49 protein-coding genes (1 of these 49 only partly in view) are annotated in these 49,858 nt (G+C 32.8%); 15 read left to right on the plus strand and 34 right to left on the minus strand.

The genetic code is table 11. The annotated features are described in order from the left end of the window. The 3 genes in view from FJV36_RS00770 to rlmD are tightly spaced (at most 37 nt apart) and all read right to left on the minus strand, a layout consistent with a single transcriptional unit that may run on beyond the window. Positions 1–504, minus strand: the 5' portion of a protein-coding gene (locus tag FJV36_RS00770) for a DUF6048 family protein (RefSeq protein WP_158729090.1). Its footprint begins 354 nt before the window's first position; the window shows 504 of its 858 coding nt (coding positions 1–504); the start codon lies at positions 502–504; the stop codon falls past the left edge of the window. Further along, the gene (locus FJV36_RS00775) at positions 470–991 is read right to left on the minus strand and encodes a DUF6452 family protein (RefSeq protein ID WP_158729091.1); all 522 of its coding nucleotides are present in this window, start codon (positions 989–991) and stop codon (positions 470–472) included. The genes FJV36_RS00770 and FJV36_RS00775 overlap by 35 nt, the downstream gene beginning before the upstream one ends. 37 nt (positions 992–1,028) lie before the next feature. Then, complete coding sequence (rlmD, locus tag FJV36_RS00780) at positions 1,029–2,441, minus strand: 23S rRNA (uracil(1939)-C(5))-methyltransferase RlmD (RefSeq protein WP_158729092.1); 1,413 nt, start codon at positions 2,439–2,441, stop codon at positions 1,029–1,031. 442 nt (positions 2,442–2,883) lie between these two features. Between rlmD and FJV36_RS00785 the strand changes: the two genes are divergently transcribed. Further along, positions 2,884–3,294: an OsmC family peroxiredoxin gene (locus FJV36_RS00785; RefSeq protein ID WP_158729093.1), complete on the plus strand. Its 411-nt coding sequence runs from the start codon at positions 2,884–2,886 to the stop codon at positions 3,292–3,294. 55 nt (positions 3,295–3,349) lie between these two features. On the opposite strand, the gene FJV36_RS00790 is transcribed toward FJV36_RS00785, so the two are convergent. The 3 genes from FJV36_RS00790 to FJV36_RS00800 form a co-directional block, all read right to left on the minus strand. After that, positions 3,350–3,991 carry an SGNH/GDSL hydrolase family protein gene (locus tag FJV36_RS00790; protein WP_158729094.1) on the minus strand — a complete coding sequence of 214 codons (642 nt, stop codon included), beginning with the start codon at positions 3,989–3,991 and terminating at the stop codon, positions 3,350–3,352. 103 nt (positions 3,992–4,094) lie between these two features. Then, the gene (gene cysM / locus FJV36_RS00795) at positions 4,095–4,982 is read right to left on the minus strand and encodes a cysteine synthase CysM (RefSeq protein ID WP_158729095.1); all 888 of its coding nucleotides are present in this window, start codon (positions 4,980–4,982) and stop codon (positions 4,095–4,097) included. A gap of 222 nt (positions 4,983–5,204) precedes the next feature. Next, on the minus strand, positions 5,205–5,483 hold the full coding sequence (locus FJV36_RS00800; RefSeq protein ID WP_233264571.1) for a DUF2752 domain-containing protein: 279 nt from the start codon (positions 5,481–5,483) through the stop codon (positions 5,205–5,207). A gap of 144 nt (positions 5,484–5,627) precedes the next feature. Between FJV36_RS00800 and FJV36_RS00805 the strand changes: the two genes are divergently transcribed. Continuing rightward, entirely contained in the window at positions 5,628–5,789 is a 162-nt protein-coding gene (locus tag FJV36_RS00805) for a hypothetical protein (RefSeq protein ID WP_233264568.1), read from the plus strand. Beyond that, entirely contained in the window at positions 5,779–6,330 is a 552-nt protein-coding gene (locus FJV36_RS00810; protein WP_158729098.1) for a Smr/MutS family protein, read from the plus strand. The genes FJV36_RS00805 and FJV36_RS00810 overlap by 11 nt, the downstream gene beginning before the upstream one ends. A 105-nt stretch (positions 6,331–6,435) precedes the next feature. Here FJV36_RS00810 and FJV36_RS00815 read toward each other — a convergent pair whose 3' ends face one another. Then, entirely contained in the window at positions 6,436–7,380 is a 945-nt protein-coding gene (locus FJV36_RS00815; protein WP_158729099.1) for a hypothetical protein, read from the minus strand. Between the two features lie 190 nt (positions 7,381–7,570). Between FJV36_RS00815 and FJV36_RS00820 the strand changes: the two genes are divergently transcribed. Both FJV36_RS00820 and FJV36_RS00825 read left to right on the plus strand, forming a co-directional pair. After that, the gene (locus FJV36_RS00820) at positions 7,571–8,464 is read left to right on the plus strand and encodes an EamA family transporter (RefSeq protein ID WP_158729100.1); all 894 of its coding nucleotides are present in this window, start codon (positions 7,571–7,573) and stop codon (positions 8,462–8,464) included. Positions 8,465–8,510: 46 nt separating this feature from the next. Next, positions 8,511–9,635: a cysteine desulfurase family protein gene (locus tag FJV36_RS00825; RefSeq protein WP_158729101.1), complete on the plus strand. Its 1,125-nt coding sequence runs from the start codon at positions 8,511–8,513 to the stop codon at positions 9,633–9,635. A 29-nt stretch (positions 9,636–9,664) separates the two neighbouring features. On the opposite strand, the gene FJV36_RS00830 is transcribed toward FJV36_RS00825, so the two are convergent. The 13 genes from FJV36_RS00830 to truA form a co-directional block, all read right to left on the minus strand. Next, entirely contained in the window at positions 9,665–10,051 is a 387-nt protein-coding gene (locus tag FJV36_RS00830; RefSeq protein ID WP_158729102.1) for a response regulator, read from the minus strand. Beyond that, positions 10,044–13,073, minus strand: a complete 3,030-nt coding sequence (locus FJV36_RS00835; protein WP_158729103.1) for a PAS domain S-box protein — start codon at positions 13,071–13,073, stop codon at positions 10,044–10,046. The genes FJV36_RS00830 and FJV36_RS00835 overlap by 8 nt, the downstream gene beginning before the upstream one ends. Before the next feature lie 183 nt (positions 13,074–13,256). Continuing rightward, positions 13,257–13,841, minus strand: a complete 585-nt coding sequence (locus FJV36_RS00840) for a fasciclin domain-containing protein (protein WP_199250901.1) — start codon at positions 13,839–13,841, stop codon at positions 13,257–13,259. 195 nt (positions 13,842–14,036) lie between these two features. Continuing rightward, a complete protein-coding gene (locus tag FJV36_RS00845; RefSeq protein ID WP_199250902.1) occupies positions 14,037–15,104 on the minus strand; it encodes a serine hydrolase in 1,068 nt (355 codons plus the stop codon). A 190-nt stretch (positions 15,105–15,294) separates the two neighbouring features. Beyond that, positions 15,295–16,212 carry a cysteine synthase A gene (cysK, locus tag FJV36_RS00850; protein ID WP_158729104.1) on the minus strand — a complete coding sequence of 306 codons (918 nt, stop codon included), beginning with the start codon at positions 16,210–16,212 and terminating at the stop codon, positions 15,295–15,297. A gap of 3 nt (positions 16,213–16,215) precedes the next feature. Continuing rightward, positions 16,216–17,052 (minus strand): serine O-acetyltransferase, encoded by an 837-nt coding sequence (locus FJV36_RS00855; protein WP_158729105.1) that lies wholly within the window; start codon positions 17,050–17,052, stop codon positions 16,216–16,218. Between the two features lie 431 nt (positions 17,053–17,483). After that, the gene (locus FJV36_RS00860) at positions 17,484–17,936 is read right to left on the minus strand and encodes a PA2169 family four-helix-bundle protein (protein WP_158729106.1); all 453 of its coding nucleotides are present in this window, start codon (positions 17,934–17,936) and stop codon (positions 17,484–17,486) included. A 26-nt stretch (positions 17,937–17,962) separates the two neighbouring features. Continuing rightward, entirely contained in the window at positions 17,963–18,466 is a 504-nt protein-coding gene (locus FJV36_RS00865) for a pyridoxamine 5'-phosphate oxidase family protein (RefSeq protein ID WP_158729107.1), read from the minus strand. Positions 18,467–18,605: 139 nt separating this feature from the next. After that, positions 18,606–19,145 (minus strand): NADPH-dependent FMN reductase, encoded by a 540-nt coding sequence (locus tag FJV36_RS00870; protein ID WP_158729108.1) that lies wholly within the window; start codon positions 19,143–19,145, stop codon positions 18,606–18,608. Positions 19,146–19,340: 195 nt separating this feature from the next. Beyond that, entirely contained in the window at positions 19,341–20,729 is a 1,389-nt protein-coding gene (gene lpdA / locus FJV36_RS00875) for a dihydrolipoyl dehydrogenase (RefSeq protein WP_158729109.1), read from the minus strand. A gap of 162 nt (positions 20,730–20,891) precedes the next feature. Further along, on the minus strand, positions 20,892–21,434 hold the full coding sequence (locus FJV36_RS00880) for a hypothetical protein (RefSeq protein ID WP_158729110.1): 543 nt from the start codon (positions 21,432–21,434) through the stop codon (positions 20,892–20,894). A gap of 59 nt (positions 21,435–21,493) precedes the next feature. Next, positions 21,494–23,248: an ABC transporter ATP-binding protein gene (locus FJV36_RS00885; protein WP_158729111.1), complete on the minus strand. Its 1,755-nt coding sequence runs from the start codon at positions 23,246–23,248 to the stop codon at positions 21,494–21,496. Positions 23,249–23,311: 63 nt separating this feature from the next. Then, on the minus strand, positions 23,312–24,049 hold the full coding sequence (gene truA / locus FJV36_RS00890; protein WP_158729112.1) for a tRNA pseudouridine(38-40) synthase TruA: 738 nt from the start codon (positions 24,047–24,049) through the stop codon (positions 23,312–23,314). Positions 24,050–24,126: 77 nt separating this feature from the next. Here truA and FJV36_RS00895 point away from each other — a divergent pair, with 77 nt between their 5' ends. Further along, the gene (locus FJV36_RS00895; protein ID WP_158729113.1) at positions 24,127–24,291 is read left to right on the plus strand and encodes a hypothetical protein; all 165 of its coding nucleotides are present in this window, start codon (positions 24,127–24,129) and stop codon (positions 24,289–24,291) included. A gap of 1 nt (position 24,292) precedes the next feature. Continuing rightward, positions 24,293–24,790 (plus strand): metallophosphoesterase, encoded by a 498-nt coding sequence (locus FJV36_RS00900; protein WP_158729114.1) that lies wholly within the window; start codon positions 24,293–24,295, stop codon positions 24,788–24,790. Here the strand turns inward: FJV36_RS00900 and FJV36_RS00905 are convergent. The 3 genes from FJV36_RS00905 to FJV36_RS00915 form a co-directional block, all read right to left on the minus strand. Further along, on the minus strand, positions 24,765–26,492 hold the full coding sequence (locus FJV36_RS00905; protein ID WP_233264569.1) for a tetratricopeptide repeat-containing sensor histidine kinase: 1,728 nt from the start codon (positions 26,490–26,492) through the stop codon (positions 24,765–24,767). The two genes, FJV36_RS00900 and FJV36_RS00905, sit on opposite strands and share 26 nt — an antisense overlap. A gap of 72 nt (positions 26,493–26,564) precedes the next feature. Beyond that, entirely contained in the window at positions 26,565–27,227 is a 663-nt protein-coding gene (locus FJV36_RS00910; RefSeq protein WP_158729115.1) for a response regulator transcription factor, read from the minus strand. 218 nt (positions 27,228–27,445) lie between these two features. Then, positions 27,446–27,859, minus strand: coding sequence for a DUF4293 domain-containing protein (locus tag FJV36_RS00915; RefSeq protein WP_158729116.1), 414 nt, complete (start codon positions 27,857–27,859; stop codon positions 27,446–27,448). A gap of 183 nt (positions 27,860–28,042) precedes the next feature. Here FJV36_RS00915 and rho point away from each other — a divergent pair, with 183 nt between their 5' ends. The 3 genes from rho to FJV36_RS00930 all read left to right on the plus strand — a co-directional run bounded on the left by rho (position 28,043) and on the right by FJV36_RS00930 (position 35,082). Beyond that, positions 28,043–29,800: a transcription termination factor Rho gene (gene rho / locus FJV36_RS00920; protein ID WP_158729117.1), complete on the plus strand. Its 1,758-nt coding sequence runs from the start codon at positions 28,043–28,045 to the stop codon at positions 29,798–29,800. Positions 29,801–30,038: 238 nt separating this feature from the next. After that, positions 30,039–32,507: a zinc-dependent metalloprotease gene (locus FJV36_RS00925; protein ID WP_158729118.1), complete on the plus strand. Its 2,469-nt coding sequence runs from the start codon at positions 30,039–30,041 to the stop codon at positions 32,505–32,507. A 250-nt stretch (positions 32,508–32,757) separates the two neighbouring features. Beyond that, positions 32,758–35,082: a PAS domain S-box protein gene (locus FJV36_RS00930; protein WP_158729119.1), complete on the plus strand. Its 2,325-nt coding sequence runs from the start codon at positions 32,758–32,760 to the stop codon at positions 35,080–35,082. A 42-nt stretch (positions 35,083–35,124) separates the two neighbouring features. On the opposite strand, the gene FJV36_RS00935 is transcribed toward FJV36_RS00930, so the two are convergent. The 4 genes from FJV36_RS00935 to FJV36_RS00950 form a co-directional block, all read right to left on the minus strand. Then, positions 35,125–36,543 carry an adenosine deaminase gene (locus FJV36_RS00935; RefSeq protein WP_158729120.1) on the minus strand — a complete coding sequence of 473 codons (1,419 nt, stop codon included), beginning with the start codon at positions 36,541–36,543 and terminating at the stop codon, positions 35,125–35,127. Positions 36,544–36,822: 279 nt separating this feature from the next. Then, entirely contained in the window at positions 36,823–38,067 is a 1,245-nt protein-coding gene (locus FJV36_RS00940; RefSeq protein ID WP_158729121.1) for an NAD(P)/FAD-dependent oxidoreductase, read from the minus strand. A gap of 64 nt (positions 38,068–38,131) precedes the next feature. Then, on the minus strand, positions 38,132–39,373 hold the full coding sequence (locus tag FJV36_RS00945) for an MFS transporter (RefSeq protein ID WP_158729122.1): 1,242 nt from the start codon (positions 39,371–39,373) through the stop codon (positions 38,132–38,134). Beyond that, the gene (locus FJV36_RS00950; protein WP_158729123.1) at positions 39,370–39,897 is read right to left on the minus strand and encodes a GNAT family N-acetyltransferase; all 528 of its coding nucleotides are present in this window, start codon (positions 39,895–39,897) and stop codon (positions 39,370–39,372) included. Before FJV36_RS00950 ends, FJV36_RS00945 begins: the two co-directional genes overlap by 4 nt. Positions 39,898–40,057: 160 nt before the next feature. Here FJV36_RS00950 and yaaA point away from each other — a divergent pair, with 160 nt between their 5' ends. Next, positions 40,058–40,816 carry a peroxide stress protein YaaA gene (yaaA, locus tag FJV36_RS00955; protein WP_158729124.1) on the plus strand — a complete coding sequence of 253 codons (759 nt, stop codon included), beginning with the start codon at positions 40,058–40,060 and terminating at the stop codon, positions 40,814–40,816. 38 nt (positions 40,817–40,854) lie between these two features. Here yaaA and FJV36_RS00960 read toward each other — a convergent pair whose 3' ends face one another. The 4 genes from FJV36_RS00960 to FJV36_RS00975 all read right to left on the minus strand — a co-directional run bounded on the left by FJV36_RS00960 (position 40,855) and on the right by FJV36_RS00975 (position 45,546). Next, positions 40,855–42,438 (minus strand): DHA2 family efflux MFS transporter permease subunit, encoded by a 1,584-nt coding sequence (locus FJV36_RS00960; protein ID WP_158729125.1) that lies wholly within the window; start codon positions 42,436–42,438, stop codon positions 40,855–40,857. Between the two features lie 77 nt (positions 42,439–42,515). Next, positions 42,516–43,595, minus strand: a complete 1,080-nt coding sequence (locus FJV36_RS00965) for an HlyD family secretion protein (RefSeq protein ID WP_158729126.1) — start codon at positions 43,593–43,595, stop codon at positions 42,516–42,518. Positions 43,596–43,604: 9 nt separating this feature from the next. Then, positions 43,605–44,930, minus strand: coding sequence for a TolC family protein (locus FJV36_RS00970; RefSeq protein ID WP_158729127.1), 1,326 nt, complete (start codon positions 44,928–44,930; stop codon positions 43,605–43,607). Continuing rightward, entirely contained in the window at positions 44,920–45,546 is a 627-nt protein-coding gene (locus FJV36_RS00975; RefSeq protein WP_158729128.1) for a TetR family transcriptional regulator, read from the minus strand. Before FJV36_RS00975 ends, FJV36_RS00970 begins: the two co-directional genes overlap by 11 nt. 188 nt (positions 45,547–45,734) lie before the next feature. Here FJV36_RS00975 and FJV36_RS00980 point away from each other — a divergent pair, with 188 nt between their 5' ends. The 3 genes from FJV36_RS00980 (at position 45,735) to FJV36_RS00990 (ending at position 47,704) form a co-directional block, all read left to right on the plus strand. Next, positions 45,735–46,313 (plus strand): TetR/AcrR family transcriptional regulator, encoded by a 579-nt coding sequence (locus tag FJV36_RS00980; RefSeq protein ID WP_158729129.1) that lies wholly within the window; start codon positions 45,735–45,737, stop codon positions 46,311–46,313. A gap of 33 nt (positions 46,314–46,346) precedes the next feature. After that, positions 46,347–46,979 carry a nitroreductase family protein gene (locus FJV36_RS00985; protein WP_158729130.1) on the plus strand — a complete coding sequence of 211 codons (633 nt, stop codon included), beginning with the start codon at positions 46,347–46,349 and terminating at the stop codon, positions 46,977–46,979. 167 nt (positions 46,980–47,146) lie between these two features. Further along, positions 47,147–47,704, plus strand: a complete 558-nt coding sequence (locus FJV36_RS00990) for a DUF4494 domain-containing protein (protein WP_158729131.1) — start codon at positions 47,147–47,149, stop codon at positions 47,702–47,704. Between the two features lie 117 nt (positions 47,705–47,821). On the opposite strand, the gene FJV36_RS00995 is transcribed toward FJV36_RS00990, so the two are convergent. From FJV36_RS00995 to FJV36_RS16405, 3 genes are all read right to left on the minus strand, one after another. After that, entirely contained in the window at positions 47,822–48,331 is a 510-nt protein-coding gene (locus FJV36_RS00995; protein ID WP_158980762.1) for a GNAT family N-acetyltransferase, read from the minus strand. 117 nt (positions 48,332–48,448) lie between these two features. Beyond that, positions 48,449–48,892: a phosphotransferase gene (locus FJV36_RS16400; RefSeq protein ID WP_370514391.1), complete on the minus strand. Its 444-nt coding sequence runs from the start codon at positions 48,890–48,892 to the stop codon at positions 48,449–48,451. A 17-nt stretch (positions 48,893–48,909) separates the two neighbouring features. Beyond that, a complete protein-coding gene (locus FJV36_RS16405; protein ID WP_233264587.1) occupies positions 48,910–49,443 on the minus strand; it encodes a hypothetical protein in 534 nt (177 codons plus the stop codon). A 141-nt stretch (positions 49,444–49,584) separates the two neighbouring features. Here FJV36_RS16405 and FJV36_RS01005 point away from each other — a divergent pair. Continuing rightward, positions 49,585–49,858 (plus strand): DUF4372 domain-containing protein (locus tag FJV36_RS01005; protein WP_158727848.1); only part of this gene is annotated, 274 nt, incomplete at its 3' end.

Consider the following 49,858-nt stretch of genomic DNA (forward strand, 5'->3'; position numbering starts at 1 on the left):
ACCATAACGAAGACCAATTGAAATAATGTTTTCCATATCCAGCCAGTTTTCATAGGCATTGTAATCAAAACCTGCTTTTAGGTAACTTCCTTTTGTGGTAAAGTTGACACGATCATCAGCTGTGGTTTTATTTTCGTTTCCAAGCTCGGCAGCTAAAAAGTACCTTTTTGTCAGTCTGTAATCACCCACAAGCTCTAGACCTTTGTAATCTTTGTCATAAAGTGCACGAGTTACTTTATACAAATCTAATCCTACACGAATTCCGTAACGATCAGCTTTTACTGGTATCGAGTCAGTCTTAACATTTGTTGGTAGTGCCGCATTTTTTGCTTTAGGAATGTTAGGAATGATTTGCTCTTTAGTTGTTTTTGTAGGCTCAACCGTTGTTATAGTGGATGGCTTTTTAATTTCTATTTTTTTTGTCGTTTCTTGTGCTTGAACACTAATTATCAGAAACAAAAGACAGATACTAAAAAAAGATTTTGATGTGTGCTTGATTTTCATTGTCTATGTTTCGTGTTACAACTTCTATAAATTTTATCCATTTTTGATTAGCTGCAGTTGCATCTGTATGAACAAATGGTGCTGCTTGATCTAATGTAAAAAGGGACTTGTATCCGCATGCTCTTGAAACAAAAAGTTCTTGTGTGGTGTAATTAAAACGGATAACATCCTCATCAACTAATGCTGGGTTTGCATTGCCTGAGTTTAGTGTAAACTTAAAACTGGTTGAAGTACCAACTGTTTTAAGTGGAATTGTAATTCTATTTGCGTTAGTAGTTGGACTTCCATTAAATAAAATGCCTTCAGTCTGTCCTTCACCTACTACTTTAAGACTATTCACATTTTTTTTTACAGATGGTTTTTCAAAATCGTAAAAATCAATTACTAATCTAGGAGTTGTAGGTGTTTTTGCATCACAAATATCGTCTTTTTCACAGCTTGAGAAAGATAGTGCTAGAGCAAATACGAATAAAATTATTTTTTTCATTTACATTGTAATGTTTTTCGTAACAGGGTTAAGGTGTCTATCTTCTTTCAAGTAAAACCACATTTTCTACGTGATGTGTTTGCGGAAACATATCCACAGGACGTACACGAGTTACCTTGTATTTTTCATCCATTAGTGCCAAATCACGTGCTTGAGTAGCCGAGTTACAACTTACATAAACCACTTTCTGTGGAGCAATTTTTAAGATTTGTTCTATTACATCTTTGTGCATTCCATCTCTCGGTGGATCTGTAATAATAACATCTGGGTGACCATGTTGTGCTATGAAATCATCGTTAAACACCACTTTCATATCTCCAACAAAAAATTCACAATTCGTGATCTCATTTCGAACGGCATTTGCTTTTGCATCTTTTATAGCATCTGGAACACTCTCTACACCAATTACTTTTATCGCTTTTTTAGAAACAAACTGGGCAATAGTTCCTGTTCCAGTATACAAGTCGTACACTACTTCATTTCCTGTTAAACCTGCAAAATCTCTTGTGATTTTGTACAACTCGTAAGCTTGGTCTGAGTTGGTTTGGTAAAAAGATTTGGCATTAATGCTAAATTTCAACCCTTCCATTTCTTCTAGAATGTAATCTCTTCCTTTGTAAAGCTTGATATCGGTATCGTACAGCGTATCGTTTGCTTTATTATTAACAACGTATTGTAACGATGTAATTTGCGGAAATTTTTCATAAAGATGATCTAAAATCAACTCTCTGTTGGCCTTGTCATTTTCGAAAAATTGAATCAATACCATAATCTCACCTGTTGAGGCTGTACGTAACATTAAGGTACGCAATAAACCTTCGTGTGCTCTGGGGTTAAAGAAAGTTAATCCATTTGCATTTGCAAAATCTCTAACTTCATTACGAATGGCGTTTGACGGATCTTCTTGTAAATGACATTTATTGATGTCTAGAATTTTATCCCACATTTTAGGAATGTGAAAACCAAGTGCATTTCTATTTCCTAAATCTTCAGTACTTTCAATTTCAGCTTCGGTTAACCAACGGCTATTTGAAAACGAAAATTCCATTTTATTTCTGTAAAAAAACTTTTTTTCTGAACCTAAAATTGATTCAAATTCCGGAAGTTCTATCTTCCCAATGCGTTGCAAGTGGTTTTTGACTTCGTTTTGTTTGAAAACTAATTGTTGATTGTAGTTCATGTTTTGCCATTTGCATCCTCCACAAACACCAAAGTGATCGCAAACAGGATCTACACGATGCTCTGAAAATTCATGAAAATGAACTGCTTTACCTTCATAATACGCTTTGCGTTTTTTGAAAGTTTGCACATCAACCACATCTCCCGGAACTACATTCGGGATAAAAACTACTTTACCATCCGGTGCTTTTGCAACCGAAACGCCTTTTGCACCAGCATCAAGGACTTTTATTTGATGAAAGACAACTTTGTCTGTATTTTTCTTAGCCATAGCACAAAAATAAGTGATTGATTGGTTTTATAAATTCAATTTCACAAATATTTTTAATTTTTAGTTAATTAACTCTTTTTTTCTACTTTATTGGCTAAATCTATTTTTGTCTAAAAGATTTGATATTTAAATCATTAGGGAGTTCTTAATTTATTTTTTTTTTACGAAATTAGAGAGCCTTTTAAATAGATATTTTGTAGTTTACTTATAATTTCCATTCCTAATTACAGTAGTATGATACTATATGAAAATTTAAACAAAATTTCTTTTTGTAGCTTTTTTTGGAATTCAAATTCCACTAATTGGTATTTCTGTACTGATATTTTTCAGGAAGTTTTTGTTGAACTATAGATACATGGCTAAAGTTACGTTAATTAATATTTTATTGGCAGGCACGTTTGCTTTGGTTTTGTAAATTTGGGATAACACTAAAAAAAGCATTATGAAAAGATACGCAACAGCACACTGGGAAGGTTCACTTAAAGAAGGAAATGGAACGCTTACTACTCAAACAACTACTCTTGATAAAACGCAATACTCCTTTAAATCACGTTTTGAAGAAGGTGTGGGTACAAACCCCGAAGAGTTAATAGCGGCCGCACATGCGGGTTGTTTTACAATGCAACTATCAACATATATTAGCGAGGGAGGATTCGCTATTGAATATATTGAAACAAAATGTGACATTGATTTTGTAGATGGTGTCATTGCCACATCTCATCTTACGGTTGATGCAAAAATTACAGACATAACAGCAGATGCTTTTCAAGAATTAGTTCAAAAAGCCGAAAAAAATTGTCCAGTTTCTAAGGTTCTGAACGCAACAATTTCTAGTACCGCAACACTATTGTAAACTAAAAATAGTTTCACAAAAAACTCGAGTTGTACACTCGAGTTTTTTTTATGGATTAAATTTCCAAAACTTTTTGAATTGCTTTTTCAACTAGAGGACCAATTACTTGATATCCTGTTAAGTTGGGATGTACACCGTCTGGGCCATATTCTTTTTTGAGTCCGTTTTTCTCATCTTTCATTTCATTAAAATAATCAAGATAATATATGCCGTTTTCCAAGGCGTATTTTTTTATCAAAAGATTCAAGGCTATAATTTTTTCAGCAGGAAATTGATTGGGTCTCCAAGAAAAATCATAAGCAGGCAAAACAGAACATAAAATGACTTTTATTTTATTGGCTTGAGCCAAGGCTACCATTTCAAAAATAGTTGTAGCAATACTTTGGATCGAAGTTGGTCCAGTATTTCCGGCAATATCGTTTACACCACCAAGTATGACAACAACAGCAGGGTTTAAATCTAAAACATCAGCTGTAAACCTGTTGAGCATTTGAGGTGTTGTTTGGCCACTAATGCCGCGGTTGATGTACGGTTTTAATTCAAAAAAACTCGGATTTATTCTGCTCCAAAACTCAGTAATGGAATCACCCATAAATACAACTCTCTTTTCTTCAGCTGGGGATGGTTTAAGTTGTAAATTTTGTTCTTGGTACTTTTTTAAATTGGCCCAGTCTTGAGTTTGTGTTTTTTGCCCCATGATGTATCTTGCTTCTATTATACCAATTGGAAAATTATGTCTTGATTTAAAATAAAAATTTTAAGACTAAATTTTTTTCATAGTACTGCATTGATTTTTAGAATTAATCAAATAAATCTGAAGATAAATAACGGTCACCACGATCGCAAATGATTGCTACAATAACACCAGATTCTAAAGTTTCAGCAATTTTTATCGCAGCAGCCACTGATCCGCCACTACTCATTCCTGCAAAAATTCCTTCTTCAAGCGCTAATCGTTTGGTCATGGCTCTGGCTTCTTGCTCTGAAACTTCAATAACTGAGTCTACTTTTTTGGCATCAAAAATTTTAGGCAAATATTCCTCTGGCCATTTTCTAATGCCTGGTATTTGCGAACCGTCACTTGGTTGCGCTCCCACAATTTGAATGGCAGGATTTTTTTCTTTTAAATAAGTCGATGTACCAATTATAGTTCCCGTTGTACCCATTGCAGATACAAAGTGGGTCACAGTTCCATCAGTATCATTCCATACTTCGGGACCTGTAGTATTGTAATGCGCTTTCCAGTTATCATCATTAGCAAACTGATTGAGCATGATATAGCCACCTTCAGCAACTTTTTTATCAGCATAATCTCTTGATCCTATAATTCCTGTTGCCGCTGGAGTTAAAATAACCGTTGCTCCATAAGCACGCATGGTTTGTGTACGCTCTATGGTAGAATCTTCGGGCAGTATGAGCTCAATTTCAATATTAAATAACTGTGCAATCATGGCTAGTGCTATTCCAGTATTTCCACTAGTTGCTTCTATTAGTTTGTCGCCTTTTTTTATGTCTCCTCGTTCTAATGCTGATTTGATCATGTTGTATGCCGCTCTATCTTTTACACTTCCTCCAGGATTGTTACCCTCAAGTTTCAATAATAGTTTTACATTTTTGTTAGCAATTAAGTTTGTAGATTCAACTAATGGCGTGTTGCCTATTAAATCTAGTATTTTATATGATTTCATGAGCTTATTGGATTATTAAAAAAGAAAGTTCCTATAGCAAAAGAGGAACATTCGACAAAATTTATTTCATTGGTTCAAAAAAGTGGTGCAAAGATATTGAACTAAAGTAAAATTATGCATTGGATTCAAGTAAACCTATTGTTGCAATTAGGAAACTTTGTTAAATAATTAATGTTTTTGCCACAGAAATTTACCCGTGTTAACCATTGTTTCAGTAATGTTTTACATCAAAAAGATAGTTTCAAAATGTTTGAAATAATAACCTGCAATCATAAAAACAGCATTTATGATTCCCGTTGTAATAATTAGGTTGCTGTATTTTCTTTTTTTGTCCAAAAAACTTAAAACACAACAAAGTATAAATAGTATTGAAGAGAATACTGCGGGATACATTTTAAAAGCGTTTGTAAAATCACCTTGTATCAATAAAAGTAAAGCTCGCTGAAAGCCACAGCCCAAGCATTCAATTCCAAAGATTGTTTTACTTAAACAAGGGAGCATGTATTTTTCTAAATTCAACTTTTTTCTTTTTTACAACTTTACAAATAAACAATAAACTTTTTACAAATTAAAAAGAGCAATTTAAAAATGATTACTTTTGAATAATTATTCGAAAAAAAGATGAAAAAGTTAATACTTCCTATAATGGTAGTTGCAATAAGTGTGGCATTGTACGAGCAAGTAAGTGCGAATAAGAACATTTATGTAATGGCTGTTGCTATTGTAATTTTTATGATGGGAATGATGCAATTAAGTGCTAAAACACCGAGTAAGAATCAAGAAAAAAAGGATGATAATGTTGAATAAAGGAGATAAGGTTTCGGTTCTTGATGATGCCATTAACGGTGTTGTTCTTTCTGTACAAGAAAATCGTGTTACAATAGAAACAGAAGACGGTTTTACGATGGCATTTCTTGCCAATGAATTGATTAAAGTAAACGACAGTAGTAATTTGCTGGATACTATTAGAAGGATAGATGTAGCTGAAATTAAAAAAGAAAAAGAGATCCCAAAACCGCGTAGTTTTGTAAAAGAAAAAAAATCTAAACATGAAATTTCTGCACCAGAGTTTGATTTACATATTGAAAAATTAGTGCCTAATAAAAGAGGAATGTCTAATTATGATATCTTGACCTTACAAACCGAAACAGCAAAAAGACACATTGAATTTGCCATTAAAAACAGAATTCCAAAAATAGTTTTTATTCATGGAGTAGGTGAGGGAATTTTAAAAGCAGAACTTGATTTTCTACTTGGTCGGTACGATAATATTGCTTTTCAGGATGGTAATTATCAAAAATATGGTTTGGGCGCCACCGAAGTGTATATCAAGCAAAGTGCCATGTAGAAAAGTATATTTAGTCAAAAAAATATAAACCCAATTCTAAAAGTAATTTTATGTACTGATAGAATTGGGTTTTTGTTTTTTACACTATTGTCTTTTTGGATTGTACTAATTTGTTGTAAGTAACTCTCCGTAAATGTAATTGTCACCTAGACTAAAATCATTTGTTCCTTTTTTTAGTTTCACCTTTTTTAGAACAATTGTATGCTTAAACCCTGTTCCAAATGTTGTTGTAGTAACTTCAATTGTACCACTTGTATTAGCAATGCCAGGAATTGCTAGCCATTCTTCGGTTACGCTAGGTGTAGCAGGATATGTGGTGTTGCAAAAATAACCATCAGTTAATAAACCTCCAAACAGTCTATAAGTGAGTTTGTTTACAGTGTTGCCAATGAGTGCTACACGAGGAGCATTTAACGCTGTACTTTCATTTTTAATCAAAGCTGGATCAATATCAAGTATCAAAGCTTCACTACTGTTTTTATCATGTAATTGCTTGGTGTTTGGACATTGTTTCAACACTTTAGTAAATGAAAAAGGGAGAGGTGTAGTGTTTAAAATATAATCACCAAAGTTAAAAATATCGTACACCTGTGTACCATTTCCTTTATCAAATGTTATATTTTTAAATGTAATACTATGACTGTATCCTGTTATCCTGGTACTGTTGTCAGTTTGGTTTATTGGTTTAACAGCTTTTGTGGTAATCACCATTTTTCCACCTGTTGCTATCCATTCGTCAACCACAATAGGATTTGCAGGTGGGATAGTTTCACACAATGTTGCAGAGGTTACAGTACCGCTGTAAAAACGATACATCACACGATTTGTAGTGTTAATAACTATTTCTTGGGTGGTTTCCTCCGTAGGAAATTTAATTCCTGATGCATCAATTAGTAAGGCTTCGTTTTCTTTAACTTTGTAGAGAATGTTGGTATTCGTACATTTTTGAGCTGTTACGGACTCAAAGTTGATATTCTCTTGTGTTAAATCACCGTCATCACAACTGTTTAAAATAACTACTAAAAAGAATATGCTTAAAATTTTTTTCATCTTCAAGAATTTGAAACAAAAATAGAATTTTTAATGGGTTCTAGTTGCATTGTAATTTAAAAAACACATTTTTAACATGATATTAAGGTAGTGTTTTTTGAAAGCTCACGCTTTAGTAGCCCAACTTGATTGGTTTTTAAGACTGTATTACTTTAAGAAATGAGTATCTTTGTATTTCATTTTTTTATCAATGAGTTTAAATAAATATTATTCGGCGGCCTTCCTTGCTTTTTTTATGTGGGGGTTTTTCAGTTTTGCACTTAAACCGTTATATCTTTATCCATCACTAGATATCTTGTTTTATCGTGTTTTCTTTAGTGTAGTTACAATGGTGTTAATTAATATTATTTTTCGAAAAAAAATAATCTCTGAAAATTGGAATCGTTTTAAGCAACTTGTACCTAAGGAGCAAAAAAAAGTAATTTGGCTTACTCTGGGCGGAGGCTTTTTTTTATCGTCAAACTGGTTTGTTTATATTTTTGTAATGAATCATGTAAGCGTCAATGCGGCTTCTTTGGCTTATTTGATATGTCCTATTCTAACCACAGTTCTTGCTTTTTTTATGCTCAAAGAAAAACTAAGTTCTTGGCAATGGGTTGCAGTTGGGATTAGTTTTTTGAGTTGTATTTTGTTATCCTTCAATCATTTTCAAGATATCTTTTTCAGTTTAGTAACTGCTGCAACGTATGCTTTGTATTTGGTAAGCCAGCGAAAAAATAATGAAATCGATAAGTTTTTAGGGTTAACCATTCAGTTAATTTTTACCGCGGTTATTTTACTACCTTTTTATCCAGAATATAGCGGTCCAGTTCCTACAGAGCCAATTTTTTATACATGCATGTTTATGATTGTAGTTTTTTTTACAATCATTCCACTTTTCTTAAATCTATATGCCTTAAAAGGAATAAACTCCTCAGCAGTGGGAATTATGATTTATATTAATCCGATAATTAATTTTTTATTAGCTGTTTTTTACTACCAAGAGCAAGTACAAAATATTCAACTATTTTCTTATTTCTTAATTTTGTTGTCTATCGTAGTATTCAACAAAGAAGTATTATATAAGAAAAATAAAAAAATATAATCAACTACAAAAGACGCCGAGTAACCTTTCAAATATATCAACTACAATGCAAAAAGTATATCTTGACAATGCTTCAACTACTGCACTTCGCTCAGAGGTGATTCAGGAAATGACACACATTCTAGAACAAGAATACGGTAATCCGTCTTCTACACACAGCTTTGGAAGAAGTGCCAAAAATGTTTTAGAACTGTCTAGAAAAGCTATTGCAAAAAATTTGAATGCTACTGCGCAGGAAATCATCTTTACATCTTGTGGTACCGAGGCGAATAATTGGATTTTACAATCAGCTGTTAAAGATTTAAAGGTTGAACGAATTATTACCAGTAGAATAGAGCATCATGCGGTTTTATATACGGTTTTAGCGTTACAGCAACAGTACGGAATAGAAGTAGATTATGTTGCTTTAAAACCAGATGGCGCAATAGATTTAACCCATTTAGTTACTCTTTTAGCTGATGATAAAAAGACTTTAGTTAGTTTAATGCATGTGAATAATGAAATAGGAACTATGCTAGACCTAAATCGGGTGGGCATCATTTGTAAAGAGCATAATGTGTTGTTTCATTCTGATACGGTGCAATCTATAGGTAAATTAAAGATCGATTTACAAGAAATTCCTGTTGATTTTATTGTAGCGAGTGCACATAAGTTTCATGGTCCAAAAGGAGTAGGATTTGCCTTTATTCGAAAAAATTCAGGACTACAACCTTTATTTTTTGGTGGAGAGCAGGAAAAAGGCTTGCGCGCTGGAACCGAAGCCTTACATCAAATAGCTGGAATGGCTAAGGCTTTAGAACTTTCGTATTTAAATTTAGAAAAGGATCAAAAACACATTGAAACATTAAGAGATTATTTATGGGAACAATTGCATGTAAATTTTCCAGGTGTAAAATGCAATGGGGATCTTTCAGGTTTTTATAATGTTACAAATATTTTATTGCCATTCCCAAAAGAGAAAACTGCTCTGATATTGTTTTATTTAGATATGAAAGGCATTGCTGTATCTAGGGGAAGTGCATGTCAATCAGGAAGTATTAAGCCTTCTCACGTTTTGGCCGAACTTTTAAGTGAAGCTGATTTAGTATTACCAAGTTTGAGGGTTTCTTTTAGTCATTATAATACCGTACAAGATGTTGATGCTTTTATTGCGGCTCTTTTATCTGTGTAAATTGCATTGCGCTCATTAAAAAAGAAATATTATTCAATCAGTTTTTTTAATTCTACAAGAGTAATTGGTTTGATACTGTAATTTGAAATTTCGTTATATTTTTTTGCTTTTTCAATATCCGTGGGGTCAATTGAACTGGTCATGATATAGATAGTAATTGTTTTTTTAATGGGAATTTTGATAAATTCATCTAGAAACTGCCAACCGTTCCAGATAGGCATGTTTAAGTCCAGTAAGATTAAATCAGGGAGTTTTCCATCTGTATGAATTATTGTTTTTAGTTTGTCAAATGCTTCTTTGCCGTCTCTAAAAATCATGAAGCTATTGCAAAAATCTGCAATTTCCATAATTCTTTTTGCACCAAAAACAAAGATTGGGTCATTATCTATTATACAGGCAATATCTATTTTAGGCATTTTGAAAATATAATTTAAAAGTAGTTCCTTTGTCAACTTCGCTAGAAACGGTAACTTTACCACCTATAGCTTCTATTTGATTTTTTGTAATAAATAGTCCAATACCTCGGGCATCATCATTTTTATGAAAAGTTTTATACATACCAAAAATCTTATCTCCGTTTTGTTTTAAATCAATTCCTAGCCCATTGTCTTCAACACTTAGTATTAGGGTATCATTTTCTGTTATAGCAGTAAGTTTGATAAAGGCTTGTCTATTGTCTGATTTATACTTTATTGAATTCGATAAAAAATTCAATAAGATGCTCTCTACGTAGGCTGGAATACCTAAAACAAATACATCACTTTTTACTTCATTTGAAATATATACTTGTGCATTTTTAGCTAGAATTTGTATGTTGTTGATGCTGTTTTCAATTGCTTCACTTAAATTAACGGGTGCTATGTTCTCTGTTATAGTGGTATTCATAATCACTACTTCATTTAGATGTCCAATAGTATCCTTTAAGTTTTTTGAAGCCAAATCTAGTAGTTGAATGATTTCATTATCGGCATAAGAAGGATTTTCATATAAAAGCAAATCTAACATCATAGCAATATTGCCAGAGTGAGATCTTAAGTTATGAGAAACAATATGTGCAAAATTTTTCAACCGTTCGTTCTGATCCTTTGTGACAAATAGTAATGATTGAATTTCATTTTCTACTTTTTTGATGCTACTTATATCAACAGCTATAAATAGATAGCCTGTAATGGTATTATCCTTTTTTATGGCAGTAATGGTGAGCTGGACAGGGAAATGAGTACTGTCTTTTTTTACATAAGTCCATTCGCTAGTTTCAAATTTACCTTTATGAAGATCATGGGTGAAAACTTCAAAACCTTTGCAGTTAATATTTTTTTGAAGAAATAATTTTTCTTGCTGCGCTTTAATTTCTTCTTGTAAATGAATGATTTCAGGTGTTTTTAGATTAACTATTTCTTCTTTTTTGAATCCCAAAAGATTTTCGGCACCTGTATTAAATGTTGTAATAATACCATCAAGATTAGTTTCTATTATAGCAACTTGTGTACTAGCATCTAGAATTCCTTGAAGTTTTGATACAGCTTGTTCTAGTTTATTTTCAGCATTTTTTTGGGATGTAATATCTATGATTTGGGATATGATGTACAAGGGGTTGTTATCAGAATCCCGCACAATAGATGCTGCCAGCATAACATCTACAATTGTTTCGTCTTTACAAATATATCTTTTTTCAAGGTGGTAAAAATTTATTTTACCCTCTACAAGTTCTTTTAATAAAGCAACATCTTCCTCTAGATCATCAGGATGTGTAATGTCTTGAAAAGTAAGCTGCATTAATTCGTCTTCCTTGTATTTTGTAATTTCGCATAAGTTTGTATTCACTTTTAGCCATTGCCCATGTATGTTAAGTAATGCCATACCAATAGCGGCACTCTCAAAATTCCCACGAAAGGCCTCTTCACTTACTAACAGTTGTTCTTGAATTTTTTTTCTTTCGGTGATGTCTTCTGTGAGCATAATTAATCCACCTATTTTTTCTGAATCGGTGTACCAAGGTTTAACTACCCACCTTATCCACTGTGTTGAACCATCTAGTCGAACAAATTTTTCTTCATCCCTTTTGTGAGTGTCACCAGTTAAGCATTGTTGGTGTATTTTTTTCCATTCCTCACCTATCTCGGGGAAAACATCGTAATGTGATTGGCCAATTATCTTTTGACCTTCTAAACGATAATCAGTAATCCATTTTTCAGACGAAGCAATGTATTTCACCTGTGTGTCAAACATTGCAATAGCGGTAGGGGTTTGTTCTATAAATAATTTATTTCTCTCAAATTTTTTTTTAGTTTCGGTAATATCAGTATGAGTACCATACATCATTAAGGGAAGTCCTTCATCAGTCCAGTTTATTATTCTTCCATGATCTAAAACCCAAACCCATTCCCCATTTTTATGTTTCATTCTACATTCACAGTGATAAAAATCGCGCTCTTTACTATAGCATTCTTCAAGAATTTTTTGTGATTGGAGTAAATCATCAGGATGTGCGAAGTCAATCCAAGTTTGGATGCTTACGGGTTGTAACTCCTCAAGTTTGTAACCTATAATTTCTGCCCAACGATTATTAAAAATTGCTTCCCCAGTTTGAATATTCCATTCCCATGTCCCTAAGTTAGTTCCTTCAAGTACACTTTGTAGCTTTTCTTTCTCTTTTATTAATTCAATTTTGGCATGCTTTTCAATAGTTATATCTTGAAAAGTACCATATACTTTAGTGCACCTACCTTCTATAAATACGGTTTGCCCAATAGTTCTAATCCAACGATGATTGCCTTTCGCAGTAATGATCTGCAATCGATGATCAAAAGAGTCGTTATGTTTTATGGCGTTCGATATGGCAAGATTTATAGTATCTCTATTTTCACCTTCTTTATAAAAATAGATCGCTGTATCAAGATTAGGGCTATAGTGTTCACTTACTTCATGAATTTCTTTAGTTATTTTACTCCAATGAATTTTTTGGGTCGCAATATCATATTCCCAATACCCAATTCTTGCTGCTGAATTGCAGTTTTCAAGTAAAAGCTCTTGTTCTTTTTGGTATGTAATGTCAATATGAGCTCCCAGTAACCGTAAACCATTGCCATCTGGGCTTTGAATGATTTTACCATTGCATTTCATCCAAACTGTAAATCCGTTTTCATGGGTAAACCTGCAAATTTGCTCGTAAGTAAAATTAATAGAATTTGTACGTATTACTTCTTGAAGTAATTCCAAATCTTCTTTGTTAATTAGATCTTTCCATGATTTGATTTTGCTTGGTAATTCGTTGTAATTATAACCAAGTGTTGACCAAAACTTAGGGCTCATGTAGTTATGATTGGGATTTTCAATATCCCAGTATGTCAGACCGTCAAGAGCTGTTTCTTGTATAAAATCAAATACAGAGTTATCTTTTTTGATTAATTCGTATAATTCGGTTTTCAAATAACTCATACGTATTTTATTATTTGTAAACAAAATTAATTTATTTTTTTATTCGATATGTATTTATTTCGAATAATTATGCCAAATTGAAATACATGAGCCTTAAAAAGCTGAATCATTCATAAATTGATTTATAAAAAAAAACCGTCACAAAATGAAATTGCAACGGCTTTAAAATTTTAATTGGATCAATTATTTTGGCATAACTACTGAATCGATAGCGTGAATTACACCATTAGACGCAGCGACATCAGCAAGTACAACTGTTGAGGTTCCTCCATTTGAATCTGTCAAAATTACTTTACCGTCTTTTAAGCTCAAAACAATAGTGCCACCTTGAACTGTTGTAACAGTATATTTACCATTGTTTTTATTGATAGCCTCTGTAACTGCTGCTGCATCAAATTTTCCAGATACTACATGATACGTTAAAACTGCTTTTAATTTATCAAGACTTTCTGGTTTCAATAGTCCATCAACTGTACCGGCTGGCAATTTATCAAATGCGGCATTGTTTGGTGCAAAAACCGTAAAAGGTCCTTCGCTGCTCAATGTTTCTACTAATCCTGCCGCTTTTACCGCAGTTACTAATGTAGAAAAATCAGCATTTCCTGCTGCAACACCTACAATATTTGGTGTTGCTACAACTGCTGCAGAATCAACAGAAACTGAAGTTGTGTCTGCATTTTCTGTTGTTTCAGCTGTTTTCTTTTCTCCACATGAAGTTGCGATAACTCCTAAAAGTGCCATAGCACCAATTGTTTTTACTAATTTCATTTTAAATATTTTAGTTTAATTAAATTAAGATACTCAAATATACTCCTTTAATTCACTTGTTTAACATTTTTAACAAAAAATTAAACAAAATTTAAAACAAATGATTTACAGGAACTTAGCTTATCATTTTTAAATGTAAAGTAGTACTTTTTGAAATTGTACAGCACATTTTGTTTCTTATAATAATACTTCTATTTATTTGATAACAGCATTTATTTTACTCCAAAGGGCATTGTCAAAACCAGAAACTGCAAAGTTAGGATTTGATGGGTCAGAAGCATTTCCCATTCTAACGATTACCATTTTCTTACTTGGAATAACATAAATTCTTTGATCGCTTGCTCCCATTGCTGCATACATATCAGCAGGTGCATTAGGTACAAGTGAACCTTGAAATACGGTTTGCTCACCAGGAATCATAGCACTCGTTTTACCGTTCAACCACCATAAGTAGCCGTAAGATGGATTTATACTTTGAGATGTATTTACACTTTCGTTAAAAAATGATTCGTTTACAATTGTTTCATTATTCCATTTTCCTTTATTTAATGCTAATAATCCAAACCGCGCCATACTTTTTGTTGTACTATGGTATATTGTGAAAATAGCTCCAAAATTCCAAAAGCCATCCATACCAATTTTATTTTTTAATTTTTCATTAAAATAAGTTTCAAATGGTTTATTGCTAGCTTTTGCAATCACATCAGTTAATTTCTGAAAAACATTACTATAAGCCCATCGAGTATTGGCATCAGTAATATAAGTTATATTTGATTTTATCATAAATTGTTTACTGTCATCATTTCCTGAAGTCATGGTCAATAAATTACGAACTTGGATTAGATCTTCTTTAGGTAAAGGCATACTTGTCCATTCCGTACTCAGGTAGTTAGATACTTTGGTATTCAAGTTTACTAGCCCTTCTTGTTGAGCAATCCCAGTTGTGGTTGCAACAAGTGTTTTACCTGCACTATTCCATTCCCATGTATCTGTTGCTGTGTGTCCGTTGAAATATTCCTCCATTACTATTCTTCCGTTTACAAGAATTAGAAAAGATTTTGTGTTTTCTTGGATTAAAAAATCTTTTAATGGCTGTATTGCACTTTGATTCCACTTTAAACTAGCACTTGAAGTTGTTTCCCAGTTGCTATTTGAATTTGATGGGAAATACATTTCAGTTGAAGGAGTTGGATCAACTACTTCATTATTATTGCTACAGCTGCTTACTACTACAATACATAGTATTAAAATAAAATTTTTCATAATAGTTTTTTTATATGACTTCAGATTTTTAAAAAGGTTTAACTATTTGTTGTTTTGTTGGTTAAAAATCTTTAAAAATTCTAGTTTAAGTATGAAATAAATATATTTAATGTTAATTTTAACACTTGAAATTTATAAAGTAGAATAAAAAAACCGACTTACAAACGTAAATCGGTTTCTAGAATTTTATTTAAACAAATAAGCCTTCAATACTTAAATAATGTTCACCTGTGTCGTAACAAAAAGTTAGCACTTTTGCATTTTCAGGAATTTCAGGAAGTTTTTTAGCCACAGCAGCAAGTGATGCCCCTGATGATATTCCTATAAACATTCCTTCTTCTTTTGCGGCTCTTTGTGCATATAAAAATGCTTCATCTTTACTAACTTGAATTGTACCATCCAATAAATCAGTATGAAGATTTTTAGGGATAAATCCAGCACCAATGCCTTGAATAGGGTGTGGAGCAGGAGCGCCACCACTTATCACAGGAGAAGCTTCTGGCTCAACTGCATAAACTTTAAGGTTTGGAAAATGTTGTTTTAGTATTTCGGCACAACCTGTAATATGTCCTCCCGTTCCTACGCCAGTAATCAAGTAATCCAAGCCTTCAGGGAATGCTTTTATGATTTCTTGTGCAGTAGTTTTTTTATGAATTTCAATATTTGCAGGGTTTTCAAACTGAAGTGGAGACCATGCATTAGCCGATTCAGCAACTAGTTCTTGTGCTTTTTCTAGTGCTCCTTTCATTCCTTTTTCTCGAGGTGTAAGTACAAACTCGGCACCATACAAACTCATGAGTCTGCGTCTTTCAATTGACATGGATTCGGGCATTACCAATACTAATTTATACCCTTTTACGGCTGCAACCATGGCAAGACCAATACCAGTATTACCGGATGTAGCTTCAATAATGGTTCCGCCTGCTTTGAGTAACCCTTTTTCTTCGGCATCTTCAATCATGGCAAGTGCAATTCTATCCTTGATGCTTGCACCAGGATTAGCGCGTTCTAGTTTAATGTAAATATCATGGTTGCTACCAAACAAACGATTGATTTTTACATGTGGCGTATTGCCAATTGTGTCGAGTATGTTGTTGAATTTTGTCATAATTTATATAGAGAAAAAATTAATATCTTTTGTTTCTAGTTGATTTAAAACGGTGTTTTTATTAGACTGCATAACAAATGAATACGGATTTACGCTTTTTGTGATAAACGTATTTCCACCTATAATACTGTGATTACCAATTATTGTACTGCCTCCTAAAATAGTGGCATTAGCATAAATTATAACATGATCTTCAACGGTAGGGTGTCGTTTTTTTTCTTGCATACTTTTTTCTACTTGCAAGGCTCCTAGGGTTACACCTTGGTAAACACTCACATGTTTTCCTATTACTGTGGTTTCACCAATTACTATTCCTGTTCCATGATCAATTATAAACGGAACTCCAATGGTAGCGTTCGGATGGATATCTACACCGGTTTTACTATGTGCATACTCCGTTAAAATTCTTGGAAGTAGGCAAGGGGTTCTTGTTGCAATGGCATTCGCTATACGATATACTTCAATTGCAAAAAAACCTGGGTAAGAATTAATAATTTCTTGAATGCAATCAGCAGCTGGATCTGTGTCAAGAATGGCTTGAGCATCTTGCTGCATGTTAGCGTATAAATGTGGTAAAGTAGTATAAAACGCTTCGGCATCATCAAGAATTGCATCCGTGGTTTTGTTCTTTACAATTTCGGATAAAATGCTAATAAAATCAGCTTTATTTTGGTTTAAAAGTACTTCTATTTGAATGGTCTCTAGCGCTTTTTCAGGGAATAAAATTTTGAATAAGTCATCAATCCAATTGACAATTTTAGAGGAATCAATGGCTCGAACCCAATTGTTGTTTTGGTTTTCGCTTAAAAGTGTAGAAAATCGTTTGTTTTCAGGTGTCATTTTTATAAAATAAGTTCTAAATAATGTGGTCCTGCCCACGTTTTACAAAGATATAGGAGATTTGTTTATAAAGGAGGGTACGATTTGTAAATAATTGTTAATGTATAAAAAATATACAAATCACAGTATTTCTGTGAACATTGCAGCAAAAAAAATAAATTTTTTCAGAAATCGCATTGAATTAGGATTTACAAAAACAAGTATTCCTATTTCGTTCAGTCATTATAATTCGAATTAAGATATCGATACTGTATTTGACAAATAAAAAAACATTTAATATTAGTTTACTGCCTGTTAACTAAAAAAAATTCTAATACCTATTTTGAATTTTCAAAATAGACTTTAGAATTTTTATAAAACGCCTTTATTAGGACTAATTTTTATTGGTGTTTAGCATCTTCTCTTGACAATAGCGTTTAAAATTATTAAATTTATGCAAGTGCTGCAACCATTGATCTTACTTTATTATGATCTGCAACTAATTTTGAATGCTGATCTTTTAGCATCGTTTGTTGCTCGTAAGAAAGATTTTCAATTTCATTTTCTAACGTTTCTTCGTACGTTTTTTTAGCAACATCTTCGCCATACTCACAGCTTTCTAAGATAACTTTTCTATCGTTTCCAGTTAAAGCTGCCTTTACATCCATCCATACTCTAAAAAACTTTCCAGTAATTCGTGTATCTTCAGTTGGTGTTCCTCCATGTCTAGAAACTTCGTTTCTTAATTCGCTATTTATAGCTACGCTTGTAGCTTGAAATTCAGAAAATAAGGCTTTTAAATCAGCTTCATTAGTTTCGTCTGATGCGGTTTTGTAACCTTCAATTCTATCGTTGTTGATTTGAATTAGGCTGTTTAATACGGAGATTGTTTTTTCGCTGTCCATTTTTTTTGTAGTTTAATTTATTATATTTATAGTTTTATGTTTCCTTCTTTAGCATCAACGAGAGTTGTTCCCGTTGCAACAGATGCTATCATTTTGAAAAAATTAATCATTTCATTGCCTTCTACATCCCAATAGTAAGCGTTATTTGGCTTAATTTTTAAAATAGAAATATTTGGATCGTCTTTTCCTTCTTTAAACCATGTTTTTACTAGAGGCGACCATAAATCCTCAACTTTTTGTTTATCAAAAATTATTTCTGCTTCACCATTCACAACCATATAGCTGCTTTTTGATGGATGAGAGTAATAAAGTCTAACGTTTTTGTCGTTTTCTATTTCTTTATTTTTAATGCTGTTTCGGTCACTAAAAAACCATAGCGTTCCGTCTTCATCAACTTCTTGCGTACTCATTGGTCTTGTAGAATCTCCTTGGTCAATACTTAAATTTGTACAAAAAAGACAGATGTCGATGTCCGTTGCCAATTCCTTAATTTTATTAATTCCTTCTTGATTTTCTAAATTCTTTTCCATAACAATTTTTTTGATTTTTTTGATATTGTAAAGTTGTAGAAATTCTATTCAAAAAAATTATATAATAAAATACTTAGTTTACATTATTACTACCTTTACAAAATATTTTTCGGAAATAAATTATAATCAGTAGTTTAGCTTACTTAATGTTTTTAATAAGCTCTTTCAAAAATAGATCTGCTAATTTATTAGTTTCTTCTTTTTTGATTGGATGTCCTTCATCATCAAAGGTTTTTTCAACATTTGGAACCGGAAAATTTGCTTGAATAACCGTGGCTTTCATTTTCCAAAGAATAAATTGTAAATGAGTTAAACATTGATTTCCTCCAAATATGCCAGATGAAACCGTTGAAAGTCCAATTGGCTTTCCGCTCCATTCTTCATATAATAAATCGATTACATTTTTCAAACTAGCGGGTAAACTTCCATTGTATTCTGGTGTAACAATAATAATTGCATCAGACGATTTAATTTTTTGAGCGAATTCTAAAACTGATGTCGAAGGCTTTTCTAAATTTTTGAATCGTTCTTCAAACAATGGAAAATTGTATTTTTTTAAATCTAAAATTTCCGATGTAGCCAATTTATTAGCTGCTAAATAGTTTTCAAGGTACAATGCCACATTGTGACTTTTTCGCTCTGTGCGTATGCTGGAAGATATTATTGTTATGTATTTCATTTTCTAGTTTTATGATTTTATATATGAAATAGTAAAATATAAAATTCGAGAATTATAAGTGTTTGATGTTACATTATTTATGAGATTTGTTACATAATTGACTTTGAAATTATACAAAAAAAATCCGCTTTGCTTTCACAAAACGGATTTCATATTATTTAAAAAAAGTAGCTTTTAGAAACTCTTTTATATATTTTACAAGTGAATTACTTCGCCATAAGCATCAGCAACAGCTTCCATTACTGCCTCACTCATAGTTGGGTGTGGGTGAATAGCTTTTAATATTTCATGTCCAGTAGTTTCTAGTTTACGAGCTACAACTGCCTCAGCAATCATATCAGTTACACCAGCACCAATCATGTGACATCCTAACCATTCGCCGTATTTAGCATCAAAAATTACTTTTACAAAACCATCTGGTGTTCCAGAAGCTTTAGCTTTACCTGATGCTGAGAATGGGAATTTACCAATTTTTAATTCGTATCCTTTTTCTTTAGCTTGTTTTTCAGTTAATCCAACAGATGCAATTTCTGGAGTTGCATAGGTACAACCTGGTACGTTTCCGTAGTCAATTGGTTCTACATGAAGACCTGCAATTTTTTCTACACAGTTGATTCCTTCAGCAGATGCAACGTGTGCCAATGCTTGCCCCGGAGTTACATCACCAATGGCGTAGTAACCTGGAATATTAGTAGCATTGAAAGCGTCTACTAAAATTTTATCTCTATCAGTTGCAATTCCTACTTCTTCAAGTCCAATATTTTCAATGTTGGTTTTGATTCCAACCGCTGAAAGTAAAATATCAGCTTCAAGAACTTCTTCTCCTTTGGTTGTTTTTACAAATGCTTTTACACCAGCACCAGTGGTATCAATACGCTCAACAGACGAGTTGGTCATGATTTTTACACCAGCTTTTTTCATAGAACGCTCCATTTGTTTAGAAATGTCTTCGTCTTCAACAGGAACAATGTTTGGCATAAATTCAACAATAGTTACTTCTGTTCCCATTGCGTTGTAAAAATGCGCAAACTCAACCCCAATTGCTCCAGAACCTACAATTATCATTGATTTAGGTTGTGTTGGCAATGTCATGGCTTGTCTGTAACCAATTACTTTTAAACCATCTTGTGGTAAGTTTGGTAATTCACGAGAGCGAGCTCCAGTAGCAATAATAATATGATCTGCACTATACTCTGTAACTTTATTTTCTTTGTCAGTAACGTCAACTTTTTTGCCTGGTTTTAGTTTTCCAAAACCATCAATAACGTCAATTTTATTTTTTTTCATCAAGAATTGAACACCTTTGCTCATTCCATCTGCTACTGATCTACTGCGTTGTACGACAGCTGGGAAATCTTTATCAAATGAGGATACCGTTAATCCGTAATCCGAAGCATGTTTTAAATAATCAAAAACTTGAGCCGATTTAAGTAAGGCTTTTGTTGGGATACATCCCCAGTTCAAGCATACACCGCCTAAGTTTTCTTTTTCTATTACGGCTACTTTAAAGCCCAATTGAGATGCTCTAATTGCAGTAACATAACCACCAGGACCACTTCCTAAAACTATAATATCGTATTTCATTGTAAAGTTTTTTTGTTTTTTTATTGATGAGAAAGCAGTACTTCTACTATTTTCATTTAAGACTTGTTTGAATCGCTTTTCGGATAGCAAAATTAAGGATTTATTTTAAAAAAAATTAACCGTTTTATAAGTTTATTAGCAATGGTGTTTGCACCAGATCAATCATTTCATTTTTAAATAGGCTTCAACATAATTTGTGGTCGAAAAATACTCATCTCTAAGCTTTTTTAAATGGTTGGTAACAATTGATAGTTCGGGATAATTTGGGTCGAGACAGTCCTTGATTTCTTTATCCCTAACCGAAATAATGATGTACCAAAAACCATTTCTAGAAGTATAATTGTCCTCAAAGATCGAATCATTCCCTTTGCTTTGTAAACCGGTATCAACGGCAATTGGAATTAAATTCAGCGTTTTTGTCACTCTTTCTCTTTCAAAAAAAGACATATAAAAAGTCTTGTTGGCAATAACAATTGGAACATTTGAATCTACATTGCTGTGTTTTAAATTGTATTTGGTATTGATAAAGTTGTAAAATTCATCAGCCTTTTTTTTGTCTTCAAAGACAAATCCGTAGCAATTTGGAAGGTCTTTTTTGAATTTTTTGGCTTGTACAATTTTATCACCCTCAATATTTGGCGCAATTCGCAATGGGATGCACGAATATAAAAGTAGTATCAAGAAACCAATTCCTATTTTCTTCACTTGCTTATTGGGTTAAGTGGAACTATAACTGTAAGTAAATGTAAGGATTTTATTTTGAATCAATTCGCCACTGAAAACTGAGAGTCATACAAATTCTTGTAAAAACCACTTTCACGATTAATTAGTTCTTGATGTGTACCTTGTTCAACAATTAGTCCTTTATCCATCACTACAATTTTGTCAGCGTTTACAATCGTTGCTAAACGATGTGCAATAACAATAGAGGTTCGGCCTTTAGTAATGGTTTCGGTAGCACGCTGAATCAATTCCTCGGAGTAAGTATCTATAGAGGATGTGGCTTCGTCAAGAATTAAGATACTTGGGTTACTCACATAAGCTCTCAAGAATGCAATTAATTGGCGTTGACCAGAGGAAAGCATTACGCCACGTTCCTTAACATCAAAATCATAATTATCAGGCAAACTCATGATAAATTCATGCACTCCAATTTTTTTGGCTGCAGCCAATATTTGTTCGCGATCAATTTCAGGATTATGTAAGGTAATATTATTAAAAATAGTATCAGCAAAAAGGAAAACATCCTGCAATACTACCGCAATTTGCTTTCGTAACGAGCCCAAAGTATAATTTTCAATATTTTGATTATCAATATATATGGAGCCGCTATTGATTTCGTAAAAACGATTTAGTAAGTTGATAATAGTAGATTTCCCTGCACCCGTAGAGCCTACAATGGCAATTGTTTGTCCAGCGTTTACTTCTAAATTAATTCCTTTAATGACTTCTTCATCAGGAATATAACCAAAACGAACTTTATTAAATTCAATATTTCCTTTAAAAATTGGCGCCTCAAGAATACCTGTATCTTGTATTTGATCTTGGGTGTCTAAAATATCAAAAACACGGTTGGCAGCAATCATTCCTAGTTGCATCTCATTGAATTTATCGGCAATTTGTCTCAAGGGATTGAATAACATTCCAATAAACATGGTGTATGAAAATAAATCACCAAAAGTGGTGAAATTGTCTCCGTTTAATATTTTGATTCCGCCGTAAAGCACAATAAAACCAAGAGTTAATGACGAAATAATATCAGCAATAGGGAAGAAGATAGAGTTGTATAAAATGGTTTTTATCCACGCTTTCTTGTGCTTGTCATTTATCTCTTTGAACTTTTCTAACTCAATATTTTCTCTATTAAAGAGTTGAACAATCTTCATGCCTGTAACTCGCTCTTGTACAAAGGAATTCATATTGGCAATTTGAGTACGCACTTCCTCAAAAGCAACTTGCATTTTCTTTTGGAAAATTCTCGTTACAAAAACCAGTATTGGCATGGCTACAATCACAATCCAGGTCAAGGTCCAGTTCATATAAAACATAAAACCCAGCACCACAACCATTTTCATCAAGTCACTAATAATCATGAACAAACCTTGACTAAAAATTCGTGCAATGGATTCAATATCAGAAACGGATCGCGTCACCAATTGCCCTACAGGAACGTGGTCAAAATATTTCATTCGGAAACTTAAAATGTGCTGAAAAAGTTTGGTACGAATGTCTTTTACAATGTCTTGACCCAGCCAGTTGGCCCAAAAGACAAAGTAAAATTGTGAAAACACCTCTAATAAAAGCACAATCCCCATTAAGATTACATACATCAATAATCCTTTTTGATCTTGTGTAGCAATGTAACCATCAACGGTTTGTTTTAATAAATATGGTCGTAACGCTGCAAATATTGACAATGAAATAGCAAAAATAACTACTCCATTAAATCGCCATTGGTAAGGTTTTGTAAATTTTAATATTCTTTTAAATAATCGTGTATCAAATGCTTTTGCTTTCATATTTTTTCTTTAAGCCTTATGCTTTAGGCTTTAGGCATAATGCGTAAAGCTTACAGCCTGAAGCTATAAATAATCGTACTCTATTTTGGTTAAATACAAACCATGTGCTGGAACCGAAATCCCGGCCTTATCTCTGTTTTTACTAGCAATAATGGCTGTAAAATCATCGAGTGTAATTTTATGCAACCCCACATTGATCAACGTACCTACTATGGCACGCACCATATTACGTAAAAACCTATTTGCTGAAACGGTAAAAACCAACGAATTGTTGTCTTTTTGTGTCCAATGCGCTTCATAAATAGTACAATCGAAGGTATTTACATCAGTGTTTACTTTGGAAAAACATTGAAAATCAGTGTGTTCAAACAGAATTTGTGCTGCTTGATTCATGAGCTCAATATCTAACGTTTGATGAAAGTACCAACTCTTATCTTGTAAAAATACATCTTTAAAAGTATGAATGTGATATTCGTAAGTTCTTTTAGTAGCATCAAACCGAGTGTGTGCATCATCATGAACTGCTATAAGGTTATAAATTACGATATCTTTGGGTAAATAAGAATTGAGTTTGTGAAGCAAGCTCGTTTTATTAAATGATTTTTCTATGTCAAAATGAGCATACATTTCTCTGGCGTGAACTCCAGTATCAGTCCTTCCAGCACCCATAAGATTTAGAGGTGTGTTTAACAATACCGAAAAGGCTTTGTTCATTGTTTCTTGAACAGAGGCTGCATTGGGCTGAAATTGCCATCCGTGGTAATGCGTGCCATTGTATGCAAATTTAACGAAATATCTCAACAGTTTTTTTTTGATGTTACAAAGATACTTATTAATTTTTGTGCTAGGAAGTTGCAAACTGCCAAAATTTGTTAAGAATGATTACGATTTCATTATTGATCCAAGAATGGCTATTTTTACCGAAAATTCTAGCCCAGATAGCAGCGGTATCTCCCGATTTTAGAAAACAAGGCTTTTTAGCCGTAGTTTTTTTGATCGGGAATAAAGCGGATAGCTGGAAAAAGCTCCTAAAAAAAACTTAAATTGAAAAAAATCCTTTTACTATCGGATACGCACAGTCATATAGACGATGCCATTTTAAAATATGTGAACCAAGCTGATGAAGTGTGGCATGCTGGCGATATAGGTAACCTCATTGTTACTGATGCAATACAGAAAGTAAAACCTTTGCACGCGGTGTATGGTAATATTGATGATGCGCAGGCCCGAATGGAATTTCCATTACACAACCGATTTATGTGTGAAGGAGTTGATGTGTGGATTACCCATATTGGCGGTTATCCCGGGAAATATAATGCTAGTATCAGGGAAGAACTACTTGTAAATCCTCCGAAAATATTTATTTGTGGCCATTCTCATATTTTGAAAGTGATTTTTGATAAAAAATTGAATCTTTTGCACCTTAATCCTGGAGCTGCAGGAGTGAGTGGATTTCATCAAGTACGCACTATGTTACGCTTTGTAATTGATGGGGATAAGATTAAAGATATGGAAATTATTGAGTTGGGTAAACGGGGTTAGAATTTTTTTTATGATAGTGTATGGGTACTTCAATGCTCACGGTTGTACCCCAATTGAGTTTTGAATCTATATAAAAAATCCCTTTCAAGTTGTTGATTCTAGACTTAATTTGGTTGATACCAAAACCCTCAAGAATATGAAAGTTAGAAGAATCAAAACCTTTTCCGTTATCAATAATTTTTATGTGCAAACTATCATTACTTTCGTCAAGAGACACAATAGATTGACTAGCTGTACTGTGTTTGATAGTGTTGTTTATGAGCTCCATAATGATGAAATAGATTTTCATTTCGAAGTCTTCGTTATAGCGAGTATTTCGATCTACAGAACTATTAAAAACAAAATTTAGTATAGAGTTTGTGTTTTTTTCGCATAAATCTTCAAGTGCGTCAAAGAGGCCAAAACGAACTAGTAGTGAAGGCATTAATTCATGAGATAAGTCCCTAACTTGATCGTGAGCGTTTTCAAGAATTTGTTTTGTTTTAGTAATTTCAACAGGAAAATTTTGAGTTTGATTTGTAAATGCTTGTAATTGCATTCCCGCAGATGATAATAGAGCACTTATGTTGTCATGTAAAAAAGAAGCTATTTTTTTACGTTCTAGTTCTTGACCATTAATGGAGGCATTTAAGATGTTTTCTTGAACCTTGCTTTGTAAATCGGTAATTTTACTTTTGTGTTGTAACTTGGCGTTTAAAGTTAAAATATAAAATACTACAGAAAGTAATAGGAGAATTATTGCTACAACAATTACAATTTTTTTATTGCGGTATTGTTCTTCTAATAATTCTATTTGCTTTGTCTTGAACTCATTTTCAATTTTGTCTATTTCACGCTTGTATTCGTCAATTTCAAGATTTATGCCGGCTACATTTGCTTTTTTCAGCTTTTCCTCGTCTTTTAATTCCTCGGTCAATTTAATGTACGAGTCAAGGTGAGAATATGCTTTTTTATAATTTCCAGTTTTTATTAAAAATTTAGAATATTCATGATAAGAAAATGATAAATCTGATTTTTCGTTACCTTGATTTCCTAATCTAATGGCATTTTCAAAGTAGTATGTGGCTTTTTTAGTATCGTTAATACTAGAATAATACATTCCGTTAAGCATATTTATGGCCACAATAGTAGATGCATCTCCATCCTTTTTATGGTTTTTATTAATGTAATCTAGATAGGGATAGCCATTTTTAAAATCACCAATATCAAAGTATGCCCAGGTAATATTGAGTTTAGTGAATAGAATTTGATAAACATCATTAATTTTAGTACTGTATTCTAATGATTTTTTGTAGTAATAAACACCTTTTTTATATTGTTTTTTGTCAAAACAATAAATATTTCCCAAATTGTTGTGTAGGTTGTTTTTTAAAACATCATTATTCGTTCTGTTAGCATATGTTAAACCTTTATTATAGTAGTAAAATGCTTTATCAGTCTCGGAAAATTCATCAAAATTTGCAGCAATAGTATTGTAGCAAAAAGCAATTAAGAAGTCGTTTTTTAATTGAATAGCCTTGCTAAGTGCAAATCTTGATTGTATTAATGATTTTTCATAATTGCCCTCTCGCATGAGAAATAGAGCTTTGTTTGCAAGCATAGTAACGTCCTTGATTGTTAATGGTTTATCATCTGCCAATAAGGAAGTAGGTAGGATACTTAAAATAAAAAAAAAGAGAATTGTGATTTGCTTGTTTAACATGCTGCTACTTTTATTATTTATTGCATTTAAAATCCATTACTAAGGCTATTTAAATAGCGTTTTGATGATATTTTAAGATTTTATAAGCTTGTTTTTGAGTGCATATTTAACTAGGCTAATAGAGTTTTTTGCATTTAATTTTTTCATAATATTTTTACGATGCGTTTCTACAGTATTCATACTGATGAAAAGTTGATCACTAATCTCTTTTCCGCTAAATTCAAGGGCAATTAATGTTATAATCTCAAGTTCTCTATCTGTTAATATAAAATCTCCGTTTTGATCAAGCTTGTTTAATTTTGGATTTTCTTTGGTAGCAGAACTAAATATTTTCTCTCTAACAGACCTACAAAAATATTCTTCCCCATTGTGAACAGCTTGAATGGCTTCAACAATATTTTCTCCTGCACATTTCTTGGTTAAATAGCCACTTGAACCTAATTTCATAACCTCTTTAATGATTCTTAAATCATCATGACTAGATAAAATTATAATCTTACAAGGGAATCCTTTTGAAGCAAACTCTTTAATGACTTGTATGCCGTCTTTCTCGGGCATATTGATATCCAATACTAATATATCAGAACTGTTTTGAATAACTTCTTGATACAAATTAGATCCATTTATTGAAAAACCAACGACTTCAAAGTGGGGGTTAGTGTTGAGTAGCGTTTTAATACCATCAATTAATATTTGATGGTCATCTGCAAGGTGAATTCGGATTTTATCAGGCATAAACTTTTAGTATAATCAAATATATAAAAAATAACAGATACTAATTTAATTTTATATTTATTTTTTCTTACAAAATTTTGAAAATTGAATGTAATTGAAATGTTTGTCAAATGATAACAATGTAGTGCATTAATTTAGCGTATCATTTTAATTAGTCACAAAAAAACCCGAAAATTAATTCGGGTTTTCTTCGCACTAATAAATAAAAAATTATAGTATTACCTCAATCTGTCCACAGATTTTACAAGATTTTCATCTTTCTTGATCGCCTTATTAGCCAAAACTAAAAACACGATAGCAAGTACAGGTAGAAACATCCCAATACCTTTCTCAGAAACAGCAGGTGTTTCTCCAGATACATTTAGCGAACGATACACAAACAATACTAATAAAATCATATTTAATATGATATTCAACCTGCCCATGACAAATTGATTTTGTCTCTTTTTGAATGAAATGATACTCACTAATGTCAGCATGGTACTGAGTCCAAGAATGATGGTGTAAATTTGATTTTGCATAAAGTAATATGCTTTTCCATCATTTAAGGTCCATAGTGGCAAGAAAAACAATAAAACACCAGTCATAATAAATACTAATGCTAGGTATATGGTCTGAATTCTTTGTATCATTTTTTAAATTTGTTTTACAAAAATATATTTTCTTTTTTTAAAATACTATTGTTTGCAAGTTTTTTATTCGTATTATTGCATCATAAAACCGTAATAACTTCATACTGCGGTCTGTTGATTTGAAAAATTACCACCTATCTTTTATAATATCTCCAAAAAATTAATTAAATTCCTAGAACATTCATGTTTGATATTTCTGCATTAAAAGAAATGAAGCTTTCTGAGCTTCAAGAAATTGCTAAATTAGCAAAAACCATAAAGTTTAACGGTGTAAAAAAAGAAACATTAATTGGGCTAATACTAGAGCAGCAAGCAGTTAGTAAAGCACCAGAGACTGTTGCAAAACCTAGTGAATTTCTTGAAGAAGAAAAAACTAAAAGAACAAGAATACTTCCTGCGAAAAAAGTACCCATTCAAAAAAACGAAAAAAGTACCCTTTTTGAAAATGATACAAACCTAACTCCTGAATTAATTACTACTATTACTCCTGATAACGAAGTAGCAACAGTTGTAAAAACTGAGGACATTCCAGCAGTGCCAAGTAATATTGAGGAGGATAGTGTTAAGCAAGGGAAAGCTATAAAATTTAATAAATCAGCATACGAGAAAAAGATAGCTTTAAAGAAAAATAAGGAAGAAGTTAAAACAGTAGAAAAAGAGCCAGAAACGGTAGTTGAAGATGTTTCTGCTGTAAAAAATGACTTACCTATTGTTACAAAAAAAATAAATCCGAATCAGCTCAATAAGCAAAATACTAACGGAAACGTAAATCAAAATCCGAATTTTAAAAACAAAAAAAGCAATTTTGCTGCTGCAGATTTTGAGTTTGATGGAATTATAGAAAGCGAAGGAGTTCTAGAAATGATGCCTGATGGTTATGGTTTCTTGCGATCTTCGGATTACAATTACTTAGCATCACCAGATGATATTTATTTATCTACTTCACAAATTAGACTTTTTGGATTAAAAACAGGAGATACAGTAAAAGGAGTTGTACGTCCGCCAAAAGAAGGAGAGAAGTTTTTTCCATTGGTACGCGTTTTAAAAATCAACGGACACGATCCTCAAGTAGTTCGTGATAGAGTTTCATTTGAACACTTAACACCAGTTTTTCCATCAGAGAAATTCAAATTAGCCGAAAAGCAAAGTACTGTTTCAACCCGCATCATCGATTTGTTTTCTCCAATAGGAAAAGGACAGCGTGGTATGATTGTAGCACAACCAAAAACAGGTAAAACCATGTTGCTTAAGGAAATTGCAAATGCTATTGCTGCCAATCATCCTGAAGTTTATTTGATCGTTCTATTAATTGACGAGCGTCCAGAGGAAGTCACAGATATGCAACGTAGTGTACGTGGTGAAGTAATTGCATCTACTTTTGACAGAGAACCACAAGAGCACGTGAAAATTGCTAACATTGTTCTTGAAAAAGCTAAGAGATTAGTAGAATGTGGTCATGATGTTGTTATTTTATTAGATTCCATTACCCGTTTGGCTAGAGCGTATAATACTGTTCAACCTGCATCTGGTAAAGTATTAAGTGGTGGTGTTGATGCGAACGCGCTACAAAAACCAAAACGTTTTTTTGGAGCTGCTCGTAATGTAGAAAATGGAGGGTCTCTCAGTATTATTGCTACAGCTTTAACTGAAACAGGATCTAAAATGGATGAAGTTATTTTTGAAGAGTTTAAAGGTACTGGTAATATGGAGTTGCAATTGGATCGTAAAATTGCGAATAAACGTATTTTCCCAGCAATTGACTTAACATCATCAAGTACAAGACGTGATGACTTATTATTAGATCAAAAAACATTACAAAGAATGTGGATTATGAGAAAATACCTTTCTGATATGAATCCTATTGAAGCCATGGACTTTGTAAACGACCGATTTAAGAAAACTAAAAACAACGAGGAGTTTTTAATTTCCATGAATGATTAAATTTTATTTAAACATTTAAGTTGTACTAAAATACCTAACCCAAAAGAATTTCTTTTGGGTTTTTTTATGTTTTTTATCAACTCTAAAACTAAATTAGAAAAAAAACAAAACTTCGTTTTAATATATCTAACCATGTCTTTTTATTAGTTGTTAATTAATTGTTAAATGGAATAATATAATTCAGTAAAGCTTGATTTACATTTATTTTTGATAGCAGATAACCAATAAAAACTAATAAATGAAGAAATTTTTCATTTTTACTGCTATTACTCTTGCCAGTCTTGTGCCTCTAGAAAATCAGGCTCAATCTAAAAAGGAGAAAGACAAAAATACCGTTGTAGCACCACCACCAGAAAAAAAACCTGAGTCAGCCATTAAGGATTATGGAAAAGTAATTACAAAAGACGCTCAATCAGATGAGGGATTGTTTACGGTGCATAAAGTAGACAAAAAGTATTTTTTTGAAATTCCCAATAAGCTCTTAGATAAAGACATGTTACTAGTGAGTAGATTGTCAAAACTACCTTCAAATTTAGGTGGAGGATATGTAAATGCAGGTTCTGAAACGAATGAACAACTCATTGTTTGGCAACGTTTTCAAGATAAAATTTTAATAAAACTAAAATCGTTTAATGCGGTTGCTGCCGATAGCTTACCAATAAGCATTTCGGTTAAGGCTAATAATTACGAACCTACACTTTTTGCTTTTGATATTGTGGCTTTTAGTAAAGACTCTTTGAATACAGTGATTGATGTAACTAAGTTTTACAATACTGATGTTCGTTCTATAAGCGGATTATCAGCAGAAATGAGAGATACTTACAAGGTGAGAAACCTTGATGAATCCCGCAGTTTTATCAATACTATGAAAAGTTTTCCTATGAACATTGAGGTAATTCAGGATTTTACCTATAATGCCTCAAAACCACCCGTTCAAGTTGATGCTGAAACAATCAGCATTCAAATGAATCAATCGATGATTTTGTTGCCAGAAAAGCCCATGCAGCCCAGACTAGCTGATGATCGGGTAGGATGGTTTACGATGGATCAAATTGATTATGGTAGCGAAGCCTTAAAATCAGATAGTAAAAGATACATTCGCCGCTGGAGATTAGAACCGAAAGATCCTGTTGCTTACGCCAAAGGGGAGCTTGTAGAGCCTGTAAAACCAATTGTATATTATCTTGATCCTGCTACTCCTGTTAAGCTTAGAAAGTACATCAAGCAAGGAATTGAAGATTGGCAAAAGCCGTTTGAAACAGCTGGTTTTAAAAATGCAATTATTGCAAAGGATGCTCCAAGCAAAGAAGAAGATCCTGATTTTAGCCCAGAGGATATTCGTTATTCAGTGATTCGTTACGTAGCAAGTACTACAAGAAATGCTGTTGGACCTAGCGTTTCTGATCCACGTACTGGAGAAATTATTGAGAGTGACGTAATTTGGTATCACAACCATTTACGTTCGTATAGAAATCGTTATTTACTAGAAACAGGTGCAGCAAATCCTTCGGCTCGAACATTGAACACTAGTGATGAAGAAATGGGCGAAATGATGCGAATGGTTATTGCGCATGAGGTAGGACATGCACTCGGTTTTCCACACAATATGGGTGCAAGTTGTGCTTATAATACAGAGAGCTATAGAGATGGAGCTTTTACTCAAAAAAACGGAATAGCAGCAAGTTTAATGGATTATGCTCGATACAATTATATTGCGCAGCCAGGAGATAAAAATATTCGTTTCATTCGTCAAATGGGTCCTTATGATCATTATGCCACAAATTGGGGGTATAGATACATACCAAACGCTAATTCACCAGATGCTGAAGTTCCAAGTTTGGATAAGTGGATTATGGAAAAAGCAGGAGATATAACCTATAAGTTTGGAAGTCAAAGTAGTAGTTTTGACCCTACTTCACAAACAGAAGATGTAGGTAATGACGCCATGAAAGCTAGTACTTATGGATTGAAAAACTTACAATATGTTGCAACTCATTTACCTGAGTGGACAAGTGATGTGACTAATAATTACGAAGACCTTGATGAGTTATACAAAGAAATGCTAGATGTGTGGGGCAGGTATGTAGGGCATGTTGTTACTAATATAGGAGGAGTGTACGAAAGTTATAAAAAACCCAATCAAAAAGGAAGTGTATATAATGTTGTGCCAAAAGAAAAACAAATTGAAGCCATGCAGTGGTTGCAGGCTAATGCATTTGCTTCTCCTACATGGATTGTTAATCTAAATACCTTAAAAAATCTTGACTACGCTGGATATACAGAGCGTTTTAGAAACATACAAGCCCGTTTTTTAAATAGTGTTTTAAGTTTTGAACGTTTAGGTAGGTTACTAGATGCAGAAATCGTAGGTGCTACAAATTATAAGGCGTTAGATGCTTTGGCAGACATGCGTAAAGGAATTTGGAAAGAAGCTTCGGCTGGAGCCAATGTTACTATCTACAGACGAAATTTACAAAGAGCCTATATTGAACGAATGGCTTTTTTAATGAAAGAAGAAATTAAATCAGGACGTCCCTCAGATTATTATAATGTAGCGCAATCTGATGTAAGAGCTCTTGTGCGCGGGGAATTAAATGTACTGAAAGCACTTTTAACAACAGCGCGCTCTGGTGCTATTTCTGTTGAAACAAAATACCATTATGAGGATAGTATAAAAAGAATAGATCTAATTTTGAATCCAAGATAAAGCTAGGTCTCCTTTCCTAATTTTATAATTTGCCTCCAGATGTTTTTACATTTGGGGGCTTTTTTTTGATACTAAGTCTTTAGAATCTTAGTTGATATTTTCTTGTTTTTAATTCAATTTTGGATTTGAGTCGTGTTTTGAGACTGATTTTACGCAGTCTTTTAAGAAAAAAACAAATAATTTTTAAGTATTAGTGTTATAAATCCATTTTTTTATTTGTAAATTTCCAAGTAAATCAAAATCTTTTCAAATGAAAGTTTATCCAACGCCTGAAAATGAAATTGAACGCCTTAAAGTACTCCAGGAATACGCTATTTTAGATACCATTTCAGAGAAAGAATATGAGGCTATTACGCAACTTGCTTCTTATATATGCGGTGTTCCTATAGCGCTGGTGAGTTTAATTGATAAAGGCAGACAATGGTTTAAGGCTAGTGTAGGGCTGGATGCAAGTGAAACATCTCGAGAAGATTCTTTTTGTCAATATACCATCATGAACAATCATGTTTTTGAGGTAGAAAATGCAACTGAGCATGAATTATTCCATGATAATCCACTGGTCTTGGGAAACCCAAATATTAGGTTCTATGCAGGAGCTCCATTGCTCAATAAAAATGGATTTGTTATGGGATCGCTTTGTGTTATTGATACAAAACCAAATAAATTAAACGAAGAGCAAAAAAAAGCTTTGCAACTTTTAGCCAATCAAGTGGTAGCATTACTAGATGCTAGGAAGAAAAATTTAGAATACTTAGACTCTCAAAAAGAGTTGCAAAATTTCATCGATCTTTCTCAAGATTTAGTTTGTATAGCAAATTTAGATGGACTTTTTTATAAAGTAAATCCAGCTTTTACAGCGGTTTTAGGGTATGAAAAACACGAAATAGAGGGAATGCCTTTTATAGATTTTGTTCATCCAGAAGATGTTCAAAAAACGAATATGGAGGTTGAAAAACTAGCCGATTTAAAGCAGACCATAAGTTTTGAGAATAGATGTAGAACTAAAGACGGATCTTATATAAATTTGAGTTGGAACACTTCACCTGATCCAGAAACTGGTAATTTATACGGAATAGCTAGAAATATTCAGAAAGAAAAACTGGCAGAACAGCATTTAAAAGAGGTGAACTATTTGCTAGAGGAGTCACAGCAAATTGCAAAAATAGGTAGTTGGAATTATAGTTTTATTTCAAAAAAATTAATTTGGTCTGATGAGCATTATCGTATTTTTGAAATGAATGCAATGCCCACAGATGAGCTAGTTGCAAAATTTAGAACAGTAGTACATCACGATGATTTAATAGTTTTGGATAAAATTATTGAAGAGGTCTCAAAAACGGGAAAAAAGTTTAAAACAAATTATAGAATAGTTTTTCCAGACGAAAGGATAAAATACATTCTGGCCATGGGAGAACCAGTAATGGATAATCAAGGTTCGATTGTTGCCCTAAACGGTGTTGTACAGGATGTTACAGATATTACGGTAGCAGAGCAAAATCTTAACGAAAAATCTAAAGAAGTTAAAGATATTAGAGCAGCACTCGACGAAGCAGCCATAGTATCCATATCTAATAAAAAAGGGAAATTAACGTTCGTCAATGATAATTTTTGCTCCGTTTCAAAATTTGATAGAGAAGAATTATTAGGAAAAGAACAACCAAATATGGCTACTTTTTTTGAAACTGAAATAGGAAAACAAATTTTAGACAATATTTACAGCGGCAAAACCTGGAAAGGGGAGTTAAAACATAAAGCAAAGGACGGTAGCTACTATTGGGAAAATAAAACAATTGTTCCGTTTTTAAATAATAAAGGAATTCCATACCAGTACATTTCAATAGGGACTGATATTACCGATAGAAAGAATGCCGAAGAAAATTTAATTGCTGCTCTTGATAGTTTAGAAAAGAAGAATAGAGAGCTAGATGAATATGCTCATGTAGTGTCTCATGATTTAAAGTCACCTTTAAGGGCTATTTACAATCTCTCTGAATGGATTGTTGAGGACATGCCTGATATGCCAGAAAATGTAAAAGGAAATTTTGATCTACTTCGACGCAGAGTTTCCAGAATGGAAAACTTAATTAACGGTGTTCTTGAATATTCTAAAATAGGTCGTATTGAAATTGAAAAAGAAAGTATAGATGTAAATGAGCTTTTAGAACAATTAATAGACTCTATTGTACCTGATACTTTTGAAATTACAATATGTAATAATTTTCCTATTGTATTTGCTGAAAGGATTTTATTGCAGCAGGTTTTTACTAACTTGATTAGCAATGCTGTGAAATACAATGATAAACCAAAAGGAAAAATAGATTGTTCTTACCAATCTTTGAAGGATTATCATCAATTTACCATAAAAGATAACGGACCCGGAATTGCAGAAGCTTACCAACAAAAAGTGTTTAAAGTCTTTCAAACAATTGAAGCTCGTGATGTAAAGGAAAGTACCGGAATTGGATTGTCAATAGTGAAAAAAATAGTTGAGGAAAAAGGAGGTGTTATCTATATTGAGAGCCAAGAAGGTGAAGGATGCAGTTTTATATTGACAATACCAAAATGTAAAAATTAAAACTAAGATCCAAACTTAATGACGTTATTGGATAAAGCCCTTTTACATTTTTGAGAATTGATTCTCAAAGTTGGTAAAACGTTTGTCTAAATCCAGAATCAATTGTTTTTTCACCGCTTCCTCTTTTATAAAACTGAAGTGTATACTGTTATAAACGTATTGTTTGATGTCCTTGTACGTAACTTGGTTGTATCTTTTAGCGAGTAGAACGTATTGTTCAGTCATATTTGTACGCAAAATTCCAGCGTCATCTGTGCTAATAACTATGGGTACTCCGAACTTTTTATACAACGTAAAGGGATGACGTTGTTCTTTTACCTTTAAAATAAACTCGTTACTCACTAAATTGATCTCAATTGGGATGGTTTTAGAAGCCATAAATTGCAGTAATTTATAGGCATCTTTTTCATAAGCCATATCTACTCCATGACCTATTCTATGGGCTCCAGCCGTATGAACAGCAGCACCAATATGCCATGTTAATTCTTCGGGTTGAACAAGACCTAGGGTTAGTTCGCCAGCGTGCATGGTATATTTTACATTTGGAAAACGGGAATTACAATACTTAAACATCAACATGTGCAAGCCATAATCTTTCATAGAGGTTTCTCCATCTTCTGGTGATACAATGTTTACACCTGCCATAAGTTTACTATCATTCGCAGAGATAAATGCAATCACAATGTTTTTAAATAAATCAACAGGCTCCATAAATCGTAATACAAAATTTTGATAACGCATGGTAAACTGAGCATCATCAATTTTAAGATCATTATGTAGTTTTGATACAAAATTCGTGTTGAAATTTTTAGCATACATTTCAGCATCTCTTTTTTGGAAAATGATAAAAAGAGAATCCAATGTTTTGAGTATTGCTTTTTCATCATTGGCTGCAGCCAATTGCCTTAATCTTAAATCGAATTTTACTAAATCATCCGTTTGCAAAGTATTTGGAATTGTAGACAATTGTGTTTCAATATAACTCACATTTTCGGCTATAGCTCTTTTTTTAAGCTCTAATAAGCCTTGCGCAAAATTACCTTCTTTGGCGGGTTCAAATTTCATGAATGATTCAAAAAACAACTTATCAGACGGGTAATCTACATAGTTATAATCTTTAACAGACCATTTTTGCATTATTTTTTGTTTGAATAATGCCAGCGTACCATTAGCCTTAAGCGCAGAAAATAAGGACCAATTTCCTGAATTTTCTTTTACTTTTCTTACGTCCATGGTTTCTGTGTTGAGGTAGAAATCCTCTTTTATGGCGTGTTGCAATAAGGGTTCGGCATAAATAGATCCCGAAAAATGGTGGTGTAAATCTCCTCCTTTAGGCATTTGCGAAAAAAATGCAGTGAGTTCTACTTCATTATTTCTAATTTTTTCAAAGTAAGTATCAGCGTTTTGTGCGGAAACATTATTTAAGATAAATGCAACTAATAGGGTATATACTAATTTCATGTGTTTTAATTATAGCTTAAGTGATAGGAGTGCCATTTTCAAAAAGTGAAATGGATTAAAATATAGCAGCTCTTAAAAATCTTTTAACTTTTAAATGGTTGTAATAGCTTGCAAAATTAAGCAATTTCGTTGTCTGTTTTTACAACTGATAAAAAAGTTTATTTTGAGCACTTTGTTGCCTCTCCGAAATTAATTTTTCTAAAAAGGTGTTGTTAATTTTTTTTAGTACTTTTTCTTTATTAGAATTTTGAAAATAGGGTTTGTTGTAAAGGCTTAATTTTATTTAGATTTCATAATGGCTTCGGCTGCAAGTCTACCTGTTTTCATGGCAGCATTTATAGACCCATTGAGTAAGTTATCTCCACAAATAAATACATTTTCGGATGTTTTCAGCGTATCACTAGATATTTCGTTTCGAACTGATTCTTGGTTGGGCAATGCATATTCTATTTGATATGATTTAATCATCTTCCAAGATTCAACTTGATCGCCATACCATTGTTTCAGTTCTAGTTTCATGTTTTCCGCCAGAGTATTTTCGTCAAGAGTAGGGATACCATTATAAGAAACGGAAATAAGTATTTTACCTTGTGGAGCGTATGCCTTAGACACATTAGTCATTACGGTCATGTTATTCACCCATTTTTTATGAGTAGAAGCATTTAGAACAACGACTGCTTTGTTTGTAGGTGCTTTATCAGCTACAAAGTACATATTGGTGACTTGCTGTGATTGCATTTTTTGATTTGGAAAATGTGTTTGAGTTAGTGTATTTGCATTTGTAGCCAATAAAATTTGGTTGGCTTCAAAAACTTTACCCTCATCAGTTGTTACCGTATTGCTATCTACTTTTGTTACTTTAGTATTGTATGATATACTGCCTTCAGGGAGCATTTTTACTAATTGTTTCGGGATTTCTTCCATTCCTAACTCAGGTACGGCAACATCACCATCTGAAAACATTTTCATCACAAAATCAAACATTCTGCTAGAAGTTTTTAAGTCGTTTTCAAGGAAAATCCCGGATAGGAAGGGAGCATAAAATCGTTCAATCATTTTTGAACTAAAACCATATTCTTTTAATTGTTGTAAAGTAGTTTGTTCTTTTTGTTCAAAAATAGATTCAATAGTTTGTTTTTGAAGTTTGTTTTTGAGCCACAACGTATTCAGTTTGTCTTTTATAGATCCCACAGGCGCAAATAGTGTTGCGAGAGTAGCAGATGGTCTTCTAAAAGGATCAGCAATTTCAAAGCTCCCCTTGTCATAGAGTACAGTAGCACCCGGCAGCATTTTTTTTAGATTCAAGGCTTTGTAATCCAGCAAAGCTTTCGTTTCTGGATAAGCAGTCAATAAAACCTGAAAACCTCTATCAAAAAGGAAACCGTCTTCTGAATCTGTTTTTATTCTTCCTCCTGCGCGTTCACTACTTTCTAAAATCAGTACTTTTCTGCCTTGACGGTGTAAATAAACCGCTGCTGTTAATCCTGATATTCCTGCTCCTATAATTACAACGTCTTGTTTCATGATTTAAATTTAGACAAAAATAATTCAATTAAATTGTATTTTACTCTTGCAAATAAGATGATTTTTATTCAGAATAATCTAAGTCAGTGTCAAAAGTTTCTTTGAGTTTAAAGAGCGCTACTAATGCTATTATGGAGAGAAGCGTACCCACCACCATAGCCGCAAGGATAATATTTCCATTAAAAAAACGATCTCTAAAAAAACTATAAACGAGTAAGATTACAGGGAGAGACCCTCGTACAAAATTTGGCACTGTTGTAGTTACTGTTGCCCGAATATTAGTACCAAATTGTTCTGCAGCAATTGTAACAAACAAAACCCAGTATCCTACAGAAAATCCCATTAAAAAACACAATGCATAAAAGACCGTTGTAGTTACACTAAAGGCGTTTAAGAAAATAAATACCATGATTAAATTTAAAAGTAGAAAAATAGTCATCACAATTTTTCTGCTTTTTAACCACTGACTTATTAATCCACTTGCAATATCACCAAAAACGAGTCCGCCATAGCACCACGCAATAGCTTTACCAGCTGCAATTGTTTCGTAACCTTGTACTCCAAGTGCTTTTGCAAATTCTGGCGAGAAAGTAATTAGTACTCCTACCAAAAACCACAACGGAACTCCAATAAGAATGCATTTCAGGTATTTATAAAATCTAGTTTTATTGGAAAACAAAGACAGGAAATCGCCTATTTTTTCGTTGCTTTTATGTACTTCTTTAAACATTTTTGATTCTGAGATTTTAATTCTTAAAAAAAGAAGTAACAATCCTAAAATTCCACCTGCATAATAACACAAGCGCCAATCTTGAAAAACTTGATATACTAAATACGCAGCTACAGCTCCCGAAACACCTACAGAGGCTACAATCATTGTACCATATCCTCTTTTTTCTTTAGGTAAACTTTCAGTGACTAAGGTAATTCCCGCGCCTAATTCTCCGGCAAGGCCAATGCCAGCAATTAATCTCCAAAAAGCATATCCATCTACTGTGGTGACCATACCATTAGCAATATTTGCAACAGAATACATGATTATAGAGCCAAATAAAACAGAAATCCGACCTTTTTTATCACCAAGAATGCCCCAAAGGATTCCTCCAAAAAGCATCCCAAACATTTGCATGCTTATCAAATATTCACCTTTGTTACGAATGGCATCTCCTGTAATTCCTAAATCAATAAGACTATCTGTACGAACAATTCCAAAAAGTAATAAGTCATAAATATCTACAAAATAGCCTAAGGCTGCCACAATAACAGCTGCATTTAGTATTCGAGTTGGTTTTTCTGTTGCTGTCATGCGTATTTTATTTTCAATTGCATTAATAAGTCAGTTTGTTGTTCTTCACCCATTAAAAATAGGTGTTTGTCAAATTCAATAAATCCATTTTTTCTATAGAATTGCAATGCTCTATGATTTTCCTCCCAAACGCCTAACCAAATGTACTTGACTTGCTTTTCATGACCCATTTGTAATGCAAAATCAAATAATTGTTGGCCAATATTTTTTCCGTGATAGGATTGTAATACATAAATTCTGTGTATTTCAAGCGCATTCGTATCTTGTGGCTCTGTTTGAGCATCGCCAGTGTTTAACTTGAGATAACCCACAACTTCATTATTCAAAAAAGCAATAAAAAATTCCGATGAGGGATGTTTTAACTCTTTTGTTAATTGTTCAATATTTAATTTTTCTGTAATGTAAGAATTAATATTTTCGGGGGTATTGACAGCTGCGAATGTTTCAGTAAAGGTTTGTATGCTTATTTTTTGTAACAGCGAAAGGTCTTTTAATGTGGCTTTTTTTATTTGGATATTGTGCATAGAAATGGTTCTGGTTTTTACCAAAAATAAATAAAATTCCGATTGATTTTTATAATCTATGACACTATTCGACAAATCAATTTAAAGATTCTTGAAATCTAATTTTCAATTAGTACTTTTGGGATTACTAATAAAAAAGAGTTCGAGAAGAATATTGTGTATGAAAATTGTGATATCGCCAGCTAAATCCTTAGATTTTGAGAAGAAATTGCCCGTTGAAACGTTTACTAAGTCTATTTTTTTAAAAGAGTCAGCTGAAATTCATTCAGTTTTAAAAGAAAAAAATCCAGCTGATTTATCAGTATTAATGAGCATTTCAGAGAAACTTGCTGATCTCAATTGGAAACGAAATCAAGAATGGAAAACTCCATTTACTCCTAAGAATGCTCGTCCAGCAGTGTACACTTTTGATGGAGATGTGTACGTAGGATTAGATGTATTTACCCTTTCACCTTCAAAAATTGAAATTTTACAGGATAAATTACGCATACTATCTGGACTTTATGGCATATTAAAACCATTAGACTTAATGCAGGCGTATCGATTAGAAATGGGTACAAAATTACCTATTGGCGAAAGTAAAAATCTTTATGAGTTTTGGAAACCTTCCATTACTAAAGCTTTAAATAAGGAGCTAAAAGAAGAGGAGTTGTTTGTTAACTTAGCGAGTACCGAATACTTTTCGGCTGTTGATGTTAAGTCATTAAAAGTTCCTGTTGTTACACCTGAGTTTAAAGATTATAAAAACGGCAAACTCAAGATTATTAGTTTTTTTGCTAAAAAAGCCCGCGGAATGATGGTGCGTTATATCATAGATACCAATGCAGAAACTATTGAGGATTTAAAAGGTTTTAATTATGATGGATATCAATTTGATGCCACAGAGTCAAAAGGAAATAACTTAGTTTTTACAAGATAGAAGAAAAACCGTTAATCAATTTTAACGGTTTTTTTATGTTAATGCATAGCATCAGCGGGATTTATTTTATTTTTTCCTTTTTTTATCAAAAGGATAAATGGAATACAAAACAAGAACAACGCTCCTAGATACATGAAAATATCCATGTAAGATAGCACTGAACTTTGAACCATGATTTTGTATTCTATAGCTTTATAGGCTTTTGCCAATGCTTCGTTCTCAGGATACCCCTTAGACATGAAACCTAATTTAAACTGCTGTACAGTTTTTTGTACCTCATAGGATGTTTTGTCTAAATGTGCAATTAAATTTACACGATGCTCCTGATTAAAGCGGGCTATAAATGTGGTTATAATGGCAATTCCAAAAGATCCTCCTAGCTGGCGCATCATTCCTGTAAAAGCAGCTCCTTCACCAATTCCTTTTCCTTTTAAAGTAGATAATGAAAGTGTTGAAATAGGGACAAACAATAATCCCAAACTAATTCCTCTCATGATAAGTGGCCAGTACAAATGTTCCCCTCCAGAGTCTGGAGTTATAACACTTTGCATCCAAAAAGTAAAAAAGAAAAATAACAAAAATCCGGCAGCAACCATATACGTTTGCGGAAATCCTCTTTGAATCAATTTCCCTATAAAGGGCATCATGATTCCAATTGTAATAGAACTAGGAATAAGCAACAATCCTGCATCTAGAGCGCTCCAACCTAATACAGATTGTGTATAGATAGGAATTATAAAAGTTGAACCATATAAACCAAAACCTAGGATAAAACACATGATAGTTCCTATTTTTAGATTTGTATCTTTTAAAACCCTAAGATTTACAATAGGATATTCATACGTAAGCTCTCTCCAAATAAAAAGTAATAAACCAAATACAGTTATTACACTCAAAGTTATTATAGTAGTATTATTGAACCAGTCATCTTGCTGCCCGTGTTCCAGAACGTATTGTAAGGAACCTATAAATGCGGTTAATAGGATAATACCCCACCAGTCTACTTGGCTTGCTTTTAGTTTGTTACCGTATTTTGGACTTTTTACAAAAGACAGGGTTAATAACGTAGCAATAATTCCTAGGGGTATGTTGATGTAAAAAATGAAAGGCCATGAAAAATGATCTACAATATATCCACCAAGTGGCGGTCCAAGTGTAGGTCCTACAATTACGCCCATGCCGTATATAGCTTGAGCCATTCCTCGTTTTGCTATAGGATAACTTTCAGTAATAATGGTTTGTGCTGTAACTAATAAGGCACCACCACCTAATCCCTGAATAAACCTAAAAGTTACGAGTTCCCATATATTGCTTGCGTTTCCACATAAAAAGGAGGAAACCGTAAATATAATTATGGAAATAGCAAAATAATTTCTTCGACCAAATTGTTGTGACAACCAGCTTGTCATAGGGATTACAATTACATTAGCAATTGCATAAGCCGTTATTACCCAAGCCACATCAGTAAGTGATGCTCCTAAGCTTCCACGCATATTGTTTAACGCCACGTTTACAATGGTGGTATCTACAATTTCCAGCATAGCACAAAGTACTGCCGTAATTGTTATTATGATACGTCTAAAACCGTATTCTACTAAATCATCTTCTCCCGATTCAACCATTTTATAACTAAGTGTAAACTATCATTAGAGTTAAATTTTGCCGTCTTTATCAGTTCTAGATTAACATTTTAAAATGCTTAATCTATTCTAACATCAACATCTACATTCATACCAGGACGCAATAATTTAATTTTCTCGGTATCATTTGTTGCGTCTAAACTAATTTTAACGGGTAATCTTTGAATTGTTTTTACAAAATTTCCAGTGGCATTATCTGGCGGAAGCAAAGAAAATTTAGAACCCGTAGCAGGAGAAAAGGAAGTTAAGGTCCCTTGAAAATCATAATCTGGATAAGCATCGACCTTTACAGTTACTTTTTGGCCAACTACCATTTTGTTAAGTTGAGTTTCTTTAAAATTAGCAACTACCCATGCTTCGTTATTATTGATGATATAAAATAAAGATTGTCCAGGTTGCACTAGTTGTCCCGGTTGTATGTCTATTTTAGAAACTTGTCCATCTATTGCTGCAGTGATAACGGTGTAGGATAAGTTAAGCTTAGCAGCATCAAGTAATGCTCTTGCGCGCTTAATATTGGCAGCAGCTACCTCAGTTTGTTTGTTAGAAACTTTTGATTTTGCAACAGTAACTGATTTTTGAAAAGCGCTGGCTCGTTCTTGTTGTTGTAAAACACGAACCTGATTTTCGGCTTCCAATTTAGCCGCTAGTGCCTGCTCATATTGTTGTTTAGTAATAGAGTGGCTTTTGTATAAATTCTCATAACGAATGTAATCACTCGTTGCACGATCTAATCTTATTTTTGCAGTTTGAATGTTACCACCAGCAAAAAGCACATTAGCATCAGATACTGATATGCTTGCAAGTGCGCTACCAATATCAGCTTTTGATACCTCTAAATTGCCTTCTGCACCTACAAGCGCAGCGGTAGCTTCATCAATTTTTAATAAATAATCTCTTTTATCAATTGTAAAAAGTGTATCTCCTTTTTTTACAAAATCATTATCCTTAATATATACTTTATCTACATATCCAGAAACTCTAGGGATTATTGGGTTCATTTTCTTTTCAATTTGTGCATCATCAGTTTCTTCATGTGCTAGTGAATGCATGTATTTAAAAGTACCATATGCGCCACCCAAAACTACTAATGCTACTAGGATAATTATAAATTTCGTGTTTGTTTTTTTCTTTTCCATGGTAGTAGTTTATTTATGAGCGAGATTGAATGATTGTGATAATTGACCTGTAACCGAGAGTAACTCGTAATATTTTTGAATACTATTGGCTTTCGCCAAAGCTTTATTAATTTTTGAATTGAGTTGCTCTACATCAGCTTCAAGCAAATCATTTGTGTCAGATAGTCCGTTGTCATATTTATCTTTAACAATACGATAATTTTCTGTAGCTTGTTCTTGTGCTTCCGTATAAACTACAGTTTGTTTTAAAGCAAGATCATAGTCCTCAATGGCTTTTTTGACTTGTGTCCGAATATAATCCGTTAAAATTGCTTCGTTATTTTGCACTTCTATAACTTTATTTTCAGCAATTTTCACCAAAGTTCCGTTTTTCAAAAGCATACTTAAATCATACGAAATTCCTACGCCCACATTCATAGCATTTTGAACTGTTATGACATTGCTTAAGTCTAGTGCCGTGTACCCGCCCACAAGCGCTATAGTAGGATAGTAGGAGCCTTTTGATATTTTGACACCTGTTTCAATAGCTTTACCTTGATGTTGTAACGCTTTTAAATCTTTCCTATTCTCTAAGGCTGGTAATTCATTAGTGGGCACATTTGTCATTTGAAAATCAGCAAAATCAGCTTCTCTAATTTCAAGCTGCGTTTCTGGATTTAATTTTAACAGTGTAGTTAAATAAAAATTGATCGTTTTTAAGTTGTTTGTGGTTTCATCTAATGATAACTGAATTTTAGAAACTTGAAGTTTAGATTTCAACAAATCATTTCTCGGAATTATACCGTTTTTTTCAAGTTCAATAAAATCCTTTACTCTTTGTTTAGCACTTTTTTGATTTTCCTTTAAAATTTCAATTGTTTTTTGTGCTTTGTATAAACTTGCGTAATACTCAATTACACGCAAAGCAATTTCCTCTTTGGTTTGTTCTGCATTTGCCATTTCTGCTTGGTACAAATAGTCCTGAGCTTTAATGTTATTTTGGAGTTTAAAGCCTGCAAAAACTGGAACTGTAGCAGTCAATTGTCCTACCATCAATTGGTTGACAACAGGCATTTGTTGTGGAGCACTACTTTGATTTAACTTAAAATTGATACCTGCATTTGCTAAGCGTTGGTATTGCCCGGAAAGTTTTAAATCTGGATATTGATTGTTTTTCGTGGCTTGTAACTCGAGTTTTTTTGTTTTGATCTTAGTGTTAGCTAAAGTAATCTCATTACTTTTACTCCAAGCCATGTCTATTGCTTCGGTAAGCGTAAGACTTGTTTTCTGTTGTGCTTCTACAGCTGAAATCCCGATGAAGAAAATCCCAAAGAGCATGAATTTACTAGCTTTCATATATTAGCAAGGCTTTTATTGTTTGTTGAATGTGATTAGTCAAATTGGTCTTGATATAATTGTTATATAAATCCTCTGTTTTTAAATTCAATAAATTCTCAAAAAAAGGTTTGTTCATGTGGAAATGAAAAAAAGTTCCTAAAATAGTAGGTGTTATAAGCGGTATAATAACATCTTTTCTAAAAATTCCTTTTTTTTGTCCTTCTTCAATAATCAATTCTAGGGATTTTAAATTTCCTTTTCGCAATTCAGAGAACGCTTGAATGTTTTGTTCTCTTTTTTTGGAAGTAAACTCAAAATGTAAAATGCGATAAATCCCCTTATTAAGGTTTATCCTATCGATGTAAAGAGCTATTAATTTGTTAATTTTTTCAAGAGGTTCTAAATCTTCCTGTAAAAGCTTGTCTAGTTGGAGTTTTAAATCTGAAGTGCGGTAGAAAATTAATGATTCAAGCAAACGCTCTTTGGAACCAAAATAATAGGAAACCATAGCCACATTAATTTGGGCTAGTTTAGCAATGTTCCGTATTGAGGTACCGTCAAATCCTTTTTCTGAGAAAAGAGTTTCTGCAACTTCTAGGATTTGAATTTGTTTGTCATTAAAATTATTTTTCAAACGAATCTTTTTTAGGCAACAAAATTAAACATGTGTTTAATTTAAACAGCTGTTTAATGTTTTTTTAACTTTTTTTTAACAATATTATTTAATCTGCAAATTAACTTTTGTTTATGAACGTTCATTCTTTTTTTTGAATATCTTTGCACAATGATATAGTTTGAGTTGGTTTGAACGAGAAATAGAGTATGGCACAGTTACAAAAAAGTATTGATAAAAGAACTGCATTATTGAAAGCTACATTACAGCTTGTCAATAATGGAGGAATTCAAGGGGCATCCATGGCTAAAATTGCCAAAGAAGCATCTATATCACCAGCTACCATTTATCTTTTTTTTGATAGCAAACAAGAATTGCTTAACCAGTTGTATCTTTCTGTAAAATCTAATTTTGCTCATGCTGCATTTAGTTCACATGCGCCAGGGGATACTATTCCTAAACAGTTTGAAACCATTTGGCACAACATGGCACAATACAAATTAGAACATCCAGAGGAAGCATCGTTTTTGTCGCAATGTGATAACACCCCTATGATTGATGATCAAACCAGACAAGAAGGATTGCTTTTCTTGACTCCACTTTTTGATTTATGGAATGAGGGAATAAGCAAAGGGATTATTAAAAACTACTCACCCTATTTATTGTATGCCCACTCTATATACCCTATGGCGTTCTTAATGAATATAAATAGCAAAGATTTGTGTACTGCGGATGAAAATATTTTAAACGAAAGTTTCCAGATGGCCTGGGATAGCATCAAATCTTAAAAATATAAATAAATTTAATATACTAAATACAACATGGAATTAATAGACAAATTAAAATGGAGATATGCTGCAAAAGCAATGAATGGTGAAAAGGTTTCGCAAGAAAAATTAGATACTATTCTTGAAGCCGCAATTCTTGCACCAACATCTAGTGGTTTGCAACCTTTTGAAATAATGGTAGTCACTAATCAAGAGATCAAAGAGAAAATAAGAGTTATAGGATGGAACCAATCTGTGATTACGGATTGTTCACATTTGCTTGTTTTTGCTGCTTGGGACACCTATACTGCAGAGCGTATCAATACCATGTTTGATCTTACAAATGAGATTCGTGGTTTTAAAAATGAAGGATTTGAAAATTACAGACAAATGCTTTTAAGCAGTTATCCGCAAAAAGATCCAGAAGTTAACTTTCAACATGCAGCTAGACAAGCGTATATTGCTTTTTCTATGGCTATTGCAGCAGCTGCTTTTGAAGGGGTAGATACAACACCAATTGAAGGTTTTGATCCTGATGCTCTTGATGAAATTTTAGGTTTAAGAGATAAAGGACTTAGAAGTTGTGTTATACTTCCTGTAGGGTACCGCGATGCTAAAAACGATTGGTTATCAGATTTAGTAAAAGTTAGAAAGAGTAAATCAGATTTGGTTACTTTTATTGACTAGTTCTAATAAAATTATCTTTTAAAAAATCTCTCCAAGTAGGAGAGATTTTTTTGTTTAGAATGGAAAATGATTTTTTAATTAGAACGTAATTTGTGAATATCTATTTGAAAAAAAAGGTGATTTTTTTTCTTTAAAAATTATCTTTGGCATCCTAAAAAATAATTGAAATGAGTAATATTTGGTACGAATGCAAAGTAAAATATAGAAAAACAGATGAGACTGGTGGTCAAAAAATTACTACCGAGCCTTATCTTGTAGATGCTCTATCGTATACAGAAGCCGAAAGTAGAATTAATGAAGAAATGGCAGCATATATTAGTGAAGAATTTAAAATCACCAATATTAAAGTGGCCAATTATGCTGAAATTCACCCTTTTGAAAATGCAGACAGATGGTTTCGTTCTAAAATTTCACTAATTGCTTACGATGAAGAGAGCGGAAAGGAACGCAAAACGAATATGTATGTCTTAGTGCAAGCTAATGATGTACGTGAAGCCTATGACAATACCATAACAATCATGAAAGGAACCATGGGGGATTACACCATTCCTGCTGTATCTGAGTCAGCTATTATGGATGTTTTTCCTTATTTCAGTGGTGATGAAGGGGAACTTGAGCAATTAGAACGATTTAATGCCTTAAAAGCTTCAAAACCAGATATTACTCCAGAGATAGAAGATCACATGGAATTTGTAGCCGAAGCAGAGGAAGAAACTATAGCATAATTGGAAGCTTAGTTTATTAATTATTAGCTATACTTTTTAAACACGGTTTACAGACCTCTTCTTTGCTATCAGCAAAAACATAAGGGATTTGTAAACCGTTTTTATTTTGCAGACGGATTACGGTTTTAGTATTTTTTCAAAAGCTTTTCGAGGACTTCCTCTAAAAAAAACTTCGCCGCAATATTGATATCCCAAACTTTCAAAAATACGCAACATAGGCAGGTTATCATAGTTGGTATCTGCTTTTATGCTATAAATGTTTTTTTCAAGTGCTAGTTCTTCAACATATTTTAAAATCATTTTTGCAAGTCCTTTTCCTGTTTGGCTTTCGCCAATGGCAATTCGGTGTACCACCAAAAAGTCGTTATTTGTTAGCCATTTCCCTTGAATGTTTTCATACGCAGGCTCATCATTGAAGTAAACAGCTGTGTAACCAAGTATTTGATTTTCTTGTGCTAATACATATCCAGCGCCTTTTAAAATATCGTTGTTTACAATTTCTGGATTGGGATAACCATCTTGCCATTGTGTACTTCCCTCATTTTTTCTTCGCAAAATAGCGTGTTGCAAAATGGTCCAAATTGCAGCTGCATCTGTTTGATTTGCTTGTCTAAAATGAATGTCCATAGTAAAGGTTTTTTTGGTGGTTACTTTTATTAATTGGTGTTAAAATAAGTCTTTGAACTATAATTCATGTACTGTTTTGTGTATGAAACGGAAATGTATTTCAATAAAACTAAAGCATTAATTTTTAGTATTGTTGTTTCGCTCACTGTATTCAATCCAGTTTTTTATTCTTTCAACATACATTTTGAGATAGTTTTCAGTAAAAAAGATATTGGACCAATCAAATCTCTTCGCTTGTATTCCTAAATAAAAAATATAAATAGATGCTCCCGCTTCTGGAATTAAATTAATTTCTTCATTTGATAAACGTCTTATTTTTTGATAACCATTTAAAAAACTTGTAGCTTTTTGTTCATATACATTTTTGTCTGACTCAATAAAAAACAACTGTTTGCAAAAATAGCCCACATCTAAAATTAATGCACCATGGCCACAATTATCAAAATCAAAAATAGTGATTTCATTATTTTTATTGACACTTAAATTATCATACCAAATGTCTAAATGTACTATGCCTTTTGTAATGTCTGAAATATTGCTTTCGGTAGCTTTTTTTGTTATTTTAAAACTTAATTCTTTTAAAAATTCATTTCGTCTAAACCTTCAGAAAAGTAGGTTTTTAAAATGTGGTATGATTGGTTTAAAAGAATTTCAGAATCGTAATACACTCTCTCTATTTTTTTATTTTCGGTAATAGTATGGATTTTAGCCATTAATTTACCAATTGAATAACAAGTCTCCTTAGACATAAAACGCATCTTTTCACCTGCAGCAAATGAAAAAAGAACTGCGTACCGAATTCCTTCTGGAGCATTAATTTCTTGAATGAAATTCCCTTTTGTATCTAAAATTGGATATGAAACCGAAAGAGAATTTTCTTTAAGTAAATTTAGAAGTTCTAATTCTTGCTCAATTTCTAATTTAGTTCGCCACTTATAACAGTAAACTCTTAAAACAAATTTAGTTTCATTTTTCGAAATAAAGTAGGTGTGATTTACACCTGTTCGGTACAATTTACAATTATAATCGTCTGCCAATTCGTACCTTTTTTTGATGAAATCCCCTAATTCTTTTTCTGACAATGTTGAGGCTATTACTGGAAAAGTGACCATCTAATGTTTTTTAAAATAAATGAAATTAAATTATGATTCAAAACCAATAGCGTCCTAAACATTTAAAAAAAGAAAAGAAAAAGAGGGTAATTTTTGTATCTCAAATTAACTTTGAGTTGCACAACAAAAAAGCCCTCTTCTATGTCAAATATAACTTTGTTTTCTCAAATAATTTCAAAATTAGATCGTTCAAAATTCAGCAAAATAGTTGCAAGGAAAGAAACCGACAAGCACAATAAAGGATTCAGTAGTTGGAATCATTTAATTTCAATGCTTTTCTGCCAGTTTGCCAAGAGTCAATCTGTTCGAGATATAAGCAACGGGCTTCGTTCGGCTACAGGGAACTTAAATCATCTTGGAATCAACAAAGCTCCCTCAAAATCTTCAATTAGTTATCAAAATAAAAATCGTTCAC

This window comes from Flavobacterium sp. I-STPP5a (assembly GCF_009764685.1).
Taxonomy (GTDB): domain Bacteria; phylum Bacteroidota; class Bacteroidia; order Flavobacteriales; family Flavobacteriaceae; genus Flavobacterium.

Bases quoted from the DNA above. Each gene is read 5' to 3' on its own strand.
- FJV36_RS00775 (WP_158729091.1), bottom strand. From the start codon at position 991: ATGAAAAAAATAATTTTATTCGTATTTGCTCTAGCACTATCTTTCTCA.
- rlmD (WP_158729092.1), bottom strand. From the start codon at position 2,441: ATGGCTAAGAAAAATACAGACAAAGTTGTCTTTCATCAAATAAAAGTC.
- FJV36_RS00785 (WP_158729093.1), top strand. From the start codon at position 2,884: ATGAAAAGATACGCAACAGCACACTGGGAAGGTTCACTTAAAGAAGGA.
- FJV36_RS00790 (WP_158729094.1), bottom strand. From the start codon at position 3,991: ATGGGGCAAAAAACACAAACTCAAGACTGGGCCAATTTAAAAAAGTAC.
- cysM (WP_158729095.1), bottom strand. From the start codon at position 4,982: ATGAAATCATATAAAATACTAGATTTAATAGGCAACACGCCATTAGTT.
- FJV36_RS00800 (WP_233264571.1), bottom strand. From the start codon at position 5,483: ATGCTCCCTTGTTTAAGTAAAACAATCTTTGGAATTGAATGCTTGGGC.
- FJV36_RS00805 (WP_233264568.1), top strand. From the start codon at position 5,628: ATGGTAGTTGCAATAAGTGTGGCATTGTACGAGCAAGTAAGTGCGAAT.
- FJV36_RS00810 (WP_158729098.1), top strand. From the start codon at position 5,779: ATGTTGAATAAAGGAGATAAGGTTTCGGTTCTTGATGATGCCATTAAC.
- FJV36_RS00815 (WP_158729099.1), bottom strand. From the start codon at position 7,380: ATGAAAAAAATTTTAAGCATATTCTTTTTAGTAGTTATTTTAAACAGT.
- FJV36_RS00820 (WP_158729100.1), top strand. From the start codon at position 7,571: ATGAGTTTAAATAAATATTATTCGGCGGCCTTCCTTGCTTTTTTTATG.
- FJV36_RS00825 (WP_158729101.1), top strand. From the start codon at position 8,511: ATGCAAAAAGTATATCTTGACAATGCTTCAACTACTGCACTTCGCTCA.
- FJV36_RS00830 (WP_158729102.1), bottom strand. From the start codon at position 10,051: ATGCCTAAAATAGATATTGCCTGTATAATAGATAATGACCCAATCTTT.
- FJV36_RS00835 (WP_158729103.1), bottom strand. From the start codon at position 13,073: ATGAGTTATTTGAAAACCGAATTATACGAATTAATCAAAAAAGATAAC.
- FJV36_RS00840 (WP_199250901.1), bottom strand. From the start codon at position 13,841: ATGAAATTAGTAAAAACAATTGGTGCTATGGCACTTTTAGGAGTTATC.
- FJV36_RS00845 (WP_199250902.1), bottom strand. From the start codon at position 15,104: ATGAAAAATTTTATTTTAATACTATGTATTGTAGTAGTAAGCAGCTGT.
- cysK (WP_158729104.1), bottom strand. From the start codon at position 16,212: ATGACAAAATTCAACAACATACTCGACACAATTGGCAATACGCCACAT.
- FJV36_RS00855 (WP_158729105.1), bottom strand. From the start codon at position 17,052: ATGACACCTGAAAACAAACGATTTTCTACACTTTTAAGCGAAAACCAA.
- FJV36_RS00860 (WP_158729106.1), bottom strand. From the start codon at position 17,936: ATGGACAGCGAAAAAACAATCTCCGTATTAAACAGCCTAATTCAAATC.
- FJV36_RS00865 (WP_158729107.1), bottom strand. From the start codon at position 18,466: ATGGAAAAGAATTTAGAAAATCAAGAAGGAATTAATAAAATTAAGGAA.
- FJV36_RS00870 (WP_158729108.1), bottom strand. From the start codon at position 19,145: ATGAAATACATAACAATAATATCTTCCAGCATACGCACAGAGCGAAAA.
- lpdA (WP_158729109.1), bottom strand. From the start codon at position 20,729: ATGAAATACGATATTATAGTTTTAGGAAGTGGTCCTGGTGGTTATGTT.
- FJV36_RS00885 (WP_158729111.1), bottom strand. From the start codon at position 23,248: ATGAAAGCAAAAGCATTTGATACACGATTATTTAAAAGAATATTAAAA.
- FJV36_RS00895 (WP_158729113.1), top strand. From the start codon at position 24,127: ATGATTACGATTTCATTATTGATCCAAGAATGGCTATTTTTACCGAAA.
- FJV36_RS00905 (WP_233264569.1), bottom strand. From the start codon at position 26,492: ATGTTAAACAAGCAAATCACAATTCTCTTTTTTTTTATTTTAAGTATC.
- FJV36_RS00910 (WP_158729115.1), bottom strand. From the start codon at position 27,227: ATGCCTGATAAAATCCGAATTCACCTTGCAGATGACCATCAAATATTA.
- FJV36_RS00915 (WP_158729116.1), bottom strand. From the start codon at position 27,859: ATGATACAAAGAATTCAGACCATATACCTAGCATTAGTATTTATTATG.
- rho (WP_158729117.1), top strand. From the start codon at position 28,043: ATGTTTGATATTTCTGCATTAAAAGAAATGAAGCTTTCTGAGCTTCAA.
- FJV36_RS00925 (WP_158729118.1), top strand. From the start codon at position 30,039: ATGAAGAAATTTTTCATTTTTACTGCTATTACTCTTGCCAGTCTTGTG.
- FJV36_RS00930 (WP_158729119.1), top strand. From the start codon at position 32,758: ATGAAAGTTTATCCAACGCCTGAAAATGAAATTGAACGCCTTAAAGTA.
- FJV36_RS00935 (WP_158729120.1), bottom strand. From the start codon at position 36,543: ATGAAATTAGTATATACCCTATTAGTTGCATTTATCTTAAATAATGTT.
- FJV36_RS00940 (WP_158729121.1), bottom strand. From the start codon at position 38,067: ATGAAACAAGACGTTGTAATTATAGGAGCAGGAATATCAGGATTAACA.
- FJV36_RS00945 (WP_158729122.1), bottom strand. From the start codon at position 39,373: ATGACAGCAACAGAAAAACCAACTCGAATACTAAATGCAGCTGTTATT.
- FJV36_RS00950 (WP_158729123.1), bottom strand. From the start codon at position 39,897: ATGCACAATATCCAAATAAAAAAAGCCACATTAAAAGACCTTTCGCTG.
- yaaA (WP_158729124.1), top strand. From the start codon at position 40,058: ATGAAAATTGTGATATCGCCAGCTAAATCCTTAGATTTTGAGAAGAAA.
- FJV36_RS00960 (WP_158729125.1), bottom strand. From the start codon at position 42,438: ATGGTTGAATCGGGAGAAGATGATTTAGTAGAATACGGTTTTAGACGT.
- FJV36_RS00965 (WP_158729126.1), bottom strand. From the start codon at position 43,595: ATGGAAAAGAAAAAAACAAACACGAAATTTATAATTATCCTAGTAGCA.
- FJV36_RS00970 (WP_158729127.1), bottom strand. From the start codon at position 44,930: ATGAAAGCTAGTAAATTCATGCTCTTTGGGATTTTCTTCATCGGGATT.
- FJV36_RS00980 (WP_158729129.1), top strand. From the start codon at position 45,735: ATGGCACAGTTACAAAAAAGTATTGATAAAAGAACTGCATTATTGAAA.
- FJV36_RS00985 (WP_158729130.1), top strand. From the start codon at position 46,347: ATGGAATTAATAGACAAATTAAAATGGAGATATGCTGCAAAAGCAATG.
- FJV36_RS00990 (WP_158729131.1), top strand. From the start codon at position 47,147: ATGAGTAATATTTGGTACGAATGCAAAGTAAAATATAGAAAAACAGAT.
- FJV36_RS00995 (WP_158980762.1), bottom strand. From the start codon at position 48,331: ATGGACATTCATTTTAGACAAGCAAATCAAACAGATGCAGCTGCAATT.
- FJV36_RS16405 (WP_233264587.1), bottom strand. From the start codon at position 49,443: ATGGTCACTTTTCCAGTAATAGCCTCAACATTGTCAGAAAAAGAATTA.